General features: G+C 67.7%; 56 protein-coding genes and 1 pseudogene (1 of these 57 running past the window's edge). 24 read left to right on the forward strand and 33 right to left on the reverse strand.

Annotation, left to right across the window (positions count from 1 at the left end; genetic code table 11):
* Nucleotides 1–40 precede the first annotated feature (40 nt).
* From QM693_RS05480 to QM693_RS05510, 7 genes are all read right to left on the reverse strand, one after another.
* A complete protein-coding gene (locus tag QM693_RS05480; RefSeq protein WP_283330918.1) occupies nt 41–2,164 on the reverse strand; it encodes a hypothetical protein in 2,124 nt (707 codons plus the stop codon).
* Complete coding sequence (locus QM693_RS05485) at nt 2,157–3,002, reverse strand: glycoside hydrolase family 16 protein (protein WP_502942590.1); 846 nt, start codon at nt 3,000–3,002, stop codon at nt 2,157–2,159. The genes QM693_RS05480 and QM693_RS05485 overlap by 8 nt, the downstream gene beginning before the upstream one ends.
* On the reverse strand, nt 2,986–4,320 hold the full coding sequence (locus QM693_RS05490; RefSeq protein ID WP_283330920.1) for a lipopolysaccharide biosynthesis protein: 1,335 nt from the start codon (nt 4,318–4,320) through the stop codon (nt 2,986–2,988). Before QM693_RS05490 ends, QM693_RS05485 begins: the two co-directional genes overlap by 17 nt.
* The gene (locus tag QM693_RS05495) at nt 4,317–5,699 is read right to left on the reverse strand and encodes a glycosyltransferase family 2 protein (protein WP_283330921.1); all 1,383 of its coding nucleotides are present in this window, start codon (nt 5,697–5,699) and stop codon (nt 4,317–4,319) included. The genes QM693_RS05490 and QM693_RS05495 overlap by 4 nt, the downstream gene beginning before the upstream one ends.
* Nucleotides 5,699–6,694, reverse strand: coding sequence for a glycosyltransferase family 2 protein (locus QM693_RS05500; RefSeq protein WP_283351653.1), 996 nt, complete (start codon nt 6,692–6,694; stop codon nt 5,699–5,701). Before QM693_RS05500 ends, QM693_RS05495 begins: the two co-directional genes overlap by 1 nt.
* Nucleotides 6,684–7,538, reverse strand: coding sequence for a glycosyltransferase family 2 protein (locus tag QM693_RS05505; protein WP_411194617.1), 855 nt, complete (start codon nt 7,536–7,538; stop codon nt 6,684–6,686). The genes QM693_RS05500 and QM693_RS05505 overlap by 11 nt, the downstream gene beginning before the upstream one ends.
* A gap of 129 nt (nt 7,539–7,667) precedes the next feature.
* Nucleotides 7,668–8,624, reverse strand: a complete 957-nt coding sequence (locus tag QM693_RS05510; RefSeq protein ID WP_283351655.1) for a glycosyltransferase family 2 protein — start codon at nt 8,622–8,624, stop codon at nt 7,668–7,670.
* A gap of 296 nt (nt 8,625–8,920) precedes the next feature.
* Here QM693_RS05510 and QM693_RS05515 point away from each other — a divergent pair, with 296 nt between their 5' ends.
* On the forward strand, nt 8,921–9,409 hold the full coding sequence (locus tag QM693_RS05515) for an FBP domain-containing protein (protein ID WP_280780676.1): 489 nt from the start codon (nt 8,921–8,923) through the stop codon (nt 9,407–9,409).
* Between the two features lie 206 nt (nt 9,410–9,615).
* Here QM693_RS05515 and QM693_RS05520 read toward each other — a convergent pair whose 3' ends face one another.
* The gene (locus tag QM693_RS05520) at nt 9,616–10,734 is read right to left on the reverse strand and encodes an AbrB family transcriptional regulator (RefSeq protein WP_283351656.1); all 1,119 of its coding nucleotides are present in this window, start codon (nt 10,732–10,734) and stop codon (nt 9,616–9,618) included.
* 93 nt (nt 10,735–10,827) lie between these two features.
* On the opposite strand from QM693_RS05520, the gene QM693_RS05525 reads away from it, so the two are divergent.
* A complete protein-coding gene (locus tag QM693_RS05525) occupies nt 10,828–11,526 on the forward strand; it encodes a GntR family transcriptional regulator (RefSeq protein ID WP_283351657.1) in 699 nt (232 codons plus the stop codon).
* 9 nt (nt 11,527–11,535) lie between these two features.
* Here the strand turns inward: QM693_RS05525 and QM693_RS05530 are convergent, their stop codons facing one another.
* The 5 genes from QM693_RS05530 to QM693_RS05550 form a co-directional block, all read right to left on the reverse strand.
* On the reverse strand, nt 11,536–12,915 hold the full coding sequence (locus QM693_RS05530; RefSeq protein ID WP_283351658.1) for a tripartite tricarboxylate transporter permease: 1,380 nt from the start codon (nt 12,913–12,915) through the stop codon (nt 11,536–11,538).
* Nucleotides 12,912–13,391, reverse strand: a complete 480-nt coding sequence (locus QM693_RS05535; RefSeq protein WP_283351659.1) for a hypothetical protein — start codon at nt 13,389–13,391, stop codon at nt 12,912–12,914. The genes QM693_RS05530 and QM693_RS05535 overlap by 4 nt, the downstream gene beginning before the upstream one ends.
* Before the next feature lie 31 nt (nt 13,392–13,422).
* A complete protein-coding gene (locus QM693_RS05540; RefSeq protein ID WP_283351660.1) occupies nt 13,423–14,391 on the reverse strand; it encodes a hydroxymethylglutaryl-CoA lyase in 969 nt (322 codons plus the stop codon).
* A 1-nt stretch (nt 14,392) separates the two neighbouring features.
* A complete protein-coding gene (locus tag QM693_RS05545; RefSeq protein ID WP_283351661.1) occupies nt 14,393–15,667 on the reverse strand; it encodes a hydroxymethylglutaryl-CoA reductase, degradative in 1,275 nt (424 codons plus the stop codon).
* A 150-nt stretch (nt 15,668–15,817) separates the two neighbouring features.
* Nucleotides 15,818–17,722: a helix-turn-helix domain-containing protein gene (locus QM693_RS05550; RefSeq protein WP_283351662.1), complete on the reverse strand. Its 1,905-nt coding sequence runs from the start codon at nt 17,720–17,722 to the stop codon at nt 15,818–15,820.
* Nucleotides 17,723–17,880: 158 nt separating this feature from the next.
* Between QM693_RS05550 and QM693_RS05555 the strand changes: the two genes are divergently transcribed.
* Nucleotides 17,881–18,948, forward strand: coding sequence for a LacI family DNA-binding transcriptional regulator (locus QM693_RS05555; protein WP_280780680.1), 1,068 nt, complete (start codon nt 17,881–17,883; stop codon nt 18,946–18,948).
* Nucleotides 18,949–18,961: 13 nt separating this feature from the next.
* Here QM693_RS05555 and QM693_RS05560 read toward each other — a convergent pair whose 3' ends face one another.
* Nucleotides 18,962–19,501 (reverse strand): FAD-dependent oxidoreductase, encoded by a 540-nt coding sequence (locus tag QM693_RS05560; protein ID WP_283351663.1) that lies wholly within the window; start codon nt 19,499–19,501, stop codon nt 18,962–18,964.
* A gap of 110 nt (nt 19,502–19,611) precedes the next feature.
* Complete coding sequence (locus QM693_RS05565; protein WP_283351664.1) at nt 19,612–20,004, reverse strand: FAD-dependent oxidoreductase; 393 nt, start codon at nt 20,002–20,004, stop codon at nt 19,612–19,614.
* A gap of 272 nt (nt 20,005–20,276) precedes the next feature.
* Between QM693_RS05565 and QM693_RS05570 the strand changes: the two genes are divergently transcribed.
* Together QM693_RS05570 and QM693_RS05575 are read left to right on the forward strand one after the other, a co-directional pair.
* Entirely contained in the window at nt 20,277–21,455 is a 1,179-nt protein-coding gene (locus tag QM693_RS05570; protein WP_283330927.1) for a Gfo/Idh/MocA family protein, read from the forward strand.
* Between the two features lie 50 nt (nt 21,456–21,505).
* Nucleotides 21,506–22,507, forward strand: a complete 1,002-nt coding sequence (locus QM693_RS05575) for a sugar phosphate isomerase/epimerase family protein (protein WP_283351665.1) — start codon at nt 21,506–21,508, stop codon at nt 22,505–22,507.
* On the opposite strand, the gene QM693_RS05580 is transcribed toward QM693_RS05575, so the two are convergent.
* Nucleotides 22,504–23,382: a LysR family transcriptional regulator gene (locus QM693_RS05580; RefSeq protein ID WP_283351666.1), complete on the reverse strand. Its 879-nt coding sequence runs from the start codon at nt 23,380–23,382 to the stop codon at nt 22,504–22,506. The two genes, QM693_RS05575 and QM693_RS05580, sit on opposite strands and share 4 nt — an antisense overlap.
* An 83-nt stretch (nt 23,383–23,465) precedes the next feature.
* Here QM693_RS05580 and QM693_RS05585 point away from each other — a divergent pair, with 83 nt between their 5' ends.
* From QM693_RS05585 to QM693_RS05615, 7 genes are read left to right on the forward strand one after another with little or no spacing between them, the layout of a single operon-like run.
* Nucleotides 23,466–24,356: an EamA family transporter gene (locus QM693_RS05585; RefSeq protein ID WP_283351667.1), complete on the forward strand. Its 891-nt coding sequence runs from the start codon at nt 23,466–23,468 to the stop codon at nt 24,354–24,356.
* Nucleotides 24,357–24,397: 41 nt separating this feature from the next.
* A complete protein-coding gene (locus QM693_RS05590) occupies nt 24,398–24,982 on the forward strand; it encodes a biotin transporter BioY (RefSeq protein WP_283330931.1) in 585 nt (194 codons plus the stop codon).
* The gene (locus tag QM693_RS05595) at nt 24,979–26,100 is read left to right on the forward strand and encodes a class I adenylate-forming enzyme family protein (RefSeq protein WP_283351668.1); all 1,122 of its coding nucleotides are present in this window, start codon (nt 24,979–24,981) and stop codon (nt 26,098–26,100) included. The genes QM693_RS05590 and QM693_RS05595 overlap by 4 nt, the downstream gene beginning before the upstream one ends.
* The gene (locus tag QM693_RS05600) at nt 26,097–27,224 is read left to right on the forward strand and encodes a thiolase family protein (RefSeq protein WP_283351669.1); all 1,128 of its coding nucleotides are present in this window, start codon (nt 26,097–26,099) and stop codon (nt 27,222–27,224) included. Before QM693_RS05595 ends, QM693_RS05600 begins: the two co-directional genes overlap by 4 nt.
* Nucleotides 27,221–27,901: an energy-coupling factor ABC transporter ATP-binding protein gene (locus QM693_RS05605; protein WP_283351670.1), complete on the forward strand. Its 681-nt coding sequence runs from the start codon at nt 27,221–27,223 to the stop codon at nt 27,899–27,901. Before QM693_RS05600 ends, QM693_RS05605 begins: the two co-directional genes overlap by 4 nt.
* Nucleotides 27,898–28,500, forward strand: a complete 603-nt coding sequence (locus QM693_RS05610; protein WP_105417355.1) for an energy-coupling factor transporter transmembrane component T family protein — start codon at nt 27,898–27,900, stop codon at nt 28,498–28,500. The genes QM693_RS05605 and QM693_RS05610 overlap by 4 nt, the downstream gene beginning before the upstream one ends.
* Nucleotides 28,493–29,887, forward strand: a complete 1,395-nt coding sequence (locus tag QM693_RS05615; protein WP_283351671.1) for an AMP-binding protein — start codon at nt 28,493–28,495, stop codon at nt 29,885–29,887. Before QM693_RS05610 ends, QM693_RS05615 begins: the two co-directional genes overlap by 8 nt.
* Before the next feature lie 4 nt (nt 29,888–29,891).
* On the opposite strand, the gene QM693_RS05620 is transcribed toward QM693_RS05615, so the two are convergent.
* From QM693_RS05620 to QM693_RS05630, 3 genes are all read right to left on the reverse strand, one after another.
* A complete protein-coding gene (locus tag QM693_RS05620) occupies nt 29,892–30,212 on the reverse strand; it encodes an AtuA-related protein (RefSeq protein ID WP_283351672.1) in 321 nt (106 codons plus the stop codon).
* On the reverse strand, nt 30,209–31,582 hold the full coding sequence (locus QM693_RS05625) for an acyclic terpene utilization AtuA family protein (protein ID WP_283351673.1): 1,374 nt from the start codon (nt 31,580–31,582) through the stop codon (nt 30,209–30,211). Before QM693_RS05625 ends, QM693_RS05620 begins: the two co-directional genes overlap by 4 nt.
* 67 nt (nt 31,583–31,649) lie before the next feature.
* Nucleotides 31,650–32,960 carry a CitMHS family transporter gene (locus tag QM693_RS05630; protein WP_283351674.1) on the reverse strand — a complete coding sequence of 437 codons (1,311 nt, stop codon included), beginning with the start codon at nt 32,958–32,960 and terminating at the stop codon, nt 31,650–31,652.
* A 122-nt stretch (nt 32,961–33,082) separates the two neighbouring features.
* On the opposite strand from QM693_RS05630, the gene QM693_RS05635 reads away from it, so the two are divergent.
* Both QM693_RS05635 and QM693_RS05640 read left to right on the forward strand, forming a co-directional pair.
* Nucleotides 33,083–34,003 (forward strand): LysR family transcriptional regulator, encoded by a 921-nt coding sequence (locus tag QM693_RS05635; RefSeq protein ID WP_349307485.1) that lies wholly within the window; start codon nt 33,083–33,085, stop codon nt 34,001–34,003.
* A 9-nt stretch (nt 34,004–34,012) separates the two neighbouring features.
* Nucleotides 34,013–34,378 carry a VOC family protein gene (locus QM693_RS05640; RefSeq protein ID WP_283351676.1) on the forward strand — a complete coding sequence of 122 codons (366 nt, stop codon included), beginning with the start codon at nt 34,013–34,015 and terminating at the stop codon, nt 34,376–34,378.
* Nucleotides 34,379–34,393: 15 nt separating this feature from the next.
* Here the strand turns inward: QM693_RS05640 and QM693_RS05645 are convergent, their stop codons facing one another.
* Nucleotides 34,394–35,419: a LacI family DNA-binding transcriptional regulator gene (locus tag QM693_RS05645; RefSeq protein WP_283351677.1), complete on the reverse strand. Its 1,026-nt coding sequence runs from the start codon at nt 35,417–35,419 to the stop codon at nt 34,394–34,396.
* 142 nt (nt 35,420–35,561) lie between these two features.
* On the opposite strand from QM693_RS05645, the gene QM693_RS05650 reads away from it, so the two are divergent.
* Both QM693_RS05650 and QM693_RS05655 read left to right on the forward strand, forming a co-directional pair.
* A complete protein-coding gene (locus QM693_RS05650; RefSeq protein ID WP_283351678.1) occupies nt 35,562–36,617 on the forward strand; it encodes a Gfo/Idh/MocA family oxidoreductase in 1,056 nt (351 codons plus the stop codon).
* Between the two features lie 5 nt (nt 36,618–36,622).
* A complete protein-coding gene (locus tag QM693_RS05655) occupies nt 36,623–37,405 on the forward strand; it encodes a TIM barrel protein (RefSeq protein ID WP_283351679.1) in 783 nt (260 codons plus the stop codon).
* Nucleotides 37,406–37,427: 22 nt separating this feature from the next.
* Here the strand turns inward: QM693_RS05655 and QM693_RS05660 are convergent, their stop codons facing one another.
* Complete coding sequence (locus tag QM693_RS05660; RefSeq protein ID WP_283351680.1) at nt 37,428–37,856, reverse strand: hypothetical protein; 429 nt, start codon at nt 37,854–37,856, stop codon at nt 37,428–37,430.
* Nucleotides 37,857–37,872: 16 nt separating this feature from the next.
* Here QM693_RS05660 and QM693_RS05665 point away from each other — a divergent pair, with 16 nt between their 5' ends.
* From QM693_RS05665 to katG, 6 genes are all read left to right on the forward strand, one after another.
* A complete protein-coding gene (locus tag QM693_RS05665; protein ID WP_349307486.1) occupies nt 37,873–39,213 on the forward strand; it encodes a sensor histidine kinase in 1,341 nt (446 codons plus the stop codon).
* A 17-nt stretch (nt 39,214–39,230) separates the two neighbouring features.
* Nucleotides 39,231–39,899, forward strand: coding sequence for a response regulator transcription factor (locus tag QM693_RS05670; RefSeq protein WP_283351807.1), 669 nt, complete (start codon nt 39,231–39,233; stop codon nt 39,897–39,899).
* Between the two features lie 54 nt (nt 39,900–39,953).
* Complete coding sequence (locus QM693_RS05675) at nt 39,954–40,109, forward strand: hypothetical protein (protein ID WP_283351682.1); 156 nt, start codon at nt 39,954–39,956, stop codon at nt 40,107–40,109.
* A 607-nt stretch (nt 40,110–40,716) separates the two neighbouring features.
* Nucleotides 40,717–41,295, forward strand: coding sequence for a hypothetical protein (locus tag QM693_RS05680; RefSeq protein ID WP_283351683.1), 579 nt, complete (start codon nt 40,717–40,719; stop codon nt 41,293–41,295).
* Between the two features lie 115 nt (nt 41,296–41,410).
* Nucleotides 41,411–41,854 carry a Fur family transcriptional regulator gene (locus QM693_RS05685; protein ID WP_005243590.1) on the forward strand — a complete coding sequence of 148 codons (444 nt, stop codon included), beginning with the start codon at nt 41,411–41,413 and terminating at the stop codon, nt 41,852–41,854.
* A gap of 36 nt (nt 41,855–41,890) precedes the next feature.
* Entirely contained in the window at nt 41,891–44,119 is a 2,229-nt protein-coding gene (gene katG, locus QM693_RS05690; protein WP_283351684.1) for a catalase/peroxidase HPI, read from the forward strand.
* Nucleotides 44,120–44,213: 94 nt separating this feature from the next.
* Here the strand turns inward: katG and QM693_RS05695 are convergent, their stop codons facing one another.
* The 3 genes from QM693_RS05695 to QM693_RS05705 form a co-directional block, all read right to left on the reverse strand.
* Nucleotides 44,214–44,558, reverse strand: coding sequence for a hypothetical protein (locus QM693_RS05695; protein ID WP_283351685.1), 345 nt, complete (start codon nt 44,556–44,558; stop codon nt 44,214–44,216).
* A 471-nt stretch (nt 44,559–45,029) separates the two neighbouring features.
* The gene (locus tag QM693_RS05700) at nt 45,030–45,263 is read right to left on the reverse strand and encodes a hypothetical protein (protein WP_105417380.1); all 234 of its coding nucleotides are present in this window, start codon (nt 45,261–45,263) and stop codon (nt 45,030–45,032) included.
* Nucleotides 45,264–45,355: 92 nt separating this feature from the next.
* Nucleotides 45,356–46,135: an acetoin reductase gene (locus tag QM693_RS05705; RefSeq protein ID WP_283351686.1), complete on the reverse strand. Its 780-nt coding sequence runs from the start codon at nt 46,133–46,135 to the stop codon at nt 45,356–45,358.
* Nucleotides 46,136–46,315: 180 nt separating this feature from the next.
* Between QM693_RS05705 and QM693_RS05710 the strand changes: the two genes are divergently transcribed.
* Nucleotides 46,316–47,518, forward strand: coding sequence for a GAF domain-containing protein (locus tag QM693_RS05710; RefSeq protein ID WP_502942592.1), 1,203 nt, complete (start codon nt 46,316–46,318; stop codon nt 47,516–47,518).
* A gap of 16 nt (nt 47,519–47,534) precedes the next feature.
* Here the strand turns inward: QM693_RS05710 and QM693_RS05715 are convergent, their stop codons facing one another.
* The 6 genes from QM693_RS05715 to QM693_RS05740 all read right to left on the reverse strand — a co-directional run bounded on the left by QM693_RS05715 (nt 47,535) and on the right by QM693_RS05740 (nt 53,818).
* A complete protein-coding gene (locus QM693_RS05715; RefSeq protein ID WP_283351687.1) occupies nt 47,535–47,765 on the reverse strand; it encodes a hypothetical protein in 231 nt (76 codons plus the stop codon).
* Entirely contained in the window at nt 47,762–48,778 is a 1,017-nt protein-coding gene (lipA, locus tag QM693_RS05720) for a lipoyl synthase (RefSeq protein WP_283351688.1), read from the reverse strand. Before lipA ends, QM693_RS05715 begins: the two co-directional genes overlap by 4 nt.
* Before the next feature lie 68 nt (nt 48,779–48,846).
* On the reverse strand, nt 48,847–50,259 hold the full coding sequence (lpdA, locus tag QM693_RS05725; protein WP_283351689.1) for a dihydrolipoyl dehydrogenase: 1,413 nt from the start codon (nt 50,257–50,259) through the stop codon (nt 48,847–48,849).
* A 9-nt stretch (nt 50,260–50,268) separates the two neighbouring features.
* On the reverse strand, nt 50,269–51,804 hold the full coding sequence (locus tag QM693_RS05730) for a dihydrolipoamide acetyltransferase family protein (RefSeq protein ID WP_283351690.1): 1,536 nt from the start codon (nt 51,802–51,804) through the stop codon (nt 50,269–50,271).
* Nucleotides 51,805–51,806: 2 nt separating this feature from the next.
* Nucleotides 51,807–52,838 (reverse strand): alpha-ketoacid dehydrogenase subunit beta, encoded by a 1,032-nt coding sequence (locus QM693_RS05735; protein ID WP_105423492.1) that lies wholly within the window; start codon nt 52,836–52,838, stop codon nt 51,807–51,809.
* 14 nt (nt 52,839–52,852) lie between these two features.
* The gene (locus QM693_RS05740; protein WP_283333361.1) at nt 52,853–53,818 is read right to left on the reverse strand and encodes a thiamine pyrophosphate-dependent dehydrogenase E1 component subunit alpha; all 966 of its coding nucleotides are present in this window, start codon (nt 53,816–53,818) and stop codon (nt 52,853–52,855) included.
* A gap of 374 nt (nt 53,819–54,192) precedes the next feature.
* Between QM693_RS05740 and QM693_RS05745 the strand changes: the two genes are divergently transcribed.
* Complete coding sequence (locus QM693_RS05745; RefSeq protein ID WP_283333362.1) at nt 54,193–55,104, forward strand: hypothetical protein; 912 nt, start codon at nt 54,193–54,195, stop codon at nt 55,102–55,104.
* 374 nt (nt 55,105–55,478) lie between these two features.
* On the opposite strand, the gene QM693_RS05750 is transcribed toward QM693_RS05745, so the two are convergent.
* The 3 genes and pseudogenes from QM693_RS05750 to QM693_RS05760 form a co-directional block, all read right to left on the reverse strand.
* The gene (locus tag QM693_RS05750) at nt 55,479–55,748 is read right to left on the reverse strand and encodes a hypothetical protein (protein ID WP_283333363.1); all 270 of its coding nucleotides are present in this window, start codon (nt 55,746–55,748) and stop codon (nt 55,479–55,481) included.
* Between the two features lie 168 nt (nt 55,749–55,916).
* Nucleotides 55,917–55,997: pseudogene (locus tag QM693_RS05755) on the reverse strand (SDR family oxidoreductase); the annotation flags it as partial.
* A 255-nt stretch (nt 55,998–56,252) separates the two neighbouring features.
* On the reverse strand, nt 56,253–57,054 hold the 3' portion of the coding sequence (locus tag QM693_RS05760; protein WP_283333364.1) for a MurR/RpiR family transcriptional regulator. The gene runs 32 nt beyond the window's last position; 802 of the gene's 834 nt are visible here — the last part of the coding sequence; its start codon lies off the right edge, out of view — the gene reads right to left on this strand; it ends in the stop codon at nt 56,253–56,255.

A 57,054-nucleotide genomic window follows, 5' to 3' on the forward strand; every position in this document is an offset into this window, starting at 1 on the left:
ATTAATGCACTCTTTGTTCCTGGACCTCGTTTCTGGCTTCTCAGCCGCCGGTGCTGACGGTGCCCGAACCGGTGCGGTCGAATTGGTAGACGATCGTGTGGTCGTCCTGCAGTCGGATCGACCACTGCGGACTGTGCCGGAACTGACTCTCGAATTCCGCTACTGCCTCCGGGGTGAAGTACCGGTAGTAGTCGATGGCGTCGAGTGCCTGCGTCGTGAACACGAAATAGGTTTCTGCACTGCTCGATTCCGCCACCAATGTGATGTCCTCGAACTGGCGGGCATCGGGAAAGTCCTTCGGGAACTCCGGCCAGCGATCGACGATCGGCGTGTCGAAGTCCTGATCGTGCTTGGCCAGATCGGCGTAGTCGGCGGTGGCGCGACTGGGGAATCCCGCCGAATCCAGGCTGGTGATCATGGCGGGGCCGTGAATATCTGCGGTCAGGTCGTCGAAAAGGGTGACCTGCGACCGATACTCCACGACCAGCGACCACAGACCGTAATAGCCTTGCAGCCCCGCGACGGCCGCGCCGCACAGGCCCACAGCGGCGACCGCCGCGGTCGCCCGGTGGAGCACGACATGACGACCCGTGCGGGTGATCACCGCGAGGAACAGGGGAGCGATCAGGATCGCGCACCCGGGCAGTGCATACAGGTACACCCGGAAGATGGCCTCGCCGCCGTAGTTCTGCAGAAAGAGCAGGGAGAACGAACTGAACGCGAAGATCACCGGTGCGAGGAACGGCCGGCCCTGACGCCACCACACGATTATTCCGACGACGGCGAGCACGATCACCGCGGCGGACAGTCCTCGGCACACTGTGGACGTGACGAGCTTGCCGAGGGAACCCGCGTACTCGACGTTGCTGGATCCGTTGGCAACGGGATTGACGCCCGAGAACAACCCGTGCGGGAGCACGACGTACATGCGTGGCACGAGGTAGCCGACGAGCATTGCCAGATACGGGATGGGGAGCCACCACGGTCGGATCTGCCGAGTCACGACCAGTGCCACGATCACCCCGAGCAGCCAGTACGGCGTCAGTTGATGCGTCGGGATGAGGGCGGCAAACGCAAGGAGCGCGATGTAACCCGCATGATGACAGGTCCGGGAGGCGATGAGCAGCGCGAGGATGCCGACCGCCATGAGCAGTGCGAACGCCTGCGGGGCGAAGTAGTCCTGCCCCACCCAGTTCACCAGTTCGGTGATCATTGCCGCCGCGAGCGCGTGCCGGAGCTCCAGCCCCAGCAACATCGCCAGGGCGCCGACGAGCAACGCCAGCAGGGCATGGATCACCGGGGCGAACCATTGTGCAACCAATAGTGAATCGACGGACGTGATCTCGCCGAACCACGCGAATGCCGTGAAGAAGGCGGGCCATTCGCCGTACACGTCGATACCGCGCGGCGGAAGCGTCTGATGCTGCTGGAGGTAATCCACGACGCCGATGTGTTTGTACGTCCAGGTGTAGATCGGCACCTCGGTGATCAGGCTGACGGTCACACGTTGCACGACGATCACGGCGCCGATGATCGCCGCGGCGGTGACGAGGTGGTTCCTCCGCAGCGCCCAGACGAACGCCCCGACCATCGATCCGACGACGAGGACGAGTCCCGGCCCGGTGCCGACGGCCAGCAGGCCGAACTCGGAGTAGGGCACGTCGATCAACCCCGGCAGAACGGCCAGCCAGGCTCCCAGCATCGCCGTGGTCCAGAGCAGGGGTGCGTTTCCGCGAGGTGCCGTTGCCCGGGGAATGGTCGGGACGAGAGTGGCGAGTCCTCCCACGTGTCGCGCGTGGAGCAGAGCGGAGAGGGCGACGCCGGCGACGAGGGCCAGCAGGAACGGGACGGGAACCCAGCGATTCGCCCACCCGAGTACCGCGGTGAAACCTGTCATCATCGACAGACCGGTCAGGGGTATCGCGGCGGCGACGGCGGGCGCCTGGAGCCGCATCCACGTCACCACGGCAAGTCCTGGCCCCGTGAGGACGAACGTCGCGAGCAGGATCGCGCGCAGTTCCGGCGACAGCGGAGCCAGCGCGAGCGCACCGACCGCCGCCGATATCAAGGCGAGGGTGTCGTACGGATCGGGCGCCGCCGCGTCCGTAGTGGTCGCGACTGCCGCGCGCCGGGGCGTGTCGAGCTGAGGCGCGGACCTAGTCATCGGTGACACGTACCCAGTCGACGACCATCGCGGCCGGGAACGGCGTGCTGCTGTCGGGAGGCCCGGGCCATTCCCCGCCGACGGCCACGTTGAGCAGGAGGAAGAACGGCTTGTCGAACACCCACCGTTCGTCCGGTGGGAGACCGGCCGCGGTGACGGCGCCGGTGATCTGGCCGTCGACCCCGAACGTCACCCGGCCGGGGGCCTTCTCCACCCAGTAGGTGTGGAAATCGTCCACGAAGGTGTTCGCCACATCGGTGGTCGGTCCGGCTTGCCAGTCGCCGCCGGAGGTCCTCGGCCCGATCACACTGCTGTACAGCTGGCCGGCACCGCCGACCGTCTCGACCACGTCGATCTCGCCGCTGTCCGGCCAGCCGACGACTCCGAGGTCCGTGCCGAGCAGCCAGAAGGCCGGGTGCATTCCCGATCCGCGGGGGAGCTTGGCGCGCGCTTCGGCGCGGCCGTAGAGGAGGGACGTCCGTCCCTGTGTCGTCACGCGTGCGGACGTGTATTCCCCGCCGTCGTTGCGGGCCTCGATCACCAGGTGCCCCGCACCGTCCAATCGGACGTTCGAGGGTGCGGACGTGTAGGTCTGGGACTCGCCGTTGCCCCAGCCGCCGCCGCCCGTGTCGTACGACCACCACTGCGGATTCGGCGGCGCCCAGGCGGGGCCGTTGAAGTCGTCGAACATGAGAGCCTGCTGCTTCTGGTACGACGAGACCGACTGCACTGCAAGGTCGGTGGGCGGAGCTGCCGCCTGTGCGATCAGAACGGCACTCACGCCGATCAGCGACGCACGGGCCGCTCGAACCCACGATCGTCTACTCAACTCGCTCACCTCCCGGATCGTCTGCGGGAATCTCGTCGTACCCGCGCTCTTGTGAGGCCCGCCGAAGCCAGAGAATCACCGGACCGATCAGAATCAGCGCCGACACCGCCTCGGCGGCAAGGTAGGCCCAGCCGACGCCGACGACACCGATCGCCCGGGTGCCGATGACGGAGCCGGCGACGATGACCAACGTGGAGAGGCCGCGGACGACCAGTGCCAACGTCAGCCTGCGGTGCACCCGCGCAAGTCCCTCGTAGACGGCGCCCACCACGGACAGGGGAATGAACACGCCGGCGAGGTAGAGCAATCCGGTGCTGTGGGTGCGGTACTCGGCGCCGACGACACCGAGGAGGAGGGGGCCGACGACCACCAGTCCCACCCCGCCGGCACACGCCACCACCGCGAGGGTGCGCACCAATCGGCGGGACAGCGACGCGACCCTGCCCGGGTGGGCGGCGACTTCCGCCACGTACGGGCTGACCACCAGGTGCACCATCAGGTACAGCGCGCTGATCATCGCCCACGCGATCGCGAAGTACGCATTCGCCTCGGCGCCGACCTGCGTGACCACGATCAGCGGCACCACGAGAGGTCCGATCGCCCAGAGCGCCGTGATGCCGAAGGACGAACCGAAGTACGACCACAGTTCACGGCGGGGCGGCAGGTTCGGTGCCGCCAGGAACCGGGGGTGGGAGCGGGATCGTCGGTGCAGCGCAACCAGAATGCACAGTGCCGCCGCCGCTGCGGTCGCGCCCCACGCGGACACGATGGACACCGCCACGTCGGTGCCTGCCAGTGCGAGCAGGACGACGAGCTTGGCCGCCGCATGGAAGGCGTTCTTCGCGGCCGACCACCTCGCCACCCCGAGTCCGGCGGTGGCCTTGTCCTGCAGCGTGAACACCCCGAGAATCATCACGAAGACGGGGAAACAAACCATCGCCCAGCCGGATTGGAACAGTGGGTCGCGGGGGCCGAACGCCACGAGCGCCGTCCCCGACAGCAGGGACGTGGCGGACACCACGAGAAAACCGTGCTTGAGAATTGCTCCGGTGTGGGTGCCCGCCAACGGCAGGAACCGCTCGTACATCGTGTCGATGCTGAGTAACGACAATGTCGACAGCATCACGGCGGACGTGATCAGCGCCGAGGCCACCCCCACTTCGTGGGCGGGGAACAGCCGGGCGGCCGCGGCCCAGAAGGCGAGCCCGAGAACTCCCGCCAGGACGTTGGCGAGAATCAGGGAGTTGGTGTTGAGGCGCAGGTTCCGCTCGGCCGGGTGCTCTGCGTCGACACGGCGCGCCTCGATATGTGGAATGCCGGGAGTCACGGCTCGACCCTCGGGTGGGTGACCGCAGTCGGCCGCTGCGCGGTCCGTTCCCGCATCGGCGCAGCTGACCGGCCTTCTCGACGCGCCGACCGGTAGGCCCAGGGGCCCTTCATGATCGACCTGGCGGTGGTGGAGCCGATGCCTGCCGGCAGGAGTCCCGCGAGGTCCGCCGGTGGCGCCGTCTCTTTCGACGAGGCGCGGAGGTGGCGGACGAGCGCGCCGCCGCGTCGAGCCGCCGTCGTCGCCGCGAGCGTGGCCATTGCCGGATCGCTCGCGATCTTCGCGAGCCACGCGCCGAGTCCCAGTCCGTAGCCGCGGGACTGGACGAGAAGGCCTTCGCTGTCGGCGCGGTGCCGATGCCACACGATCGCCGCCGGGTCGTGAACGAGTTGGCGGCCCGAGCGCAGAATCCGGAAGAACATGTCGATGTCCTCGCCCCCGCCCGTCGGGGCACCCGCGCCGAGCGCCTCGTCGAAACCGCCGAGGCGGCGAACCACGTCGCGCTCGACCGCGAAGTTGGCGCCCGTGCCGTAACAGCGAACGGTGAAGGGAAACAAGGGCACGTCGTCGGGTGGCTCCGACCAGTCGAAGATGCGGGCGTCGGTGGAGTCCGACCAGCCGACCCGTCGATCGAAGTAGGCCTGCGCCGGCGTCCGGATCTCACCGGCGGGCACCATCCCGGACACGCACGAGACCCTCGGGCCCCGGCTGAAACCGTCGACCAGCGCGGAGAGCCAGTGCGGGTCGACGACCACGTCGTCGTCGGTGTACGCGACGATGTCGCCGGTGGCCACCGACAGTCCGGTGTTCCGTGCCCGTGAGAGCCCCGGGAGGGGCTCACAGATCAGGCGCACCCTCGGATCCGCGAGACCGAGTACGTACTGCCGGGTGGCATCGGTTCCGGGGGCGTTGTCCACGACGAGTACGTCGAACGTCGGATAGTCCACCGCGAGTACGGATCGGAGGGCCGCTCGCAGCATCGACACCCGGTCGCGAGTGCATACGACTACCGTCACCGGCACGGCCTTCCCCGCGGACACGCGAGCCGGACCTGCCCGCACAGGGCGGTCCGACTCGGTGGCCCGCAGTCCCGCGACTCGGCGCCTGAGCTCGCCGAAGTTCACGGAACCTTCCGACACCTCGATTTCGACGAACCCGAGCGGGCGTCCGTCGGCGCGCGCGAGCAGTCGCGCCCGGCCGTAGCCCTCCGCGCGCGCCAACCGGCAGCGGACCGGAATTCCCGCCGCCCGCCCGGTCCGGTCGGCGTTCTCTATCGCGTCGACCCACACTTCACCTATCCACACCGCACCGTCCCAGTCCGGCCGCTCGGGACTGTCCAGGGCGGGGCGGAGAGTGAGAGCGGGTGCGGCGGGATCCATCAGGTCCTCCTGGTGTGCAGCCGGATGGCGGCCCTGCCCTGAACGTATCCGGCGGTCGTGACCGTCAGGCCCAACATCACGACGGCTGCCCGCGCGAGTCCGTCCCGCCGCATCGAGAGGCCTTCACGCAGCACCGCTCGCGGTAGGACATGGAGGGTGTAGGTGCGCTCGCTGCTCAGCGCGTCCGCTGCGGTGGTCAGCTCCGCGACGACAGCCTTCGACAGTCCTTCGTGATGGCATCTCCGCACGAAATACCGCAGAGTGGCCCGGTCCGCCGACACATGATGCTGTACCCGCATGTCCGGATCGAACAGGATCTGGTTCGAATCCGGGTTCGACCGGATGCGGATACAGAGTTCGGTCTCCTCACCGCCCACGGGAACGGAGCCCACGCGGCCCACCTCGGATCTGAATCCGCCGACGGCGTACAGAACCGAGCGGCGCATCGACATGTTGCAGCCGATCGGGTTGCGGACGGGCGCGACCCGTGTCGGCTGACCGACGTAGCTGCAGCCGACGACCCAGTCGAACTCCTCCGGAAGCCACGGGGGACGCGCCCCGGACCAACTCGGGACCGCGTACCCGCCCACGCCGGCAATTCCGCGATTCCGGTAGTGATGCATGAGGGCCTGTGCCCACCCCGGCTCGGCGCGGGCATCGTCGTCGACGAACGCGATCACGTCGCCGTGGGCGGCTCGGACACCGGTGTTGCGTGCCCCGGACAGTCCCCGGGTATCCGCGTTCGCCAGGACTGTTACCCGCGTGTCGGTGCGGAATCGGTTGCACGCGCGGATATACAGCTCGTCGCAGTGATCGATCACCAGGATGAGTTCGGGATCGGGACCGTCCTGGGACAGCACCGACTGCACCGACCGGCACAGGTCGAACCAACGCCGAGTGGTGTAGGCGCAGATGACGACCGAAAGGGATTCCGCATCGAATTCGTCGGTCGCGTCCAGAAGCGAATGCCCGGTGGCCGGGACCTCATCGGGCAACGTAATCACCGCGATCGCGGGACCGCCACGAGTAGACGGACCGGCGGGTGAGTGAGGTCGGCCGCTCGGCCGACTTCGCCGTCATCTTCGTCCCGTTGCGGTGTTCCATCCGAACGGTGCGCAGTACCCGCAAACCGTCCCGCACCACGTTCAGGTTGCTCTTGCCACTGATCCGGCGCCGCTCGAAGCTCGGTATCTCGACGATACCGAGACCGGATGTCGCCATCCGGACGTTGATCAGCGTCTCGATCTCGAAGCCGTCACCCCAGTGGGCGTCGGGGCGGTCGGTCGCGGGCAGCGACATCACACTGACGTGCCGGCGCCAGAACGCGTTGTAGCCGTAGCAGAGGTCGGTGAACGAGACAGCGAATTCCATGTTGACGAAGGAATTCAGCATCCGGTTGCCCAGTCTTCGGGTGAACGTGATGTCTGCGCTTCCACCGCCTGCGATGAACCGGCTGCCCTTCGCGAAGTCCGCACCGCGGACCAGCGCGTCGACGAACGCCGGAATCTCGGCGGGGTCGGTGGACCCGTCTGCGTCGATCATCACCACAATGTCGGACGTGGCATGCAGGAAACCGCAGGCCAGCGCATTGCCTTTGCCCTTTCGGGTCTGCGTCAGGACCTTCGCTTCGGGCCACAATCGTTTCGCGACGGCAACGGTGTCGTCGACGGAGTTGCCGTCGATGAACACGAGTTCGTCGATGTCGGCCGGCATCCGGGCCGCGACGAACGGCAGATTCTTCGCTTCGTTCAGTGCCGGCATCACCACCGATACGGTCGGCCTGGGCGTAGTCTTCCTCGGATTGTCGTTGGGGTGAATCTCGGTCACGTGTGCATCCATCGCCTTCACGTCCGTTGCGTCATAGGGGCTTTCGCGTGCCCGCGTCCTGCTGAAGTCTGGGTTCTCTCCGGACGAATGCGGTGCTCCGGAGGCTGTTCGTTGCGGTGATCTGTTCGTGTCCAAGAGGATTCACCCCGGCCGTTCGCGGCCCTTCTCCGATCCGAGCGCGCGCCGACGTCTCGATGCACGGAGCGCGCTGAGAGCGAACAGCAGACTTCGCCGCATCTGCATGTCATACGAGTTGATCCGGCCGAGTACTCGGTCGGACAGCGGGATCTGCCATTCGGGATCGTGGATCAATCGACTCGTGAACTCGAGCTGCTGGGCGAGTTGTGAACGTGCCGAGGTCAATGCGGTGTTCGAATCGCTGCCGATCCGGAAGGATGCCAGCGTGCGCGGCACACCGACGAAGTCACCCTTTCGAACGAGCCGCGACCAGAGGTCGAGCTCCATCGGAAAGAGAAGCTCGCCCCGGAAGCCGCCGCACCGGTCGAAATCGACCCGGCGGAACATCCCGGCCACCGGGGGGCCGACGGGGTTGCTTCCGCTCCGGACGATTCGCCGGACTACCGTTTGTCCAGAATTGTGCCCGACGATTCCCCCGAGCCCCCGGGCCGGCCGCAGCAGCACGCCCTCGTCGTCGATGAAATCGGTTCGCACGGACACCAGCGCCACGCCGTCGTCGGCCTCGAGCACCGCGGCTTGTGTTGCGACACAATCGGGCTCGATCGTGTCGTCGGCGCAGATCAGCTTGACGAACCGTCCTCGGCTCTCGCGTATCGCGAGGTTGAAATTGTCCACCATCGGCACCGTCGCCGCGTTCCGGATAATCCGGACGCGGTCGTCGTGGACGTTTTCCAGGATATCGCGGGTGCCGTCCGAACTGTGGTTGTCGACGATCACGACTTCCAGGTCGGTGAAGGTCTGCGCCAGAACGCTGTCGAGCGTCGTCTGCAGATGACGCTCCGCCTGATAGGCAGGAATACACAGCGAAACGGTCGGTGGTCGCTCCCGGTCACGGCCCGGTACGGACTCCGTGCCGGCCTCGCGCCTCGACGTGTGCGCGGCGTCCGAATTCGTCACCATGCTGTTCTCCCACCCCGGCCCCGCACCCACCGATTCGCACCGTGGTTACAGCGTTCTCGGCTTGGGTTCCGATCAGACCAGTGTTCCACATTCGATGCCAGAAACATACCCTTCCCCTGTTATTGAAAGAATTACTCAACTGCGTCCGGGTTTTTCTGAATATGGTTCCCGTTGCCTGCGCCGGGCGGAGCGCGCCCCGCGAAACCTGGACCGTCGAAAATCCGTTGCTCGACCTCACTGCGGTCCGTATTGTCACGTGGCTTTGTAACCCGTCGACAGAAGGAGTTCATCTCGTCATGGAACCCGTCACCGAACGCGACATCAGGTCGTCGTTCATCAACTGCTCCAAAGGCGACGCCAAGCGTCTGCCCGTCCCTCGTGACCTGGACGATCGGCCCTGGGACGATCTCGACTTCCTCGGCTGGGGTGACCCGTCGTTTCCGGGCCGCTGCTATGTGGTCGTGCCACGGGACGGCGGTCTGGTCGGCGTCGCGCTGCGCTACGAAACGGGCGGTTATCGCCGCGCGCAAATGTGCACGGTCTGTATGACCACGCACGCCAATGGCGGCGTCTCGCTGATGACCGCCCGCAAGTCGGGTGAATCCGGACGCCGGGGCAACTCGATCGGCACCTACATGTGTGCCGATCTCGCGTGCTCGCTCTACGCGCGCCGGAAGAAGTCGCCCGCGCTGGGCAGGCAGTATCGCGAGGATCTCGAGCCCGAGGAGAGGATCGAGCGGGTCCGCGACAACCTCGATGCCTTCATCTCGAGGGTCTACGGCTGACCGATCCGACACCCACCCACCGTGCAGCCCGGTAGCTGCCGACAAGAATCGGAGGTAGATGCCATGCGCCGACATTCGAGGAACCCGCTTCCCGGTGCACCCCGAGTCCGGAGACACTGCAACGACACTCGGGGTGTCCGGAATCCTCTCCGGTCGAGACGGCCCGGACGCAGGCCGGACCGTGCTGTCCGGAGAGGATTCCCGAACTACGCTCGTCGACGCCGAGAACTGAAGTGGGCAAACGCCTTCGCCATGATCGGGGTGGTGACGAGCATGATGACCAGGCGCAACACCTGCGCGGCCGCGACGAACGTGACGTTGGAGGCGGTGGACGCCGAGACGGCCAGCACCGCCGCCAGGCCACCGGGCGTGGTGGCGAGATAGGCCTCGAGGAGGCTCACACCGGTGAGGTGGGAGAGGAGGACGCCCAAGCCGGCGCAGGCCGCCCCTACCAGCAGCGTGAGCAGCGCCGCATACGGCAGGATTCGTCCGATCGCCCGCAGGCTCGCCCGGTCGAACGCGAGCCCGGCCTGCCAGCCGATGAGAATCAACGCGCCGGTCATCAGCATCGGCGGGACCGCGACCGCGTCGCTCCAGCCGCCGAGTTCGAACCCGGCGCTCACGGCCAGCGGACCCAGCGTCGCGGGAGCGGGTAGTCGCACGAGTGACGCCACGGCGGTGCCGCCCACGATGAACAGTGCCAGGAATGGTAGGGCCACATACCATTCGGACCCGCCGGCATCGGTGCCTGTCACGGTGTCCGTGCCGGTATCGGCGCGGAAACCGAACGTGACGATCATCGGCATCGACACGACGACGAGCGCCACCCTCAGGTACTGCACCACTGCGACGACCCGGTCGTCGCCGCCGAGTTCGCGGGCCATCGCGACGAGTCCGGTGGCGCCGCCCGCAGTCATGGAGAGGGATCCGGTCACCGCGTCCACGTCGCGGTGCAGCGCGAGGAGGGCGCCGGCCGCCACGCTGAGCGCGAGAGTCGCGGCCGCGATCGAGACCACCGGCACCCACATCGAGCCCAGGGCGGCGATTGTGTCCCGGTGCACCATCAGCCCGACCGCGCTCGCCAGCACTCCCTGGGCAAGCTTCCCCAGCGGGCGGGGCACGCGGGACGGGCCCCAGCCGGTGACGGCCAGGGTCGCCCCGACGATCAGAGCCGAGAAGAGTCCGGCCGCTGTCAGTCCGACGCTCTCGCCGACCGCCCAGCCGCCGATCGAGAGTGCGATCAGTGCGAACCATCGGAGTCCGTGACGACGCAGTGCGGCCGTGTGCGTCGGCACGGATCGTTCGGGGGATTGCACGTCGTTCACGGGTGGACGCCTACTCCGGGATGCTGTCCCTGCTCTATGGTGTGCATCAGTGTATACCTTAACGGATGCCACTGCGAACGTTAGGATGTATGCATGACGGGTGGGAGCAAGAGCGAGCAGGTATACGAGCAGCTCAGGCAGGACATCCTGAACGGGTCCCTGTCCCCGGGCCAGTCGCTGAGTGCCATCGACGTGGGCGCGCGGTTCTCGGCGTCTCGCACCCCGGTTCGCCAGGCCTTCCTTCGGCTCGAGGGGGAGGGGCTGGTCTCGCTCATCGACCGGCAGGGCGCACGGATCGCTCCCATCTCGATCAAAAGCGTTCGGGACCTGTTCGAGCTACGCATCCTGCTCGAGGCGGCCGCCGCGCGCATTGTCGCCGAGGCCGTCGCCCGGGACGCCGCGGCCCGGCAGCAGTTCGAAGAGGTAGCGGACGCACTCGGGGCGATCTCCGAGGAGGCCCCGTCCGAGTCCCGGCGAGATCGTTTCTACGAACTCACGGAAACGTACGACCAGGCCGTGATCGCGCACACCCGGAACGCGCATCTGGCCCGATCGATTGCCGAACTCCGGCCGCACACGGAGAGGCTGCGCAACATCGCCCACTCCCGCCCGGCTCGTCTGGACGTCTCGCTGGCGGAGCACCTGTCGATGTGCCGTGCGATCCTCGCCGGCGACGGGCCGGCGGCTGCCGCTGCCTGCACCGAGCACCTGACCCAGACGCAGAAGACCATTCTCGACGCGGTCGTCGATCCGCAGGAAGCGGCCGTCGCTATCGACCTGATCACCGCGTAGTCGGCGCGGTCAGAGGGCGAGGATGGCGGGGACGCTGAGGACTGCCACGTAGTACCCCATGAACAGGACGCCTGCGTGGATCTTGAACGCCCGCGACAGCAGGCCTCCGACGAGTCCGACGGTGAGGGTGACGGCGAGGCCGAGGATGCCGCCCTCCCAGACGCTGATGACGACGACCAGGCCGGTGAACGTGGCGATGATCGCCTCGTGGCTGACGTACCGGACGACGAGCGTGGCCGCGCGGTGAGCGAAGTTCATCGCGAACGGGTACGCGATGATCGCGGCGATCACCACCGCGCCGAGACCGTAGAGCAGGAACTCCCAGTTCGTCAGTGCCGTGGACAGGTTGCGGATCTGCCCGGTGCCGTCGTCGGTGGTGAAGACCGGTGGCGCGTTGAACAGCGGGGCGGCCGGCCCCGCGGCGACCGGGCTCAGCGGCAGACCGAATGCGATGAGCGGGATGAGCGCCTCGGCGATGTAGGTCGATTCGGTGGTTCCGTTGCGGGCGGCGATCACCGACGTCAACCGGTGGTAGCCCTGCTTGACCCGGGAACCGACGACCTCGCCCATGAGCACGGTCATCGCGACCGGGCTGAAGACGAAGGTGGCGCTCGAGACGGTCGCGGTCGCCGCGACCTGTGCCGTCTGCTTGCCGTCGAGCATCCGGAACGGGTTCGGGAAGTATCCCTTCCACCCCTTGATCTCCGGGGCGAGCCACACCGTCGCCGGTTCGGTGCGGGCCATGTCCTTGCGTCCCGACGCACCGAGCACGAGGAACAGGTCCGCGATGAGGGGGCCGACCGCGATGCCGAGGAAGTAGCTGATGTTCAGGGAGACGTCGTAGCTCGTCGTCAGCGACTTGAGCGCCAGGATGAGGACGACGAACGGCACGAGCGCGGCCACGCCGGACCACTTGCCCGGCGACGTGTAGGCGATCGCGACGGCGGCGACGAGGAACAACCACGGTGCCACCGATTGGACCGTGTCTGCCACCGGTGCGAGCAGGGTGGCGAACAGCACCGCCACCGGGACGGCGATGAACGCGGAGATGATCGCACCCGAGATCGCCTTGCGCAGGGCGATGTGCGGCACACCGAGGCTGCGCAGCAACCGCGCCTCACGCATCAGCGGCACGGCCATCGTGTCGCCGGGGATGCCGAGCAACGTGGTGGGCACCGCGTGGGTCATGTGCTTGGCGACGGCGCCGGCGAGGAAGAAGGTGAACACCGCCGCGGGCGGGGCACCGAGCAGGATGACCAGCAGCGTCAGCGGGGCGATGGTGGCCGTCTCGTCGGTCCCGGACACCAACCCGATCAGGGAGAACACGATGGCGCCGATCACGCCGAGCGCGATCGCGACGAGGACGTCGTTGGTGAACAGCACACTCATGATCGTCCGCCCGTCCCGCGTGCCTGCGTCTCCGCCTCGACGAACCGGTCGTAGAGGTCGAGATCCTTCAACTCCCGGACCGTCTGGGCGGGCAGGTCGCCGACCGACCCCAGCCCCTGCCGCTCTTCCTGCAGCACCCGGATGACGTCGCCGACTGTGTCGCCCTCGGACGAGTCGACGGCGATGTTTCGCTTGGGGCGGAACAGCTTCCCGCTGACGACGCCCGCGACGAGGCATGCGGCGATCCCGACCAGCAGCGCATATGCCTCGGCCAGAGACGAATCCGTGACGAAGGAGTTGAAGAGTGCGGTCGCGCCGAGGAGCGCGCCGACGCTCACGGCGATACCGATGACGACGGAGACGGTGAGATCTCGCCCGACCACCGTGTCGCCCCACACCTCGAGGTAACGAGGCCGAGGCGTCTGATCGTCGGTGGGCGGGGGAGCCTGCGGTGCGGACTGGCTTTCGATGGACATCGTCTGTTCTTCCGTGTGAGGGTGTCGTGCTCTAGGAGCGGGCGGCGGTCAGGGCCGTCGCCACCCGCGACGGGCTGGGATGGCCGATGTGCCCGGCCATCCAGCGGGAGGTGTCGGTCAGTGCGTCGAGATCGATGCCCGTGTGGATGCCGAGGCCGTGCAGCATCCACACCAGGTCCTCGGTGGCGAGGTTCCCGGTGGCGCCCTTCGCGTAGGGGCATCTGCCGAGGCCCCCTGCCGCGGTGTCGAATTCGGTGACGCCCGCGAGCAGTGCGGCGTGCACGTTGGACAGCGCCTGGCCGTAGGTGTCGTGGAAGTGTCCCGCGATGGAGCCGATCGGAACGCCCTCGGCCTGCACTGCGTCGAGCACGGCGCGGACGTGGCCGGGGGTGGCGACGCCGATGGTGTCACCGAGCGAGATCGACGAGCATCCCATGCCCGTCAGTTGCGCGGCGATGTCGGCGACACGGCGGGGATCGACCCGCCCCTCCCACGGATCACCGAAGCACATCGAGATGTAGCCACGGGTGCCGATTCCGGCCGCCCGGGCACCCTCGACCACCGGCCGGGCGTTGTCGAGCGCCTCGGCGACGGTGGTGTTCAGGTTCTTCCGGGCGAACGTCTCGGTGGTGCTGACGAAGACGGCGATCTCCCGGGCGCCGGCGGTGAGCGCCCGCTCCAGCCCCCGCTCGTTGGGGGCCAGCACGACCTGGCGGACGGTGTCGGGGAGGTCGAGTTCGGCCATCAGCGCTTCGGCGTCGCCGAGTTGCGGAATCCATTTCGGGGAAACGAAACTCGTCATCTCGAGTGATCGGACGCCGGCTGACACCAGCCGACGGCAGAACTCGGCCTTGACCGCGGTGGGAACGAGCGTCGACTCGGCCTGGAGCCCGTCGCGCGGTCCGACCTCGTAGACGCGAACCGCAGAGGGCAGCGACGGGTCGGCGAACTCGTGCGGCGCCGGACGCCACACCGGTTCGAGATCCGCGGGGGTGGTCATGTCAGTGTCCGGAACGAAGGTCGGCGAGCACCTTTTCCGCGTGCTCGACCCGGATGCGCTGGTCGTCGATGAGCCGCTTGACCACGACGTCGAGTTCGTCGCCGGTGGCGCCGGCCGAGGCGGCGATGGTCCGGGCGTGCAGGCTCATGTGGCCGCGCTGGATGCCCTCGGCAGCGAGCGCACGGCAGGCGCCCAGGTTCTGCGCGAGTCCCACCGCGACGATCACGTCCGCCAGCTCCGACGCGGTGGAGACGCCGAGCATCTTCACCGCGGCCTGCGCGACGGGGTGGACCTTGGTGGCCCCGCCGACCAGTCCCACGGCCATCGGCACCTCGAGGGTCCCGGCGAGGTGACCGTCCGCGGTCTTCTCGAAGTGCGAGAGCGCCGTGTACCGGCCGTCCGCGGCGATCGCATGCGAGTGGCAGCCCGCCTCGACGGCGCGGGTGTCGTTGCCGGTGGCCAGGACGGCGGCCGTGATGCCGTTCATGATGCCCTTGTTGTGGGTCGCGGCGCGGTAGGGGTCGGATTCGGCGAGCGCGGACGCATGGACGATGTTGTCGACCACCTCGTCGCCGCCGAGCAGGTCTTTGTCGAACACCGCCCGGGCCCGGGTGATGCGCAGGTCCGCCTTGTTGGTCAGGATCCGCAGCAGCGAACGCCCACCGGAGATCTCGGCGAGCCGGGGAGCGATGGCCTCGGCCATGGTGTTGACGGCGTTGGCGCCCATGGCATCTCGCACGTCGACGTGAATGTGCACCACGACATGCACGCCGGTGCGCGTCGGGACGAGTCGGACGGTGAGGTCGCGGGCGCCGCCGCCGAATCGCACGAGCATCGGATCCTGGGCGTTGGCCAGTTCGAGGATCTCCGTGCGGGCCTCGAGCATCCGCAGCCGGGATGCCTCGGGGTCGGGGCAGTCGAGGATCTGGATCTGGGCCTGCATCACCGGATCGGTGCTCGAGGTGTGGAAGCCGCCGTGCACCCGGGCCATCCGGGCGGCGTTGCTGGCCGCCGCCACCACGGACGGCTCCTCGGTGGCCATCGGCACGAGGTAGTCACGCCCGTTGACCGTGAAGTTGGTCGCGACACCCACCGGGATTCCCATCACCCCGACGACGTTCTCGATCATGTGATCGGCCTGGGCGACGCCGAGGCCCTGTTCGGGATCGAACACGGCGACGTCGAGGTCGGACAGGCCGGTCCTCTCGGCGACCACCTTGCGGCGCTGCTGCGCGCTGGAATCCTTCAGGCCGGGGATGCGGCTGTTGACGGGCACTGGCGTTCCTCCACGTACTCACGGGCGGCCGGATGTGTGGTGCGTCCCGACGACAACCCTGTCATGTGCTTCGGTTCACACGGTAGGGGCATACCGCCGACCTCGACATGTATTGATCGCACATGTATTTCCTTCAGGAATGTGTGACTGTCACTGCTCGCGAAGTTCGTCGAGGCGGACCGCGGCCGAGATTCGGAACAGGTGTTCGTCGCTGCGCCATTCGGGCCCCAGCAGCGTCTCCAGCCGGTGGAGGCGCTGCAAGATCGTGTTGGTGTGGTAGTTGAGGGCCCGTGCCGTTTTCGTCGGGCTGCCCTCGTTGCGGACGAATGCGCGCAACGTGGCGAGGAGGTCCGTGCCCTTGCTGTCGTCGTAGGCGCGCACCGGACCGATGGTCTCGTCGATGAACGCGTTCAACGTCCGCGCATCGGTGTCGAACAGCAGCGCGTACGGCAGGTACGCGTCGGTGCTGACCGCGGCGTCGGTGGTGCCGAGCGCAGCCAGCAGGCGAGCGGTGCGGAGCCCCGACTCGAATCGGGCGGGAAGCGCGTCCGGCGACTCCGCCCGGGGTGTCGTGATCGCGAGCACCGGGCCGTGCAGCGTTTCCCGCAGGTAGTCGCGCAGATCCGTGACGAGGTCGCGCGGGACGGTGGTGGTGAGAACCACCGCGACCATGCCGGCATGCTCCCCGACGAGGCCGCGATCACCGACGAACGCGGTGGCCGCTCGGGCGGCGGTGGCCCGGTTCTCGGCCGGGACCGAGATCAGCACGACGGTGTCGAGGGCGGCGAGGGTGACTCGCTGGGCGCGCACCCGTCGTTCCAGATCGCGGCGCCGCTCGGGTGCCGGGTCGAGCAGGTCCGCGACCAACTCGACGCGGGCCCGCAGGTCTGCGTCGGCGACCGCGTTCTGCTGCAGCACCAGCAGTGCGCCGACCTGCGCGGCGCGTTCGATGGTGCGCTCGTCGACCGGTCCCAGTTCGAGGTCCCCGGACCCGACCAGTACCGCGCCGAAGTACAACTCGCCCGCGATTACAGCGGCCACGATCGGCGTCCCGGGGTCGTCGACGCGAACGCAATGGCCGGTGGTCCGGCTCCTCGTGATGGCGTCGAGCACCACCGGCGGCAACTCGACGGACACTTGCCCGGCCGGCGTGGGGTGGGAGGCGACGGGGTGCAGATCCCGGTCGACGATCGTGACCGTTCGCCCGAGTGCCGTGGACAGCGTGCCGGCTACCTGCTCGAATCCGCCTCCGACCAGAACCGCCTCGATGAGTTCCTGGTGCACCACGGTGGACCGGTCGCGGACCTGCAGGTAGTCGGTCAGCCGGTCGAGTGCCGTGCGGGCCTCGTCTTCGGACCTGCGAACCTGCTCGAGGGTGCTGGCGGTCTGCAGCACCACCGACGCGTGGTCGGCGAGCGCGGACAGCACGGCGATCTCGTCCGGGGTGAAGGCGTACTCCTGGCGGGTGGCGGCGAACAGTACACCGAGCACGAGACCGTCGGACAGCATCGGCACCCCGAGGATCGACACGATCCCTTCGGCTGCGACCGCGTCGTCGATGAGTTCCTCGTGCGGTCCCTCCGCGTAATCCTGATAACGCAGAACCCATTGCGCGGCACGGGAATCGGCAATCTGGCTGGCCAGCCCCATTCCCGGGGGAACGCGCAGGTGCTGGAACTGCGGCGTCACCGAGCCGGCGGTCTTGCGGACGTTCAGCTCACGGGTCGCCGGATCGAACTCGGACAGGTAGGTGACGTCGGTGCCCATCATCTCGTGGGCGCGGCTCACCAACCGCCCGAGGAGTGCGTCGATGTCACGGAGTTCGGCGAGTTCACGGGCGCTCGAGAACAACACCCCGAGTTCGCGCTCCCGTCGCCGCAAACGCGTCAGCTCGACCCGGTGCCGGCGCACCTTCTCCGCGAACGCCGCCCTGTCGGCCGGGCCGGTAGCGACCCGGTCGAGCGCATCGCGCACTGCGGCCGAGTCGACCGTCAGTTCGCCGACCATCGCGTCGGCGAGTACCCCCAGCGCGTCGCCGTTCTCCCGTGAATCCATGACCACACTCTGCCTTGGCAGTTGTCGAAGTAACTACTGGCTGAGACCGGCGCCGGTGTTCGGGATGTCAGGTCCGGTCAGGTAGCCCGGTCTAGTACTTCGGTCTATGTCGGATACTCTGGGTGTGCCTCGTGCTCGGCGAGCGAAAGGGTCTGCACATGCGAAGCGACGACGACGCCCGGAGTGGCGGCTCCGTTCCGATGCCCCGGCAGGCCGTCACCATGCAGGACATCGCCGACCGGGTGGGCGTGTCGAAGGCATTGGTCTCCATGGTGTTTCGGCGTGTTCCCGGGCCGAGTGCGGAGACGCGGAAGCGGGTCCTCGACGTCGCGGACGAGCTCGGGTACCGACCGAACCGTACGGCCGCACTGATGTCGCTCCGGCGAACCCACCTCGTGGGTGTGATGGCGGATATTCGCAACAGCTTCCACGCCGAGATGGTCGAGTACATCGTCGCCGCCGCCGACGAGCACGGGTACGAGGTGGTGCTCGGCGCCCTGACTCCCACGCACGCCGAACCGAAAGTCGTCGAAACGCTGCTCGATTTCCGCTGCGAAGCCTTGATCCTGCTCGGCACCGAACTCGGCACCGACGTGCTCGACACGCTCGGGGAGCGGGTACCGGTGGTCGTGGTCGGTCGCCGCGTCGGTGACGGCGCCGTCGACGTCGTGCGGACGGCGGACGGCAAGGGGATCGGCACGGTCGTCGACCATCTCGTGGAGCTGGGACACCGCCGGATCACGCACCTCAGCGGTGGTACGGGCACGATTGCAGCCGACCGGAGGTCGGGATACACCCGTGCCATGCGTCGTCACGGACTCGATATCGACGTCGTCGAGGGCGATTTCACCGACAGCGCCGGAACGGTCGCCGCGGGCACTCTGCTCGGGCGGTCGCAACTTCCCACCGCGGTGATCGCGGCCAACGACCGCAGTGCCATCGGGCTGATCGGCGAACTGCGCAGCCGGGGTGTGCGGATCCCCGAAGACGTCTCGGTCTCCGGATACGACGACAGCGTGCTCGCCCAGCTGGCGCACATCGATCTGACGTCGGTCAATCAGCAACCGCGGGAGCAGGCCGCCACCGCGGTGGATGCGGTCATCCAGCGGCTGGACCGGGGGAGGACCGAGTCGGTGGCTACCGTCCTCCGCCCGCGGCTCGTCGCGCGCCGTACCACCGGGCCCGCGCCCGAGCCGATGGAAGGATCCCGGTCGGGCGTGTCCTGACCTGCGACGGCCGTCAGTGTTCGGCGGGCCGGGTTTGCACCGCCTGCGCGGGCAATGTGCCCAGATCGTGGGTGTAGAGCCAGGTGGTGGCCCTTTCGTAGAAGTGCCCGAAGGCGACCGGCATGACGAGGTCGCGAAACCGGCGCGCGATCGGGCCGACGGTCTTGGCGTCGCGGTTGGTGCGGGCCGCCTTGGCCATCTTCCCGATTCGGGCGCGGCGGAGCCGGTGGTACTCGGCGAAACCTTCCCCGGTCGAGTCGGCATCGGCGAGTGCCCGAGCCAGGACCACGGCGTCTTCGATGGCCATGGAGACGCCCTGCCCCGCGCCGACCGGGTGGGCGGCGTCGCCGACGAGGACGACGCGTTCGTCGTGCCAGATGGGGACTTCGGCCAGCGTGTGCATGAGCGTCGGACGGTGCAATTGCGTGGTCGCCCTGATGATCTCGAGCGCTTTCGGCTCGAACCGGTACAGCTCGGCGAGTCGGTCGAGCCACCGGTCGTCGCCGATATCTGTCGGTTTCGGTGCCGGGGATCGGCAACCTGCGCGGACCACCACACGGTTCCGTCCGGAGCCGGGATGTGGAGAAAGGCGCCGCAGCGCGCGAAGACCATGTTGAACGTGCCGGTCTCGGCCGGGACGCCGTCGGCGACGCCCGAGACGCTTTAGAGCCCGCCGTATACGGGTCGGGGCGCGCCCGGATCGAGGACCGACCGAGTAGCCGACCTCCGCAGCACCTCGACCAGGGAATCGCGCATCAGCGTCGCGCTGAACAGCGGATCCCCCGACAGCCGTCCGCGCGGAACTTCCGCGAGCAGCCTGCCCGTACCGGACCACATTCGCTGAGTGGGCACCGCGAAACCGGCCTGCTGCACCTGGTCCAGGCAACCGAGCGCCTCCAGCCCCCGCAGTCCGTTGGATGCCAGACTCAGAAATGAGCCCACCTGTCCTGCCGGGTCGGGGTGTGTTTCGTAGAGGGTGACGTCGAAACCGATGCGGCGCAATGCGATTGCAGTCGCGGTCCCGGACACACCTCCGCCTGCGACGATGGCCTCCACGCGTCCTCCTGAACTGTTATTCACTGAATTAATACTCAGTGAAAGTCTATTCGGTGTGCGCAGGAAGGGGGCGTTCGTCAAGGGGTGCGGCCTGTTGGCCGGCCCGCCGGGGCGGGGGTTGACAGGGTGTCGTGACTCAGCTCATAGTAGTCGTACTAGACCGGTTAAATAGACCGAACTAGCCGGAGGGCGTCTTCACACTCGTGCGGGTGTCTGTGGGTAGCCGACGTGCACTCCCGCCGGGTCAACATCACACCGAAAGGCTTCCACTCATGACTTCCAACTCGATCGGTGTCGCCGTCATCGGCGGCGGCATGGCCGGACGAGCACACGCCGCCGGATATCGCATGGCGTCGACGCTGTTCGGAACCGACCGCCCCGACGTGCGGCTGGTCGCGATTGCCGACACCAACCAGGCAGTCGCCGACGACACCGCGAAGCGGTACGGGTACGAGCGGGCCGAGTACAGCTGGCAGGCCATCGCCGAATCGCCGGACATCGACGCCGTGAGCGTCGTCGTCGCGAACCAGTTGCACCGGGAGATCGTCGAAGGCCTCCTCGCTGCCGGGAAGCACGTGCTGTGCGAGAAGCCCCTGGCCGGGTCGATCGCGGACGCCGAGGCCATGGTCGCGGCCGCCGCGGACGCCGACACGATCGCGACCGTCGGGTACACCTACCGCCGGTCGCCGGCCATCCAGGCGATCCGCGACGAACTCGCGACGGGCCGCCTCGGCGACATCATCCACTTCAACGGGCACTACTGGTGCGACTACGGCCTCGACCCCGCTTCGCCGATCACCTGGCGGTACCGCGGAGGTCCCGGAACCGGCGCGCTGGCAGACGTCGGCAGCCACCTGCTCGACATGGCCGAATTCGTCTGCGGGCCGATCGTCGAGATCAGTGGCGCGACCTTCACCACGGTGATCACGGAGCGTCCCGTGCCTGCCGGAGTCACCTACGGCCACACCAAGGCCGAGACCACCGGTGAGATGGCACCCGTCGAGAACGAGGACCTCGCGACGTTCACGGCGCGCTTCCAAAACGGCGCGGTCGGCACGTTCTCCGCTTCCCGTGTCGCGCACCAGCTTCCGGACGGACTCGGTTTCGAGCTGTTCGGGACGTCCGGCTCCGCGGCGTTCGACCTGGCTCGCGCCGCGGAATTCTCGGTGTCCAGCGAGGGCCTCGACCGCACCGTGAACGGTCAGCGTCGGGTGATCATCGGACCGCAGCACCCGTACATCCAGGGTGGCCTGCCGATGGATGCCGGCGGCGTCGGCCACGGCAAGGCGGAGTTCTTCGCCTACCAGGCCCGGGCATTCCTCGACCAGATCGCCGGCATCGACGTCCTCGGCCCGCTGCCGTCCTTCGCCCACGCGCTGCGCGGCATGCAGATCGTCACCGCCGTCGCGGAGTCCGCCCGCGCCGACGGAGCAGCCGTCAAGATCGGCTGAACCGCAAAACTACTGAACCCGAACTTCTTCCCACCACGCAAGGAACCCTCATGAAACTCGGTGTGTACACCGCCGTCCTGCACGACCGCAGCCTGCGCGAGGCGCTGGAGACCATCGCGTCCCTCGGGCTCGAGGGCGCGGAGATCAACGCGGGCGGATTTCTGCCCACCCCGCACCTGCCCGTCAAGGAACTCCTCTCCGGTGAGGTGTCACCGCAGGACTACCTGAAGGTCTTCGACGAGACCGGCGTCTCCATCGCCGGCCTGAACTGCAACGGCAACCCGCTGCACGCGGATCCCGAGGTGGGCCCCGAGGACGCCGAGGACCTGCGCAACGCCATCAAGGTGGCGGGCCTGCTCGGTGTGGATCGGGTGGTCACGATGTCCGGGCTGCCCGCCGCGCACGCCGGCGGCCAGTGGCCGGCATGGCACGTGAACACATGGGACAGCGGCTATCTCGACTCCCTCGACTACCAGTGGGATCAGGTGGCGGTGCCGTTCTGGAAGGAGATCGACGCGCTCGCCCGTGAGAACGGTGTCAAGGTCGCGATCGAGATGCATCCGCAGAACCTGGTGTTCAACCCGCCGACCCTGAAGCGTCTGGTCGAGAAGACCGGTGCGACGAACGTCGGCGCCGAGATGGACCCGTCGCACCTGTTCTGGCAGGGCATCGATCCGGTCGCCGCTGTCGACTGGCTCGGCGACCTCGTCTTCCACGCCGCCGCGAAGGACACCCGGATCAACGAGAACTGCAAGATCTACGGTGTTCTCGACGACCGGTTCACCCGGATCTCGGCCGACCAGAACCCCACCGGACTCGGTGGCAAGCACGTGGTCAACAAGTGGCCCGAGGACTCGGCGTGGGACTTCGTCGCCGTCGGCCGCGGACACGACGTCGATTTCTGGTCCCGTTTCCTCGCCGCGCTGCAGCGGGTCGACCACGACATGGCGGTCAACATCGAACACGAGGACGTCGAACTGGGACAGCTCGAAGGACTGCAGGTCGCGGCCCGCACCCTGAAGGATGCGGCTTCCGCCGTGGCCTCCCGCTAGAAACCGGTGACGGCGGCCAGGCGGTCGAGGACCAACCGGAGCGGCGGCCAGGTCGACCTCCCACGACGGGTCACGGCGTAGGCCGTCAGCACGACCTTCGGGTTGGTGAGCGGGCGGACCGTGACTTCCTTGCGCGTGGGACGGTCGGCGGGCAGCAGACCTACCCCGTAGCCGGCGGCGACGAGGTCCTCGACGAGGTCGAGGCTGTCGATCTGATGGGCGATGTGCGGTGTGAAACCCGCGAGCGAGGCCAGGGTGCGGACGGCGTCCTCGTCGGCAGTGTTGCGGGAGTTCACGATCCAGGGCGAACCGGCATAGGCGGCGACGTCTGCGGGTCCGTTCCCGGCGGGCGTGGGGACGCCGAGTCCCCAGGGAGTCGACCACAACGGGACGGCCTCGAGCGCGGTGCCCGGGGATGCCGGTGCCAGGTTGTAGTCGTAGGTCAGGGCGAGGTCGAGTTCGTCGTCGGCGAGCAACGCGAACGCCTCGACCGGCTCGTACTCGCTGATCACCACGTCCACCTGAGAGTGGGTGCGGGCCAGTTCGGCGACGACCGGGAGCAGCGACACCCGGATGCCCGTCGCGAAACCCCCGACGCGCAGGGTGCCGACCGGCTCGGCGTGGGGGTCGAGGTCGAGCCGGGCGGCGTCGACGGCCGCGAGGATGGTGACGGCGTGGTCGGCCAGCCGGCGACCGGCCGGGGTGAGCCGCACCCGGCGGCCGGTCGGTTCGACGAGCTGCGCACCCGTCTCCTTCGCCAGTGCGGCGATCTGCTGGGAGACGGTCGAGGTGGTCAGCCGGTGTGTCTCGGCGACCTCACGCATGGAGCCGAGACGGGAGAGCTCGAGCAGGAGATGGAGGCGTCGGGTATCCACCCACGTATTGTTCGCGATATCCGAACGGTTTGTCCATGAAAGTCACGTGGACGTGAACGGTCGAGGTGTCATTCAATGCAGGCATGACCAGGAACTCGACCCACGTCGGCGCGACGATGGCGCTGACCTCGATGCTGTGCGTACAGAGCGGACTTGCGATCTCCGTCGGCGTGTCCGAGCGCGTCGGCGCCGAGGGCGCCGCCTGGTTGCGCCTGGCGTGGGCGGGGGTGTTGCTGGCCGTGATCGTGCGGCCTCGGCCGAAGGCGTTCACGCGTTCGTCCCTCGGCGCGTGTGTTCTCCTCGGAGTGGTCACGGCGGCGGTCACCCTGCTGTTCATGGCCGCGGTGGACCGGATCCCCCTGGGAACAGCCAGCGCGCTGGAGTTCCTCGGGCCCCTCGGTGTCGCTGTTCTGCACAGACGAGGTCGCCTGAAGTGGCCGGCACTGGCGGCCGTGGGGGTGCTGCTGCTGACGCAACCCTGGGCCGGCGGCGTCGACCCGGTCGGAATCCTGTTCGCGCTGGGCGCGGCTGCGTGCTGGGCCCTCTACATCGTGCTCACCCAGCGCGTGGGCGACGAGGTGGCCGGTCTCAACGGGCTCGCGGTGTCCATGCCGGTCGCCGGGTTGGTCGCGACTGCGGTGGGCGGGCCGTCGATGCTCGGAAAGATGACGCCGGACCTGTTGATCATCGGGCTGGGTTTGGCGATACTGCTGCCGGTCGTGCCGTTCACGCTGGAGATGCTCGCCCTGCGCCGGCTGAACACCGCCGCGTTCGGGACGCTGATGAGTCTGGAACCGGCGTTCGCGTTGATTATCGGGCTCGTGGTGTTGCACCAGATTCCGGACCACGCGGCCGTCGCCGGTATCTGCTTCGTGGTCGCGGCGGGAATAGGAGCGGCGCGGGCCGGGTCGCGTACGACGCCCGACCAGGGCGACGTCGCGGAGTCTGCCGCACCGTTGTCCGCCCCGACCTGATACCTTGAACGTCGTTCAAGTTTGAGGCAAGAGGAGTCGTCATGGCAGATGTCGAGAGTGCTCGGGTGTCGAGGCTCGGTATTTCAGCGCGGGACATGGCGCAGATCGCGGTCTTCGCCGCGCTGATCGCGGCGCTGGGACTGCCCGGCGCCATCACGGTCGGCTTCAGCGGAGTGCCGATCACACTGCAGACGCTCGGCGTCATCCTCGCCGGCGCGGTGCTCGGCGCTCGCAAGGGCACAGCCGCCGTCGCGGTCTTCATCGCACTGACCCTCATCGGCCTGCCCCTGCTGTCCGGTGGCCGCACCGGACTGACCGCGCTCGCAGGCCCGAGCGCCGGATACCTCATCGGCTGGATTCCCGCGACGCTGATCATCGGCCTCCTCACCGCCCGGATCCTGCCGAAGTACCCGGTCGTTCTCGGTCTCCTGATCAACGCCCTCGGCGGGATCGTCGTCATCTACGTCTTCGGCACCGTCGGACTCCTGCTCCGCACCGATCTGGGTGTCGGCGCCGCCATCACCACCAACTTCGCCTTCATCCCCGGCGACCTGCTCAAGGTCGTCGTCGCGACCGTGGTCGCCAAGAGCGTGCATCGCGCGTACCCCGGCCTGATCCGTACGTGAGTTCCGAACTCGGCGGCTCCGGCGATCAGCCCGCTCTCGATTTCGAAGACCGCACCTACACCTACGCCGAACTCGACCGTGCCATCGACCGATGGATCCTCGAGCACGGCTCGGGTGCGTCTGCCTACGACGCGTCGACGCTGCCGGTCCCGGACGCCCTGATCTGCGTGTGCGCGGCGGCGCGGCAGGGGACGGCGGTGATCGTCGAGAACCCCGACGCGCGCCCGGACCGCACGGTGATTCCACCGTCCGCGTTTCTGCTGGTCGCGACGTCCGGCTCCACCGGCAGCCCGCGTCCGCTCGCGCGCACCGCGGCCTCCTGGTTCGACAGCTTCCCCGCCTTCACCGCGATCACCGGCATCGACGCGACGGACCACGTGCTGATCACCGGCCCGTTGCACGCCACGATGCACCTGTTCGGCGCCGTGCACGCACTGTGGCGTGGGGCGTGCGTCACCGACGACCCGTCCCGGGCGACGGTGGTGCACGCCGTTCCCGCCGTTCTCCGTGAGGTGGTGGGGAAGGCCCCGAAGCTGCGCACGGCGATCGTCGCCGGCACCGCCCTGGACGACGGCGCCCGCGCGGTGGCGGACGGCATCGAGATCGTCGAGTACTACGGCGCCGCGGAACTCTCCCTCGTCGCGGCGCGCCGGGTGCCCGAACCGCTCCGGCTGCTCGACGGCGTCGACGCCGACATCCGCGACGGTCTGCTGTACGTCCGGTCGCCGTACAGCGTGATCGGAGTCCCGGAGTGGTTCGGCGTCGGTGATCTGGCCGAACTCGGTGACGACGGCGAGCTGACGGTGCGCGGCCGGGGCGAATCCGCGATCAACGTCGGCGGCACCACGGTGGTTGCCGAGGACGTCGAGCGCATCCTCGCGACGGTCGACGGTATCGCCGCGGCCGCCGTCGTCGGATCGCCGCATTCGGTGCTCGGCGAGACCGTCACCGCCGTGGTGGAGCTCGACGGCACCGCGGACATCGGCGACGTCCGTTCGCGCGCACGCCGGATGCTGACGAAGGAAGCCCTGCCCCGCCGCTGGGTGCCGATCGAGTCGATGCCGCGGACCGCCAGTGGCAAGGTCGCCCGTGGCCGAGTGAGAGACTGGCTGGCATGAGCTCTGTCCCTGTTCTGGTGGCGCCGCGTCGGACGCCGATCGGCAATGCCGGGCACGGGTTCGCCGATGTGACCACCACCGATCTGGCCGCCCCGGTGTTGCGCGACGTTCTGACGTCGCTGCGGGAGTCGGGCCTCGACGCCGAGGTCGACGACGTCGTCCTCGGCAACTGCCTCGGGCCGGGCGGTGATCCCGCGCGGGTCGCGGCCCTGCAGGCGGGGATGGGCGTGGAGGTTCCCGGGGTCACCGTCGACCGGCAGTGCGGTTCCGGCCTCGACGCGGTGATGCAGGCCGCGCTCCGCGTGCGCAGCGGTGCCGACGAGCTGATTCTGGCCGGCGGCGTCGAATCGGCGAGCACGGCGCCGTGGCGGTTCTGGCCGCCGGTGTCGGGCGCCGATCCGGTGCGCTACACCCGTGCTCCCTTTGCGCCGCACGGCTTCCCCGACCCCGACATGGGGGCGGCCGCGGACGAGCTCGCGCGGGTACGCGGCATCAGCCGTGAGCGGCAGGACGCGTACGCGGCGCGGTCGCACACGCTCGCGGCCGCCGCCGACTTCTCGTCGGAAATCGTGCCGATCGGTGACATCGCGCGGGACCAGCGCATTCGCGCGGGCATGACCGAGGCCAGGCTCGCGCGGCTGCGCCCCAGCTTCGGTGCGGGCGGAACGGCCACGGCGGGGAACTCCTGCGGCATCTCGGACGGCGCCGCCGTGCTGGCGGTGACGACGGAGTCGCTGGCCGCCGGACTGCCTGCGTTGCGAATCCTCGGTTCCGCCGTCGCGGGATCGGACCCGGCGCTGCCCGGACTCGGACCGGTCCCCGCAATCCGCAAACTCCTGAAGAGAACCGGATACGACGTGGCGGATCTGGGCGTCGTCGAGATCACCGAGGCCTTCGCGTCGGTGGTCCTGGCGGTGTCGGACGAACTCGGCCTGGACGAATCCGTGATCTGCCCACAGGGCGGCGCCATCGCCATGGGACACCCATGGGGAGCGTCGGGGGCGATCTTGCTGGTGCGCTTGGCAAGTCAGATGCTGCGCGAGGACGGACCCGCGCTCGGGCTCGCGGCGTGCGCCATCGGCGGCGGACAGGGCATCGCGATGCTCGTGGAGCGCGTGTCGTGAGTGAGATCGTCTTCGATTCGGTGACCCATGCCTTCGGGGACCGCCCGGTGCTCCGCGGCGTCGACCTGCGCTTCTCCGAGCGCCGCGTCGGCATCATCGGATCCAACGGTTCCGGCAAGTCGACCCTGGCCCGCATGATCAACGGGTTGCTGAAGCCCACCTCCGGCACCGTCACGGTCGACGGTGTCGACGCCGCCAAAAAGGGCGCCCAGGTGCGCCGCAAGGTCGGGTTCGTGTTCACCGACCCCGACACCCAGATCGTCATGCCCACGGTGTCCGAGGACCTGGCGTTCTCGCTGCGCCGGTCCGGTCTGAGCAAGCCGGAGATCGCCGCCCGCGTAGAGGAGATCCTGGTGCGGTTCCGGCTCGACCAGCACGGCGATCACCCCGCGCACCTGCTGTCCGGTGGCCAGAAGCAGCTGCTCGCCATCGGCGCCGTCCTCATCCGCAGGCCCGAGGTGATCATCGCCGACGAGCCGACCACACTGCTGGATCTGCGGAACGCCCGCGTCGTCGCCGAAGCACTCGATTCGATGGACCAGCAGGTGATCGTCGTGACCCACCAACTGGCGCTGCTGGAGAGTTTCGAACGGGTCATCGTCATCGACGACGGTCTCGTCGCATTCGACGGCAGCCCGGACGACGCCGTCCCCGCGTACCGGCAGTTGGTCGAATGATCGGCCTGTACCGCCCGGGCGACTCGCTCCTGCACAGGATGCCCGCCGGGCTGAAACTGCTGCTGTTGATCGCGTCGATCGTCACGGCCACCGTGTTCGTGCGCACCCCGCTCGAGGTCGGTGTCGTCATCCTGGTGGTGGGCCTGCTATTTGCGGTGGCTGCCATTCCGTGGCGGGTCGCGGTGGCGCAGTTGCGTCCGGTGGTGTGGATGTTGTTGATCATCGCCGTGTTCCAGGTGCTGATCACGTCGCCCGCGCGGGCGGTCGTCGTGTGCGGGGTGCTGCTGATCTCGGTGGCGCTCGCCGCGTTGGTCACGCTCACCACCCGGGTCACCGACATGCTCGACACGGTGTCGCGCGCACTCGGGCCCCTCCGGAGGTTCGGGGTCGACCCGGATCGGATCGGACTCCTGCTCGCGTTGGCGATCCGGTGTATCCCGCTGTTGACGGGGATCGTGCAGGAGGTGGCGCAGGCGCGGAAGGCACGCGGGTTGCAATGGTCGATGACGGCGCTGGCCACACCGGTTCTGGTCCGCGCCCTCCGGACCGCGGATGCGATGGGCGACGCCCTCGTCGCACGGGGAGTGGACGATGACTGAGCTGCTCGCCGAGCGTGTTGCTCGACGGGCCGCCGAGAACCCGGAGACGACAGCGGTCGTGTCCGCACGCGAGACCGTCGACTACGGCCGGTTCTGGTCGCGGGTCACACGCACCGCCGCCGGGCTCGACGGCATGAATCGGGTCGCCGTGCTGCCGACGTCGGATGTCGGGTCGCTGGTCGTGGTGACGGCGGCGATGCACGCGGGAGTCAGCGTCGTGCTACTGCATCGGCATCTCCTGCCCGCGCAGCTGACGCGGGTGCTCGAGCTCGCGAAACCCGGCGCCGTGGTGGCCGCGTCGCACCAGCACACCAGGCTACGGAGACTGGGATTCGACGGGACCGTCGAGACGGCGGACAGCCTCGAATCCGACGGCACCGCAGGCCGGGCGCGTCCCGGCACCGAACTGCTGGTCGGCATCACGTCCGGCACCACCGGTGAGCCGAAGCTGTTCGTGCGCAACCAGCGATCGTGGGCCACGACCCTCGACCGCTCGGACACGACGTTCGACATCGGTAGCGGGGATCGCGTGGCGGTGCCCGGAGTTCTCGACCACACCCATTTCCTGTACGGCGCGCTGCACGGGCTCACTCGTGGTGCGACGGTGGATCTGCGACCGGTCACCCACTCGCTGCGCGACGCAGCGACACATCTGTACTCGGTACCCACCATCGCCTGGGATGTGGTGCGGTCGGGCATCGGTCCGGTCGGCAGCGTCCGTGAGGTGCTGTCGTCGGCGGCCCGGTGGCCGCGCACCGGGCGTGAGGCGTTGCAGGAGGTGCTGCCGAAGGCGTCGCTCGTGCACTTCTACGGCGCCTCCGAACTGAGCTTCGTGTCCTTCGACCGGGGTCTCGGCGCCGCCGACGAGCATGCGGCAGGCGAACTGTTCGACGGCGTCGACGCAGAGATTCGCGCGGGCCTCGTTCACGTGCGCAGCGACATGCTGTTCGACGGCTACCTCACCGAGGACGGCGTGCTGAACGGCCCCGCCGACGGGTGGATGACCGTGGGGGACCGAGGCAGGGTGGCGGGCAACAGCCTGCAGTTGTTCGGCCGCGACAGCGACACGGTGATCCGGGCGGGGCTCAATGTGGAACCCGCGGCCATCGAGGCGGCGTTGACCGCACTCCCCGGGATCTCGGAGGCTGCGTGCATCGGAGTGCCCGACAGCCGGATGGGTGAGGCACCGGCCGCCGCGATCGTGGTGGACGGCGACGGGCCGAGTTCCAGCGAGATCTGGCGGCATCTGCGCGCCACGTTACCCAGCCCGAGCATGCCGGTTCAGGTACTCGCGGTCGACAGCTTGCCGCGCACACCGCGCGGCAAGCTCGATCGTCAGGCGCTCGCCGCCACCCTGTCGGCGTCGCGGGACCGGAATCCCGTGTAGCCCGTCAGATTTCGAGGCTCAGCAGGTGATAGCCCAGCGTCTTGCCGTGTCCGTCGAGTGCGGGGGAACCCGTGACGCCGCCGCCGAGGACGCCCGGCAACTCGAACACCATCGCCATCAGGTTCGGCTGGCAGGTGCGCCGGGCCGGACCGGTGATCAGCTCGCCGTAGTGGGCGGCGACGACGTCTTCGGTCAGTCTCCGGGCGAGACAACGGTAGGCGGCGTGGTCCCGGGCCAGCACGGCAAGGATGAGCGTGTCTCCCTTGTCTCCGGCACGAACGTCGGCGAGGGAGTCTATCTTCTGAACCGTTGCGGGCGTGGTCATGTCGTCACCTCCGTGAGGTGCACCCGGGTGGGCACGAGGTCGCGGGGGAGGGTGCACGAGCGGATCGCGAGTACCTCGGTCGCCGAGCGCCGGGCGCCGCCCCCGCCGGCCGGTCCGTTGGTGTACAGGCTTTCCACTTCCCAGCCGACGAGGTCGGCTTCCTCGCGGGTGCGTGCGCGGGCCGTGACCCGCAGTCGAACCTCGTGCGCATCGGTGTCCGTGTCGAGGCCGCGGAAAGCCGCACCGGCGCCGATGTATTCGACGGAGACGGCGTCCTCGGTGAGACCGTGCACGTCGACGAGTCGTTCGGTGACGATGTCCGCGGCGAGCCGGGCGCGGGGGTGGGCGCGCGGGCCCGCGTAACTGATCTGCCCCTCACCGAGCCAGCCGCCACGGAAGCCGAGGGTGACCTTCAGCTGCTGCGGCCGGGGGCGTCCCGTCGCACCGGTGATGGCGACCCGGTCGGGTCCCACATTGGTGAACGACACGTTGCCGAAGTCCGCGGTCACGTCCGGCGTGAGATACGAGGTGGGATCTCCCACCTCGTACAGGAGTTGCTCGGCGCAGGTTCGTTCGGTGAGTATGCCGCCGGACCCGTCGAGTTTGCCGAACGTCGCCGATCCGTCGGCGAGGACGTCGGCGAACGGGAAGCCGAGATCGGCCATGCCCTTCACCGGTTTGGTGACGGGATCCGCGTAGTACCCGCCCGTGAGTTGTCCGGCGCACTCGAGCAGGTGCCCGATCGCGGTTGCGGCGCCGATGGTGTCGTGGTCGGCCAGGTCCCATCCGAAGTGGTGGGCGAGTGGGGCGACGTAGAGGGAAGGATCGGCCAGCCGCCCGGTGACGACGACGTCGGCGTCCAGTTCGAGCGCGGGGATCACGGCCTCCGCGCCGATGTACGCGTTCGCGGACACGAGTTCCTCGTCGTGCTCCGACAGTCGTCTCCCGGTCTCCCACACGACGGGGTCGTGGCGCAGCACCTGCTCGAGCACCGCGTCGCCCGTGATCGCAGCGATGCGCACCTGCCGGTCGGCGGACCGGGCCGCGATGCCGGAGACCAGTTCAGCGGCGGCGAGAGGGTTCGCGGCACCGGCATTGGTGATCACAGTGGTCCCGGACGCGAGCGTGTGGGGGAGAACCGCGCGCATGCGTGCGGCGAGGAGCGGATCGTATCCTTCGTCCGGGTTCTCCAGTCGGCGCGCGTTTCCGGCGGCGACGGTGCGTTCGCCGAGGCATTCGAAGATCAGGTAGTCGAGGTCGGCGTGCCGGGCGAGTTTCTCGGCGGGGTCGATGCGATCTCCGGAGAACCCGGATCCGGCGCCGAGTCGCACGCTCCGCGAGGCTCTGTCGCGGGTGCTCGATGGTGTCACGGGCTCGAAGTCCTTTGCTTGTTCGACGGGTGGTGGGGTGTCTCGGCTGCGGTGATGCCGCGGACGATTACAACGAGATGGCACCGGTGATCAGCGCCATCACGGTCATCACGATGGTGGTCCCGAAGGCCCAGCCGAAGATGAACCGCTGGTGCTTGCCGAGGTCCACCTTGCTCAGTCCGATCAGGATGAACGTCGCGGCGGTCAGCGGGCTGAGCGGGAATCCGGTGGTCATCTGACCGAGGATGGCGGCGCGGCCGATCTCCGCGGGGTCGCCTCCGAACGATGCCGTGGTTTCCGCGAGCACCGGGACGACGCCGAAGTAGTAGGCGTCCGGCGTGAAGACCAGACTGAGCGGCATCGATGTGACGGCGGTGATGACGGGGATCAGAGAGCCGGCGGACTGCGGAATCCAGGAGACGAAGGTCTGCGCCATCGCGGTGATCATCCCGGTGCCATTCAGGATTCCGGTGAGCACGCCTGCCGCGAGGATCATCGCCACCACCATGGTGACGTTGCCGCCGTGCTTCGCGAACAGGGCCTGCTGGTCGTCCCACTTCGGGCGGTTGACAGCGAGCGCAAGTGCGAATGCGATGGCGAATGCCACCTCCAGCGGCACGAGCTGGAACAGCAGGATCACGATCAGGACGAGGGTGAGCACGGTATTGAACGCCATCACCACCCGTTGGCGACCGGTGCGCACCGGCGCGTCGGAGACGTGCGGCGTGCCCGGACCGCCGCCGCCGGGAGACACCAGTTCGGTGACGCCGAGCCGCTTACGTTCCGTGCGGCCGATCATGTAGGCGGCGAACAGGACCCACAGGATCCCGGCGCCCATCGCGGGCAGGACCGGCGTGAAGATGTCGGCGCTGGTCAGGTCGAGCGCGGCCATGGCGCGGACGGTCGGGCCGCCCCACGGAATCATGTTCATCAGTCCCGCGGCCAGGCAGACGATGCCGGTCAGGACGACCGGGCGCATCCCGAGTTTCTGGTAGATGGGCAGCAACGCCGAGATGGTGATCAGGAAGGTCGAGGTTCCGTCACCGTCGAGCGCGACGAGCAGGGTCAGCACCGCGGTTCCGACGGCGATCTTGGTGGGATTGCCACCTGCCCACCGGACGATCCGGCGGATCGCCGGATCGAACAGTCCCACGTCGACCATCAGGCTGAAATACAGGACCGCGAAGGCGATCATGATGGCGACGGGCGCGACCTTCAGCAGCCCGTCGCCCACCATCTCCCCGAGGTCGGGTGCCCATCCGCCCACGATCGCGAACGTGACGGGAACGAGGATCAGTGCGACGAGCACCGAGACCCGGCGGCTGAACGCCAGCGCCAGGAAACAAGCGATCGTGGCGAACCCGAGCGCGGCAACCATGTGACCTCCTTCGAAATGGAATCCCAGTGTCGCGCGCCTCACAATTGTGCGTCAAATATCAATGAATGATCGATTCATGAGTTCAACTCATGAATATCCCAGCATGAATACCCGCCATACTGATGCGCATGAGCATCAATCTCGGGATTTCTCACCTGAGGAGCATCGTCGCCATCGCCGACTACGCGAGCTTCACCGCGGCGGCCCACGCACTCGACGTGTCTCAGTCCTCGCTGAGCCGCTCGGTCGCCGAGGCCGAGCGCAGACTCGACGTCACGCTGTTCGAACGCACCACTCGCCGTGTCGAGCTGACCACGCACGGGCACGAGATCATCGAACACGCCCGGCGGATGCTCCACGATTTCGACGACGGACTCACTCAGATCGAACGATTCGTCAACGGCGACCGCGGAATCGTGACGGTGGCATGCCTGCCCTCGCTCGCGGCCACGTTCCTTCCCCCGTACGTGGTGAGCTTCCGCGAGCAGCACCCCGACGTGCGCCTCCAGATCCGGGACGGACTACGTCAGGAGGTTCTCGACGCCGTGTACTCGGGCACGGTCGACCTCGCCCTGGTCACCACCTCGGGCATTCTGCCCGGGCTGCAGCAGGACGTCCTGACGAGCGACTCCTTCTATTGCGCTGTCGCGCCGACACATCCGTTCGCCGATCGGCCGGTACTGCTGTGGTCGGATCTCGCCGGACAGCCGTTCATCGCGTTCGGACCCGAGAGCAGCATCGCGGCGCCCGTCCGCCGGGCCGTCGAGGACGCACGCATCGAACTCGGTCCCGTCATGCAGGCGCAGAACATCGGCGCGGTAGCGGGACTGGCGGCGGCCGGGCTCGGCGTCACCGCGGTACCCGAACTCGTGCTTCCCATGATCTCGTTCGCCGGACTCGTCCACATACCCCTGCAGCCGACGGTCGAACGCACCATCTCCCTCGTTCAGGTCGCCGGCCGACCCCAGACGGCGAGCACCCGCGGCTTCGTGAACATGCTTCTCGCCGACCGAACTCCTGATCGAGGAACCGATTCCGGCTAGAGTTCCGGCATGTCACCTTCTCGCGCAGATCATCATCGACTGAACTACGTGGAGTTGTCGGTCACGGACCTCGCGGACGCGGAAGCGTTCTACCGCTCGGCATTCGGCTGGAAATTCAACTCCTACGGCCCGCAGTACGCGGGCATCGTCGGTGCGGACGGTGAGGAAGTCGGCGGCCTGCTGCAGGTTCCGGAACGGAAGCCGGCAGGCGGACCGCTGGTGCTGCTGTACTCGGTGGATCTCGACGCGTCGGTGGATGCGGTGCGGGCGGCCGGTGGCACCGTCGTCAACGGCCCGTACGACTTTCCCGGCGGGCGCCGCTTTCACTTCACCGATCCGAGTGGCAACGAACTCGGTGTCTGGTCGTCGGCCTAGTATCCGGCAGAGGATCTAGTCGCGGTGTGCGACAGGGCCGGTGGTCGCGCGTCGGACGAGGTGCGGTGCGAGCACGAGGTCGACGGCCTTGTCGCCGGCGATCTGAGCCAGCGCTCCGTCGACGGCGGCCTCGGCCATGCGCGTCGCGTCCTGGGAGATCGTCGTCATCTGCACGTGCGGAATCCTCGCCAGGCGGGAGTCGTCGTAGCCCACGACGGAGATGTCCGCGGGCACGTCCCGGCCCCGGCGGACCAGTAGGTCGAGCACGCCGGTGGCGCACCGGTCGTTGAAGGCGACGACGGCGGTCGGGGGAGTGGCCATCTCCAGAAGTTTGTGCATGCCCTGTGCGCCTTCGGTTTCCGTCGTACCGCCCGCCACGACCGTTGCCGAAGCCGACAGTCCGTGCCGGTGCATCGCGGCCAGGAATCCGGCCCGCCGGTCGGCACCGCCGGGAGCGTCGGCGCCGTCGATGTGCGCGATGTTCCGGTGTCCGAGTTCGGTGAGGTGGTCGACGGCCAGGGTGATGCCGGCGACGTCGTCGCCCCGCACGGCACCGACTCCGGGCAGGCCGCTCGCGCGCGCCACGACGAGGGCGGGCACGCGGTCGGCCAGCGCGCCGAGCTCGTCGCTGTCGAACCGGGTGCCGAGGAGGATCGCGGCCTCGCAGCGCTCCCGCAAGAGCGCCTGGACGGCGACCTTCTCGGCACGACTCGGCGCGACCGCGCTGAGCATCACGTCGTATCCCCGGCGGGTGGCCGCCGCGTAGATCTGTTCGACGACATCGCCGTGGAACGGCTGCTGCAGTTCGAACACCACTCCGAGCAACCGGGAACTGGCCTGGCGCAGTTTCTGTGCGCGACGGTCGGGGACGTAGCCCATCTCGTCGGCGATGTCGAGCACCCGCCTGCGAGTGGCCTCGCTGGCGCCGGGAACTCCCCGCATCACGATCGAGACGAGCGCTGTGGAGACTCCTGCCGCTCGCGCCACATCGCCCATCGTCGGACGGGCGCCACCGGTCGATCCCGCCACCGGTTCGACCACGTGCACGACTCCTGTCCTCCCGGGCCCCGCGCTGTCCGCTCGAAGCTGCTCTTGACCAATGATCGCACGAGTCCTACGGTCTAGAACTAGAACGTACTAGTTCTCCTCTACCTCCACCCTTCCACTGCACTGGAGCGCACCCATGTCACTCAGCGAAGCCGCAACCGTCCACTCGACGGCGCCCGCTTCCCACCCGGTCCGCATCGCGACGATCGGTGCCGGACGCATCGGCTCGAATCACGCGGAGATCGTGGCCCGCCTGGTCCCCGGGGCGTCGCTCGTCGCCGTCAGCGACCCGGTCGGCGAGTCCGCGCAGCGCCTCGCCACCGCGTTGGGAGCGCCGATCGCCACCGCGACCGTCGACGACGTCCTCACCGGCGACGAGGTCGATGCGGTGCTGATCACCGCCCCCGCGCGAAGCCACACGGATCTGGTCGTCGCGGCCGCGGCCGCCGGCAAGCACGTGTTCGTCGAGAAGCCGATGGCAGTGACCCTCGCCGATGCCGACCGCGCCATCGCGGCGGCCGCCGACGCCGGCATCGTCCTGCAGGTGGGGTTCAATCGCCGATTCGCTCCCGGATTCGCCGCCGCCCGCGCCGCGATCGACGCGCAGAAGGTCGGAACCCCGCAGCTGCTGCGTTCGCTGACCCGCGATCCCGGGCCGTACACCGCCGATCCGGCACGCGTTCCCCAGTGGACGATCTTCCTCGAAACGCTCATTCACGACTTCGACACCCTCTGCTTCCTCAACCCCGGCGCACGCCCGGTGCGGGTGCACGCCGTGGCCGACGCCCTGGTACGACCGGACGCCAAGAGCTCGGGCCACCTCGACACCGCAGTGGTGACGGTCCAGTTCGACAACGGCGCCATCGCCACGGCGGAGGCAAGCTTCAGTGCGCTGTACGGATACGACGTGCGCGCCGAGGTGTTCGGCTCCGGCGGCATGATCACCGCAGGCAGCGGGCTCAGCACCGACATGACGTACTACGGCCCCGACGGGCTGCACGCCGACACCGCGCGCCGCGACACCGACCTCCTGCACTCCGCGTACGTGGGGGAACTGACCGCCTTCGTCGACGCGATCCGCACCCACACACCGGCGGTCGTCACAGGCCACGACGCCCGCACCGCGCTGTCGATCGCACTCGCCGCCGTCCGCAGCGTCGAGACCGGCTCCGCCGTCGACCTGGACCGGTGACACCGATGACCACCTATGCGCTCGCCGCCAGCGCCGAAATGCTCTACCTCGACCTGCCGTTCCTGGACCGCGTCCACCGCATCGCCGAACGCGGTCTCCAGGTCGAGATCTGGGACTGGTCCACCAAAGACATCGACGCTCTCGCCGCCGGCGGCGCCGAATTCTCCTCGATGACCGGCTATCTGGAGGGCAACCTCACCGAAGCCGACGGCATCGAGGCTCTGCTCACCACGGCGCAGCAGTCCCTCGACGTCGCGAAGCGGCTCGACTGCCCGCGACTGAATCTGCACGGAACCGGGCTGGACAACCGGGGACTGCCCGTCCGTCCGGTGGAAACGGTCACGCCCGCAATGTGGCTGACCGCCGCCGACACTCTGCGGAAGGTCGCCGAACTCGGCGAACAGGCGGGGCGGGTGTTCACGCTCGAGAACCTCAACCTCGCCGTCGATCATCCTGGCACCCCGTTCGCGACCGCGGCCGACACTCTCGCTCTCGTCCGGGCGGTCGACAACCCTCACCTGCGCATGAATCTCGATCTCTATCACGCCCAGATCGGCGAGGGGAACCTCATCGAACTCGTCCGGAAGGCACTGCCCTACATAGGGGAGATCCAGGTCGCCGACGTCCCCGGACGCTGCGAACCCGGAACCGGCGAAATCCACTACCCGGCTGTCGCAGCCGCCCTCCGCGACCTCGGCTACACCGGCGTCGTCGGACTCGAAGGGTGGGCGAAGAACGATCCGGACGATGCGCTCGACGCGTTCGAGGCGGCATTCGCGCAGCCGTAGGGATGTCCTGGCCGCCCGTCTGTCACGCGGGGGTCATCGTCGGCGTTCGCGCGCCGATCGGCCGCTGCTCGATCCGCTGCCCGGACAGACGACCGGTGTGGTGAGCCTCGATCATCCGCTGCTCCGCGCGTTGGGACCCGCGCAACCGCAGGGAGGAGGCGGCCGCGGTGTCGAGGAGCGCGCGCAACGCCGGTTGCTCGGCGGCCAGCGCTTTCCACGTCGCATTCAGGGGGGTGCCGTCCTCGACCGCCTGGTCGAGGCGGGCCGCGAGGTGGTTGCTCCACCGGTGCTGAAGTGCGAGAAGGATGTTGTCGGCCGAGCCGAAAAGCTCGATCGCGCCGGGTACTTCGTCGAACCGCAACGCCTGTGCGGGGTCGGCGTGCGCCCGCCCCAGGACTTCTTCCAGTACCGCCCGGCGTGCACGGAAATCGTTCCACGACATCTCGGCCACCTCCGTAGTTTCGTTGATGACGGCAACGCTACGGATCCGCGGCAGCGGTTTCGCCGTGCCACGGTCGCGTTCTCGTCTCCTACCGTGGGCGGAGGGGATCTCCGCTCCGGAGAGGACGCGGTGCGGGTGGGTCTTCGCCTACGCTGGTCGTGTGCAGGTGACGGCATTTTTTCGTCGACGCGTGGCGGAGAGTGAGTACGACTATCCGCTCGCTGTGCCGGTGTTCGCGCACATCGCCGTCGTTGTCATCGCCGGTGCCGCTGTCGCGCAACGCGACGGCTTCGTGCCGCCGGGGTGGGTCCTGCTGTGTGGCCTGGTCGCCGCGGTGACCCCCGTTGCGGGAGACATGATCAGACCGGGAGCGGTGCTTCCGCGTCCGTTCCTGGCCGTCGTCGTCATCGCTGCGGCCGCACTGCTGCTTCTGCAGCAACCCGACACCGCGTTCGACTTCGCGCCGCTCATCCTGGTGATCCTGACCGCCGAGGTCGCGGCAACGGCGTCACTGGCCGTCAGTCTCGCCACCTTGGCTGCCGCGATGGCAGTCCTGACTGCGTTTGCACTGACGGGCCGACTCGACGGTGCGCCTTACGCTCTCGCCGGAGTCGTGCTGGGCTGGGCCTTCGGCTACCTGATGCTCACACAGTTGCGCCTCCTTCATCAGGAGCGGGCCTCGAAGGCGATCCAATCCGAGCAGGCCGCCACCCGTGAGCGCCAGCGAATCGCTCGCGAGGTTCACGACGTCATCGCCCACTCGCTGAGCATCACGCTGCTGCATCTGACCGCGGCCCGCCGCGCGCTCGAGCAGGACCGCGACGTCGACGACGCAGTGGACGCGCTCTCCGACGCCGAGCGACTCGGGCGGCAGGCGATGGCCGACATCCGGCGCACCGTCGGGTTGCTCGACGCAGGTCCGGCGGGCACCCGTCCCGAGCCGGGTGTCGCCGATCTTCCCGATCTGATCGACGACTTCCGCCGTGCGGGTCTGCCGGTGGCCTTCGACATGCGCGGGGACCTCTCTGCCGTGACCGGCGCAGTCGGTCTCGGCATCTACCGCATCACGCAGGAGTCGCTGGCAAACGTCGCCAAACATGCACCCGGCGCCAGTGCCGACGTGCGACTGACGATCGAGCCGGAACGCGTGACGCTGGATATCCGCAACCCGACCCGAGGTCGGGTGACCCCACCGAACGGCTCACTCGGTTCCGGTCTGCGGGGCATGCGTGAGCGCGCCGCGCTGCTCGGTGGCACATTCCGCGCCGGCCCGGACGGCAGGGGATGGTCGGTGCACGCCGCGGTTCCATTGCCCCGAGGCTCCTGCCGGCCAGCGATTCTCCGTCACATCCCGGGACTGTCGTGACGGGCCCGGAGATCAGGGTGCTGCTGGTCGACGACCAGGAACTGGTGCGGTCGGGGCTGCGCCGGATCCTGCGGCGCAAGGACGGCTTCATCATCGTCGGCGAATGCGCCGACGGCTCGGAGGTGCCGGGCGCGGTGGCGGAGCACACCCCGGACGTCGTGCTCATGGACCTCCGGATGAAGAAGGTCGACGGTATCCGCGCGACCCGCGATCTCCGGTCGGGAGCGCAGCCGCCGCCGGTGCTGGTGCTCACCACGTTCGACGACGACGAACTGCTGTCCGGGTCGCTCCGCGCGGGTGCGGCAGGGTTCATCCTCAAGGATTCGCCTGCCGAGGACCTGATTCGCGCCGTACGCACCGTCGCCGAGGGCGGCGCCTGCCTCGACCCCGCGGTGACCGGACGCGTTCTCGCCACGTACCGCACCGTCGCGCCGTCGTCCGACGGGGGCCGGAACCACCTCACCGAGCTGACTGCGCGGGAACTCGATGTGCTCGCGCTCATCGGGCGTGGGCACAGCAACAGTGAGATCGGCCGTGAGCTGGGTATCTCGGGCGTGACCGTGAAGAGTCACGTCGGGCACATCTTCCTCAAACTCGATCTCCGCGACCGCGCGGCCGCCATCGTGTACGCCTTCGATCACGGCATCGTCTCCCCGGGCGACGCCGGGCCGGAGCGCGTTTCCTGACGCCGGGCCGCATTCTGCGCTTAGTATTCGTTCACCCCCACGAAGGAATCGATCATGATCGCAATCGGTGTGGTTCTCATCGTCATCGGCCTGATCGTCAAGATCTCGTCACTGTGGATCGCAGGCCTCGTCGTCGGCGTCGTCGGCCTCGTTCTCCTGCTCGTCGGATTGCGGGGCCGCAAGGTCGGCGGACGACAGTACTGGTACTGACAGGCTCGCACGCAAGGCGCACACCGGCGACGACGAATCGCGTGGAGGGAGGCCGAAGGTGAATGCGGGACCGGACGTCAACACTCATTCTCGGGATCACCACGTTATTGACCTCTCCCGTCGTCGCTCGCACCTGAAAGGGACGGGCACTCCCAGTCACGTTGCGGCCGTGCCGTATCGAAGAATCGTGCGTGGGATGAGGTGCGCGATTACAGTCGAGTGGGAACCGGTCACAGGGCCGGTGCGCGACCGGGGAGGGTGAGCGTATGGGGTCGGTATCGAAGGTGCGGCGTCTCGGTATGGCCGCGGCGGTGGGTTCCGCCGCCGGCGGGCTGGCGGTCTTCGCGGGTTCGGGAGTGGCAGCGGCGGAGTTGCCGTCGCAGTGCGTCCAGTCCCAGAAGACGGTCACCTGCACGTACACCGACAACACCGGCGAAGTGCCTCCTTCCGGAGGTATTCACGGTGTTCCACTGAGGATTCCGGACGGCGTCGGGAAGGTGCACATCGAGGCGGTCGGAGGCCGAGGCGGTGATAGCTGTTGCAGCACGGTCGGTCCCGGCGGCCGGGGAGCGGTAGCCGTGACGCCTGGCTCGTTCCGGGATCGACGGTGTACGTCCGGGTCGGCGAGAACGGGCACGGCGGCGGATCGGACACTCTGACGCAGGTCGAGGGCGGCGGGGGCAGCGGCGGAACCACCGACTGGCGCCGCAACACCACTCCGCCGAATGTGAACGGCGGTGACGGGGGAGGTCTTTCGGCTGTCGTCCTCGACACCGGAAGGTCGAGCGTGCTGGTTCCGCATCGAATCGAACTGCCGCTGGTCATCGCGGCGGGAGGGGGCTACGGCTCGTTCGTGGAAGGCGGCGGACAGCCCGTGTTCGGATCCGACGGGTCGAGCCCGGCGGGTCTTGCCGGTGGTCCCGGATACGGCGGCAGCGCAGGAAGTTCCGGTGCGACGCTACCGGAGGCCGTCGGCGACGGGATCGGGGCCGGGGGCGGTGGCGGGGCCGGCTGGTACGGCGGCGGCGGAGGCGCCGCCGGGGGACGGATCGGTGGCACCGGCGAGGCGAACGAGCCACCGGGTGGCGGAGGTGGCGGACTCTCCCTCGTGCCGTCGGGCGGCACGATCGGACTGTCGTCGCCGGATTCGAGGCCCTCGGTCGTCGTCACCTTCGAGCTTCCCTGAAGAGTTCGTCAGAGCCGTGGTCGGCCAACGGGCCAGTTGTGCGTGAGTCGAAGTCACGGCAAATTGTTTCCGCAAAGTCTTGGCTGAGTCCAGAAAAGTAAGTCATAGTGGGTGGGTGCCGTCGATGCCGGATTACGCAGCGCTGCTGCGTGGGGCTGAGCTTCGCGTGACCCGCCCGCGGGTCGCGGTGTTGGAGGCCGTGCACGCGCGTCCACATGCCGATACGGAGACGATTTTCGGAGCGGTGCGCACCGTTCTGGAAGGGGTGTCCCGGCAGGCCGTGTACGACGTGCTGCACGCAGTGACCGCTGTGGGATTGGTGCGGCGGATTCAGCCGCCCGGCTCCGTTGCTCGGTACGAGTCGCGGGTCGGAGACAATCACCACCACGTCATCTGCCGGTCGTGTGGGGTCATTGCGGACGTCGACTGTGCCGTCGGCGAGGCGCCCTGCCTGACCGCGTCCGACGACAACGGTTTCCTCGTCGAGGAGGCCGAGGTCATCTACTGGGGTCTGTGCCCCGACTGCTCGACTTCACAGACTTCTCGATCGAACCCATGACCACAGCCCAGATTGGTCTCTCCCGGAAGGAATGTTGTGTCCGATAGCTGCCCGGTCGCTCATGAGGGAAACACTCAGAGCACCAGTGAAAGTGAAAACCCCGTAATCCCGTCTCCCACTCCGGCGGCGCACCGCCCGAGGACGAACCGCGACTGGTGGCCGAACCAGCCGGAGCTGTCGGTGTTGCACGCCCACACGTCCAAGTCGAACCCGATGGGCGTGGACTTCGACTACGCCGAGGAGTTCGCCAAGCTCGACGTGGAGGCACTCAAGCGCGACGTCATCGATCTGATGACGACCTCGCAGGACTGGTGGCCCGCCGACTACGGCCACTACGGCGGCCTCTTCATCCGGATGAGCTGGCACGCCGCAGGCACCTACCGCATCGCGGACGGTCGCGGCGGTGGCGGTCAGGGCGCCCAGCGTTTCGCCCCCCTCAACAGCTGGCCCGACAACGCGAGCCTCGACAAGGCCCGCCGGCTGCTCTGGCCGGTGAAGCAGAAGTACGGCAAGCAGATCTCGTGGGCGGACCTCCTCGTCTTCGCCGGCAACTGCGCCCTGGAGTCGATGGGGTTCAAGACCTTCGGCTTCGGCTTCGGCCGCGAGGACATCTGGGAGCCCGAGGAGATGTACTGGGGTCCGGAAGACACCTGGCTGGGCGACGAGCGCTACAGCGGCGATCGCGAACTGTCCGGTCCGCTCGGGGCCGTGCAGATGGGTCTCATCTACGTGAACCCGGAAGGGCCCAATGGCCAGCCGGATCCGCTGGCAGCCGCCCGCGACATCCGGGAGACGTTCGGCCGCATGGCGATGAACGACGTGGAGACCGCTGCGCTGATCGCAGGCGGCCACACCTTCGGCAAGACGCACGGCGCAGGCGACGCCGACCTGGTCGGTCCTGAACCGGAAGGCGCCCCGATCGAGCAGCAGGGCCTGGGCTGGAAGAGTGCCTACGGCACCGGCGTGGGCAAGGATGCGATCACCAGTGGTCTCGAGGTCGTGTGGACCCCCACACCGACGAAGTGGGACAACAGCTTCCTCGAGGTCCTGTACGGCTACGAGTGGGAGCTGACCAAGAGTCCCGCCGGTGCCTGGCAGTGGACCGCCAAGGACGGCGCAGGCGCGGGCACGATTCCCGACCCGTTCGATTCGTCGGCGGGACGTGCTCCGACGATGCTGACCACGGACCTCTCGCTGCGCATCGACCCGGCCTACGAGAAGATCACCCGGCGTTGGCTCGACCACCCGGAGGAGTTCGCCGAGGAGTTCGCGAAGGCCTGGTACAAGCTGCTGCACCGCGACATGGGACCCGTCACGCGCTACCTCGGCCCGTGGGTGCCGGAGGCGCAGCTGTGGCAGGACCCGGTCCCCGTGGTCGATCACCAGCTGATCGGGGACAGCGAGATCGCCGCGCTCAAGGGCAAGATCCTCGACTCGGGCCTGTCCATCTCCCAGTTGGTGTCCACCGCCTGGGCGTCGGCAGCCACCCACCGCAGCACCGACATGCGCGGCGGCGCCAACGGGGCGCGGATCCGGCTTGCGCCGCAGAAGGATTGGGAGATCAACAGCCCCGCCGAGCTGTCCACGATCCTGCAGACCCTCGAGCAGATCCAGCAGGACTTCAACTCGTCGCAGTCCGGCGGAGTGAAGGTCTCACTCGCGGACGTGATCGTTCTGGCGGGTGCTGCGGCTGTCGAGAAGGCGGCGAAGAACGCCGGTCACGATGTCACGGTCCCGTTCACGCCGGGTCGTACCGACGCCACACAGGAGCAGACCGATGTGGAGTCGTTCGCCGTGCTCGAGCCGAGGGCCGACGGGTTCCGCAACTACCTCCGGGCAGGGGAGAAGTTGCCTGCCGAGGCACTTCTGGTCGACCGGGCCTACATGTTGAACCTGACCGCTCCGGAAATGACGGTTCTCGTCGGTGGCCTGCGTGCACTGAACGCCAACTTCGGCCAAACGAAGCACGGCGTCTTCACCGACCGGCCCGAGGCGTTGACCAACGACTTCTTCGTCAACCTCCTCGACATGGGTACGGTGTGGAAGGGAGCGGCCTCGGCCGAGAACGTCTACGAGGGCACCGATCGTGTCACGGGTGACGCCAAGTGGACCGCCACCGCCGTCGATCTCGTGTTCGGTTCGAACTCGCAACTGCGTGCTCTCGCCGAGGTGTATGCCACCGACGACGCGCAGCAGAAGTTCGTGCAGGACTTCGTTTCTGCCTGGAACAAGGTGATGAACCTCGACCGGTTCGACCTCGACTGATCATGGTTGATCGGCCTCGGCCGATCAACCGTCGTCTGGCCCGGCACCCGCGAGTGGATACTCGACGGGGGTCGGGCCAGATTTGTGGCGTATGTCAGAGATGTGGGAGTGCCGCGGTGAGAAAGACTGTGCCGGCGGCGATTCCGAAAGCGCCGGTGAGAATGCCCAGCAATGCTTCCAGGGACTTCGGCTCGCTTCCTTCGACGGCAGGGTGCCGGTTGGCGGCGATGCCGGCGGCGACGGCGCAGACGCCGAGAACGACGCCGAATCCGAACATCCAGAACATCACTATCGACAGGGCTCCCAGCATGACCGAGATGTCGCTCCAGCGTTCGCCCCGCAGGTGCTGTGGTCTGGCGAGCCGGGAGAATCGTGCCGGGGAGCCGTCGGGATTGTGTCGCGACGATCCGTTGTGGACTTCCAGCAAAGATCGGGTCATCGGCCGAGCCTCGGCGAGTCGATCGGAACGCAGCACAGCAACACACCTCCCGTGATCGTCAAAATGGCCCGCCACCTCGGCGAGCGCATCCACCACTGTGCAGAAGAAATTTAGCACTCGGCAACCTTGAGTGCCAGTTTCGATGCTGCCCGCCGAAACCTGGATGGCCGCTATCGAGTGGTTACTGCGTCGGGAAGCTGGTCGTTCGGACGCGGCGGTGCTAAATTCCGGTTTGCACAGTGGGCCGCGCCCGCCGCCGTGACGGGCGCGCAGGAATTCGGGAGGTGCAGAGCTGTGCGTCGAGAAGAAGGCGGAATATCGAATCAGAGTGCGCAACGCCGAATAACGGAGCTGCGCGAGGACGAGCCCATCCGGTGGCCGGACCCCAGTCCGCTCAGCAGTTGGTGGGATCGGGTTGTCTGGGGTGCACGGGGGTCGACGACATGACGAGCCCGTCATCCGGCGCAGGGTTCAGCCGGTCGACAGTCTCTCGGCGTTACGCACCGCGGTCTCGAGGTGCCTGTCCGCGGTGCTCAGGTCGAGCCGAGCATCGCTGAGGCTGTCGATCACCTGTTCCCGCGAGGCGCCGTCGCTTGTGCTGTCGAGCAGGTCGAACGCGTCGGTCAACTCCTTGATGCGGTTTTCGAGTGCTTGCAGATCGAACCGCAACCGACCGGTGCGCTCGACCAGGTCGTCGACGTCCACGGCTGCCCCTTTCGTCCCCGGACGCGCTGTCGCATCACCCTACGTCCGTCTACCCGCGGATCCGGGTGTGAAACCCCGCTGCGAGTGGCGGCCTATCGGTACACCAGGCCGCCGTCGATCAGTCCCGCCTGCCCGGTCATGTAGTCGGAATCCGGTCCGGCGAGATACGACACGTACGCGGCGACGTCCTCGGGCGTCTGCGCGCGACCGAGGGCGATGCCGCCGACGAACTTCTCGAACGTGGCGCCCTTCGGCGCGCCGGTGAGGGCCGCGAAGCGTTCGTCGATGGTGACCCACATGTCGGTGCCGACGACGCCGGGGCAGTAGGCGTTGACGGTGATGCCGTCCGACGCATACTCCTTCGCCGCGGCCTGGGTGAGGCCGCGGACCGCGAACTTGGTCGCCGAGTACACGCCGAGCATCGGGAATCCCTCGTGGCCGGCGATCGACGAGGCGTTGATGATCTTCCCGCCGTGTCCCCGTTCCCGGAACTTGGCTGCCCCGACCTGGATACCCCACAGCACGCCTTCGACGTTCACGGCGAGGATGCGTGAGACCTCCTCCGGTGTCACGTCGGCGATCGGGTTGACCTGGGCGATTCCCGCGTTGTTGACGATGATGTCGAATCCGCCCAGTTCGCGCTCGGTCCGGTCGACGGCGGACTGCACCTGATCGCGGTCCGTCACGTCGGCGACCAGTGAGATCGCCTTCACTCCTACCGTGCGGACCTCGTCGGCCACCGCATCGACCCGGTCGCCGTTGACGTCGACGAGCGAGATGTCGGCGCCGTCCGACGCCAATCGCAATGCGGTCGCGCGTCCGATGCCCTGCCCCGCGCCGGTGACCAGAGCGACTTTGCCCTTGATGCTCATCCCTGACTCCTGCCTGTTGTGATCGTCCTCACAGATGAGCCAAGCATTCTCCACGGCGCGGTTGCAAGGGTTGCACTCGGTTGCAGTGTGGTCGAGTGGACCGTCGATTGCATTCGCCCCCAATGGAAATGGGGGAACCGCCCCTGGTTCGGCGTCCGCATCCCCGGTAGGCTCGGCCGGGTGAGTACTTCCGGTTCGGTTCGGCACCGCCTTCCCGCGGTCGGCTCGGGCGTCGATCTACCCCGGCACGCGAGGTTGTTGAGTCAAGTGCACGATGCCGTTCTCTCGGGACGTCAACCGCCCGCGCAGCCGCGCGACGTCGTCGGCCGATCGTGGTCGCGGCTACAAGCGGACGGGGTCAGCCCCGACCGCTGCGAGGACGTGGTGCTCGCCGACTACGCCGAGGTCGAGGCCCGGCGTACGCGAACTGCTCTGCGATCGGTCCTTCCCGAGCTTCGCAACACGTTGACACAGGTGGCGGAAGACGCGAACTTCATCGTGGTGATCGCGGACGCCGACGGGGTGGTGTTGTGGCGCGAAGGGTCGCGCGGCGTGCGAAAGGCCGCCGACGCGCTGGGGTTCATGGAGGGCGCCCGGTGGTCCGAGGGGGCGGTGGGCACGAACTCCATCGGAACAGCGTTGGTGGAAGATGCTCCCGTGCAGCTGTTCTCGGCAGAGCACTACGCGCGGTCGCATTGCGGGTGGTCGTGTACCGGGTCTCCGGTGCACGATCCACGTAGCGGTGAGGTGCTCGGCGTCGTCGACATCAGTGGCTCGGCGATGTCGGTTCATCCGACGACGGTGGCACTGGTGCAGACGGCGGTCCGGTTGGCCGAGGCCACACTGTGGCAGGAGCACACGATCACTCTCGAGAAGCTCCGCGGTCATGCCGCACCGGTGCTCGGGGCGACCGCAGGGCCTGCCGTCGTGGTGGACCGGCACGGCTGGGTCGCCGACGCACGCGGGTTGGCCGTTCCCGACCGGTTGGTGCCCCCGCGTCTCGGCACGCCCCTGCTCGTGCCCGGGTTGGGGGTGTGCATGCCGGAACCGCTCGGTGACGGCTGGCTGGTGCGCCGCGGAGGCAGACCGACGACCATCGCAGTGGAACTCGATCTCGGTGACACCCCGCGAGCAACGGTGCGAGGCGACACGAGTTGGACCCGAGCGCTCTCACCCCGCCACGCGCAGATCCTGCGAGTGCTGGCCGAAACGGGTTCCGCTGGAATCGATGCCGCGTCATTGAGTGCCCTGCTGTTCGGTGACCGCGACCACGTGGTGGCCGTCCGCGCCGAGATCTCCCGTCTCCGGAAGAGCCTCGGCCCAATTCTGTCCACCCATCCGTATCGGTTCGCGGACGGTGTCGACGTGCACGTCGCCGGGTGACGAACCTTCCCGGTGTCTAACTCCTCGCCGATCGCACGGCGACGAACCGGCCCAGGTCGGCGCGCAGTTGCGGGTCGAGGCACTGACCGGCCGGTCCGGCGAGGATCTTGCGGAGCCGGGCCACGTAGCACGCGGGTGTCATACCGAATTCGACGAGGAGATCACCGGTGGTGCCACCGCCGTACGGCAGCCAGCGACGGGCGAATTCGATGACCTGTGCGTCTTCGATGACGGAATCGTTGATCACGGGCTGACACTCCTGTCGGGTCGGACGGCTGCGAGATGAGTGAGGGAGTCCGCGAGCGGGCGGCCGTGGTGGGCCATCGCCTGCGCGTAGAGCCGGCCGGCGCGGTAGGAGGAGCGGACGAGGGGTCCGGCCATGACGCCGGCGAACCCGATTTCCTCGGCGGTCTTGGAGTGCTCGACGAACTCTTCGGGCTTGACCCACCGTTCGACGGGGTGGTGGCGGGGCGACGGGCGCAGGTACTGGGTGATGGTGATGATGTCGCAGCCGGCGTCGTGCAGGTCGTGCAACGCCTGGGTGACCTCGTCGGGGGTTTCGCCCATCCCGAGGATGAGGTTGGACTTGGTGACGAGGTTGTCTTCGCGGGCGGCGGTGATCACGTCGAGGCTGCGCTGGTAGCGGAACGCGGGCCGGATCCGCTTGAAGATGCGGGGGACGGTTTCGACGTTGTGGGCGAGCACCTCGGGGCGGGTGGAGAACACCTCGGCGAGCTGATCGGGCTTGGCGTTGAAGTCGGGGATGAGCAGTTCGACGCCGGTGCCGGGATTGAGCTGGTGGATCAGGCGGACGGTTTCGGCGTAGAGCCAGGCGCCGCCGTCGGGGAGGTCGTCGCGGGCGACGCCGGTGATGGTGGAGTAGCGCAGTCCCATCGCCTGGACGGATTCGGCGACGCGGCGGGGTTCGTCGCCGTCGAGGTCGTCGGGTTTGCCGGTGTCGATCTGGCAGAAGTCGCAGCGGCGGGTGCATTGCTGCCCGCCGATGAGGAAGGTCGCCTCGCGGTCTTCCCAGCATTCGTAGATGTTGGGGCAGCCGGCTTCTTCGCAGACGGTGTGCAAACCCTCGCGCTTGACGAGGCTCTCGAGCTCGGAGTATTCCGGGCCCATCTTCGCTCTCGTCTTGATCCAGTTCGGTTTGCGTTCGATCGGAGTCTCCGCATTCCGGATCTCCAGTCGAAGCAGCTTACGGCCGCGCGGCGCCTGCGCGGCAGCGGACGATGATCCTGGTGTGGCAGTCACGTGTCGATTCCTGGGGGTGGTTCCGCCGAACCGCGGTGCCGGAGGGCGACCACGGCTCGGCGGGATTGCTACATATTGATCGGGCGACCCAGCGCCGACAGGACCGATTCGTGCATGGCCTCGGACAGCGTCGGGTGCGCGAAGATCACTTCCGCCAGATCGTCACCGGTTGCCTCCAGAGATCGGGCGATGCCGAAACCCTGGATCTGCTCGGTGACGTCGGGACCGACCATGTGGGCGCCCAGCAACTCGCCGCTGTCGGCGTCGAAGATGGTCTTGACGAAGCCGTCGGCTTCACCGATGGCGAGTGCCTTGCCGGAGGCCTGCAGATCGAACTGCCCGATCTGCAGGGAACGACCGGTCGCCCGCGCCTGGTCCTCGGTGAGGCCGAGGCTGGCAACCTGGGGCCGGGCGTACGTGCATCCGGGCACATAGTCCTTGTCCAGCGGGGTCACGTGCGGGGCGCCCGCCAGCTTGTCGACACACAGCACGCCTTCGTGGCCGGCCTTGTGGGCGAGGCACGGGGCGCCGGCGACGTCTCCGATGGCGTAGATCCCGAATGCGGTGGTGCGGCACCACTGATCGGTGGTGACGAAGCCGCGGTCGACGTCGACGCCGAGGTCCTCGAGTCCGAGATTCTCGACGTTGCCCTGGATGCCGGCGGCGACCAGGACCCGGTCCACGACGTGCTGTCCGAGGGTCCCGTCCGCCGATCTCACCGTCACGGTTGCAGAGTCCGCGCCGACCATGAGTTCGGATACCGAGGCGCCGGTGTGGATGGCGATCCCGCGCTTCTCGAACTGCCGGCGCACGTGACCGGCCACCGCGGCGTCCTCGACGGGCATGATCTGCGGTGCCAGCTCGACGAGCGTGACCTCGCTGCCCAGATCGCGGTAGAGGCTGGCGAACTCGACGCCGATGGCGCCGGAGCCGATGACCAGCAACGACTTCGGAAGCTCCGGGGGAACCAGCGCGTCGAAGTAGGTCCAGACCCGGTCGCCGTCCGGTGTCACCCCGGGCACCGACCGCGGGCGCGCACCCGTGGCCAGGATGATGTGGTCGGCCCGGTACTCGGTGAGCGGCGACGCCGAGTCCGGGCCGCCCTCCCGAACCCCCACCACGCCCTTTCCGGTTAGGCGTGCGGTGCCGGTGATCACGTCGATACCGTTCTTCTTCATCAGATATCCGATGCCGTCGGACAATCGGCCCGACACCCCACGGCTGAATTCGACCAGTTGCGCCATGTCGAATTTCACACCGCTGGTGGAGAATCCGAGGGGACGCAGATTGGCCAGTGTGTGGGCGACGTCGGCACCGTGGAGCAGCGCCTTGGTGGGGATGCACCCCCAGTTGAGGCAGATACCGCCGAGCCGGTCCCGTTCGATCACCGCGGTGCGGAGTCCGTGCTGAGCGGCGCGGATGGCGGCGACGTAGCCGCCGGGGCCGCTTCCGATCACCAGGACGTCGTATTTGTCAGTCATCAATACTCCCTAGACCAGCATCAACGCGGGTGACTCGACGAGGCGCCGCAGTTCCTGCAGGAACGTCGCGCCGAGGGCGCCGTCGATCACCCGGTGGTCGCACGAGAGGGTCACGGTCAGCACGGTGCGGGCTTCCACCCGACCGTCGACGACGACCGGCCGTTGCTGCCCCGCACCGACGGCGAGGATTGCGCCCTGCGGTGGGTTGATGATCGCGTCGAATTCGCGCACACCGAACATGCCGAGGTTCGAGATGGTGAACGTGCCGCCCTGGAACTCCTCGGGGGTCAGCTTGCCGGTCTTGGCTTTCGTCACCAATGTGTGGACCTCATGGGAGATCTCGGCGAGGCTCTTGTTCTCGGCTCCGTGAACGATGGGCGTGATCAGTCCCGACGGTAAGGCGACGGCCACCGAGATGTCGGCGGCGGAGAATCTCAGCACCGACTGGGCCGCTTCGTCGAACTGGACGTTGACGTCGGGTACCTTGCGCAGCGCCGCCGCGCACGCCTTGACGACGAAGTCGTTGACCGACAGCTTGACCGAGGGCACGGTCGCGTTGATCTCCTTGCGCAGTGCGAGGAGATTGTCGATCTCGAGGTCCACGGTGAGGCGGAAGTGCGGAGCGTTGCGCTTCGATTCCTGCAGACGCTGCCCGATCGCCTTGCGCATCGAGTTGAACGGGATCGTCTCGAACTCGGGTGCCGCGTGCTGCGGGGCGTCCGCTGCGCCAGTGGACGCCGCCACCGGATTGGGAAGCAGCCGGAACGTCCGTTCGGCTTCCTGGACGTCCGCCTCGCAGACGCGTCCCCGCGAACCGGTGGCCCGGCAATCGTGCAGATTGATGCCGAGGGACTTCGCCAGTCGACGCGCCACCGGTGTCGCGTCGACACCGCCGTCGTCCTCGGACGAGCGTCCGGGCACACCCGATCGGGTCGGAGACGGTGCTTCCGCGACGGTTCCACCCGCCGACCGAATCGCGTCGTGGACGTCCGCGACGGAGATCCGGCCCTCGCGGCCGGTCCCGGTCACACGGCCCAGGTCGATCGACAACTCACCTGCCAATCGGCGGGAGTGTGGTGTCGCGAACACGTCACCCTTCGTCTGTCCCCGTAGCGAATCCGGGACGGTGGTGGTGCCGGGAGTCCTCGTCGACTCCTGCGCCGCCGGTGTCGACCGTGTGGATGTCACGCACGGTTCCTCGGGGATGAGCTGTCCACCCGGTGACCGCTCGGGCTCGGATGCGGAGACGTGATCCGTTCCGAGGCCGGTCAGGAACTCCTCGATCTCGGCGTCGGAGACGGCCGCGTCGGCCGACACGGCCAGGACCGCACCCACCGGCAACGTGGCACCGGGCTTGGCGACGATGCGCCGCAGCGCTCCGTCGAACGGCGCCTCCAACTCGTTGGTGATCTTGCTGGTCTCGATCTCGCAGATCAGATCACCCTTCGAGAAGGACGTTCCTTCGTCGATCAACCACTCGGTGACGGTGCCCTCGTCCATGGACAGGCCCCATTTGGGAACTTCGATCAGTTTGATGTCACTCATGGTCAGGCGGTCACCACCTTGCGTACCGCGGCCTCGATGCGTGCCGCGTCGGGAAGCCATGCCTGTTCGAGCACGGGGGAGAACGGCACCGGGGTGTGCGGTGGGGTGACCAGTTCGATCGGTGCCTTCAGCGAGCCGAACGCCTTGGTGGCGATCAGCGCTGCGACGTCGTGGCCGAATCCGCATCGTGCCGCGGACTCGTCGACGATCACCACCCGCCCGGTGGACGCGACGGATTCGAGGATGCCCTCCTCGTCGAGGGGTGAGACGGTCCGCGGGTCGACCACTTCGACGGAGATGCCCTCCGTGGCAAGTTTGTCGGCGGCCGTGTTGGCGGCATTCACCATGGCCGAGAGCGCGATGATGGTGACGTCCGTGCCCTCCCGGGTGTAGTTGGCTACGCCGAACGGGATGGTGTACGGCTCGTCGGGCACCTCGCCCTTCAGGTCGTACAGCGTCTTGTGCTCGCAGAACACCACCGGGTCGTCATCGCGAATGGATTGGATGAGAAGGCCTTTGGCGTCGTACGCGTTGGACGGGGCTACCACCTTGAGGCCGGGGACGGCGGCGAACACGTTGTACGGGGACTGCGAATGCTGCGCCGCCGCCGAGAATCCGGCGCCGATCATGCCGCGCACCACGAGTGGGGTGCGGGCCTTCCCGCCGAACATGTAGCGGAACTTCGCGGCCTGGTTGTAGAGGGCGTCGTAGCAGACCCCGAAGAAGTCCATGAACATCAGTTCGGCGACCGGACGCAGCCCGGTCAACGCGGCGCCGGCCGCCATGCCGATGATCGCGGACTCGGTGATCGGGGTGTCGATGACCCGGTCGGAACCGAATTCGGTCCACAAACCCTTGGTCACACCCAGCACACCACCGAACGCCTCGAGCTTCCCGGACTCGAGTTCCGGGTTGGTCCCCGCCTGACCACCACGCAGATCCTCACCGATCTGCACTACCGTCGCATCGCGTTCCATCTCCTGGGCGAGCGCGGCCTTGATTGCTTCGCGGTACGTCGTCTTCGACGTTGTCATTTCTGTTCTCACTCTCAGTACGACACGTAGACGTCGGTCAGAAGGTTTGCCAACGGCGGATACTCGGCTGTTCGGGCCTTCGCGACGGCGTCGTCCACGCGGGCTCGTGCGTCGGAATCGATCGCGTCGAGTTCCTTCGCGGACACCTTCCTGCTGTCCGGGTGATTGCGGAAGTTCAGCAGCGGGTCTTTCGTCTTGCGCAGTTCCGCGACCTGATCCGCGGTGCGGTACAGCTGCGCGTCACCTTCGAAGTGTCCGTGCCAGCGGTACGCGATCGCCTCGATCGACGTGGGTCCGCCTCCCATCCGGGCACGCTCGACGGCCTCACGGGTCGCCTCGTACACGGCGAAGAAATCGGTCCCGTCGACGGTGACGGCGGGCATGCCGAAGGATGCCGCGCGGGAGGCGATGCTGGGTGCGCCGACGGCGTAGTCCCGTCCGGTGGCCTCACCGAATCCGTTGTTCTCGGTGACGAAGATGATGGGAAGGTCGAGCACGACAGCCATGTTCATGGCTTCGAAGACGGTTCCCTGGTTGGAACCGCCGTCGCCGGTGAACGACGCCGCGACGCCGCCGTTTCGGAGTGTCTTCGCGCTGAGCGCCGCGCCGATGGCCAGGGAGGGTGCCCCGCCGACGATGGCGTTCGCGCCCAGCATGCCCACGGACAGGTCGGCGATGTGCATGGAACCGCCCTTGCCGTGGCAGAGGCCGTCGTCCTTGCCGAAGATCTCCGCCATCATCCCGTGGAGGTCGCACCCCTTGGCGATGCAGTGCCCGTGGCCGCGGTGGGTGGATCCGATGTAATCGGTGTCCTGCAGGTTCTCGCACACGCCGACGGCAATGGCTTCCTGACCGGAGTACAGGTGAATGAAGCCGGGGATGTCGCCGGTGGCGTTCTCTTCGTGTAGGCGGTCTTCGAACGCTCGGATCTCGGACATCTTCCGATACGCGCTCAGTAGCGAGTTCTTGTTCAGCGCCATTGCACTCCCTTGGTTTGTCCGTTGTCGCCGGCTACGTCGAGCCCGCTCCGATCGCGCCGCGGCGTCGGAACGGTTCGTGCCTCGTGTAACCCGGGTCATGAATGTAGGGAGATATGACGTGCGCAATATACGTTGCAGCCGATTGCAATGGTTCGATCGAGGGATGCGAAACAACGACGCGGTCGAGGTTCGTCGAAAGCTCGTCAGGGTCAATATTCCGAACGTGATCGCCGCCCTTGATGGCGGCACTCGGGTCATCGAGACCGAGGTGAAGGACTCGTAGTCGGGAGGGATTGACACGGCATTGATCACGGCGCTTGACTGGAACGCAAGCTGGTGTGGGCTCGCCCGATGGTGTTCCGGGAGGTTGACGTATGCGCGGCACAGGGTTAGCGGGTCCGGGCCATCGACGCGGAGCAACCTCCCCTCGCAGGACCATCTCGGTACTGGCACTGGTGGGAGTGTGCATTTTCTCCCTGACGGCGACCCAGACAGCCAGCGCAGACCCGGCAGCGGCAGACACCGTCGACACCGGGTTCGCGATCCCCTTCGCCGGGGCACCCGGCTACGAGAGCCTGGCTCCGACGCAGGTGACCAACCCTGGGCAGCTCAACCAGCCACTCGGTCAGCAAGCGGCGGACGAGATTGCCGGCCAGGTGGGGCTCACCAGGGCCGACGCGTTATCCGAACAGCAGTATCGCGACCTCCTCAGCGGCGGCGGAGTCGGCGGCAGCCGCGAAGCCGCCGAGGTGATCGATGCATGCGCCCAGATCCTCACCAACACGAACGGCCGTCCCGTGTATTCCAACGTCGATGGCCACCCCACACCGTCGGTTCTGGCCAGCTACGGGCTCTACGTGAACACCAGCGGACTGCTGGAGAGTCCGGCCAACGCGGACGCCCCGACAAGGCAGGTGAACTCGTTGATCGCTCCCGGTGGGTTCGTGGGCACCTGGTTGAGGAACAACGATGCGACAGGAACCTTGATAGCGCTCTACCGGTCGGCGTACACGGTGCAAGCGGTCTACGGCTTCGCAGCGCAACAGATTTCGGGCGCAGCTCAACTGGTGACGAACACCAAGGGGGGTGTGAGTTCGGAGGTAGGCATGTCGATGGCGCCGCCGCTCTGGATAGTGAATTTTGCCCTGCTCTACATATTGAATCCTTCCCTGGCGGCCGCGATGCCTGCCCACTGGACTCCCATCCCGTCGCCGGTCGCCGACGCAATACACTCGAGCCCCACCGGCCAGGTTCCTTTCAGCGACTATGCGTCCTACTTCCAGTGATCCACAGGTAGAACGGGCTGTGATCGACCGCGCAGAGGTGAGCTGGCGGAGGGAGCTGCCGTTCTCGGCCATCGGGTGACCGCCTGCGCCGATCCGCCGAGGTTGACCCCGACGCCGGGAATCGCAGTGGCCGAGGCGAACGGGGTTCCCCCCCGGGGGTCTCGTCATCGAACTTCGATCCGGGACACACTCGAACGGATTTGGGTTCTTCAGAACTTCCCGAAAGCGTCGAGGTTGGCGAACACCTCACCAGCCATGAAGAGGTTGGTATCGGCAGTCTCGTTGGGCCAGCGCGAAATATGGGGAGAAGCGGAACTGCCGATACGTGGGGCCGATCCCGCCACCGTGCGGCGTCATGAACCGTCGGCATCATCTCACCACGTTGTGGGTGGCGACCATCCTCTCGCCCTGAGCGACCCGTTGACCTTCACGGTGCCGAAGGCGCCATCCATCCTCAGCCAGATGTACTCAACCACAACAGAATTTCCAGTGTTGCCGATGAACCTCGGCACGCCGGGACAGAACACGCCGAGGCACGCGTCGATATGATTGGTTTGCGAGCCGAATGGCAGATGGAGACCGGTCTTCGCGGGCTTGGCCTCGAATGGCGCGATGCCTTCGACCGCTATCTCGTTGTCGTTCATCAGCGTGACGATTCGATGTGCGCAGGGAAGATTTGGTGGTGCCGTCGAGTTCAGGCAGAGCTCTCCCAAGATTCGAAGCCGACGCGACCAACTCCGTGTCGGCGGGGTCCAGGGGATGCTTCTGCAGGGTCGATGCCGCGGGATATCCTCCGAGTGGTGGTCGCGGTGTTATCGGGACAGCCATCCACCGTCGACCGACAGGGCGGTGCCGGTGACGTAGGAGGATGCGGCCGAGGCGAGGAAGACGGCTGCGACGCCGACGACGTGGCGGCGTCACGGTGGCCGGGGTGGTGGACCGCAGGGCTCGGATCACGTCCGCGGTGATCGGCGGCTGCGACGGATCGCAAGAGGTACGTGAAAACTCGCTGCCCAGCCCTCATCAGACCGGCGTCGAGACCGTTCTTTCCCGCAGGTTTGCCGAAAGGTCTGGGACTCGAAGGTGGGCAGGCCGTCAACCACCATGGTCGAAATGGTTGATGGCTGAGGTGAATTGCGTGCGGCGCCCTAGGGGTGATCGTCCATGAGGTCGAGAGTTTCCCAGGCCTGTTCGATGCGTCCGACCGAGGAGCGTGCACCGGAGCTTTCGAGCTGGGCGAGGATGGCATGCACGACAGCGACCATGGCTGTCAGCGACGGGGTCGCGTTGATGCCTTCGATCGGGGTGATCACGACGTGGTCGGCGTACGCATTGAGGGGAGACGAGTGCAGGTCGGTGAGAACGGCGATGGACGCGCCCCTCTCGCGTCCAAGTCGGGTCAGTCCACGCAGTGCACGAGTGAGGCGCCACACGTTGATGACGATGAGGCAGTCACGTTCGTCCATCTGCGACACCGATACTGCCTGCGACGTTGCGGGGCCTGCCGCGACGTGGATGTCATATCCGTAGATGGATGCCAGGTAACTGAGGACCTGAGCGGGGCCTGCCCCGGATCCGGTGGTGATCACGACGATGCGGCGAGCCGCGTTGATCGCCTCAGCGACGCTTTTGATGGCAGCGATGTTGGCCGCGGACGAGGCGGTGGCGAGGTTTGCCGCGTCCTGCCTCAGCATTTGCGCGGCGGCATCAGTTGACATGGGGCGCTCGGGGCTCGTTGTGACGAGCGAGGTGAGGTATTCGGCGCGGAGCGCCTTCTTGAGGTCGCTCCACCCCTCGAATTCGAGTTGTTGGGCGGTCCGCACGACGGTGGAGACATTCACCCCGGCGCGCTCGGCGACTTCGCGCGCGGACGCGTAGGAGGCGAACTGCGGCATTTGCGCGAGAACCTGGAGGACCCGGTCTGCCTGAGCCCCCAGGGTTGCACGTTCC

It is taken from the genome of Rhodococcus sp. IEGM 1305, assembly GCF_030058635.1.
Taxonomy (GTDB): domain Bacteria; phylum Actinomycetota; class Actinomycetes; order Mycobacteriales; family Mycobacteriaceae; genus Rhodococcus_F; species Rhodococcus_F opacus_D.

Coding starts and splice junctions, on each gene's coding strand:
- QM693_RS05740 (WP_283333361.1), bottom strand. CDS start 53,818: ATGGCGCTGAACAAGAACTCGCTACTGAGCGCGTATCGGAAGATGTCC.
- QM693_RS05590 (WP_283330931.1), top strand. CDS start 24,398: ATGGCAGATGTCGAGAGTGCTCGGGTGTCGAGGCTCGGTATTTCAGCG.
- QM693_RS05695 (WP_283351685.1), bottom strand. CDS start 44,558: ATGACCCGATCTTTGCTGGAAGTCCACAACGGATCGTCGCGACACAAT.
- QM693_RS05525 (WP_283351657.1), top strand. CDS start 10,828: ATGACGGGTGGGAGCAAGAGCGAGCAGGTATACGAGCAGCTCAGGCAG.
- QM693_RS05515 (WP_280780676.1), top strand. CDS start 8,921: ATGGAACCCGTCACCGAACGCGACATCAGGTCGTCGTTCATCAACTGC.
- QM693_RS05750 (WP_283333363.1), bottom strand. CDS start 55,748: ATGAACGACAACGAGATAGCGGTCGAAGGCATCGCGCCATTCGAGGCC.
- QM693_RS05735 (WP_105423492.1), bottom strand. CDS start 52,838: ATGACAACGTCGAAGACGACGTACCGCGAAGCAATCAAGGCCGCGCTC.
- QM693_RS05495 (WP_283330921.1), bottom strand. CDS start 5,699: ATGGATCCCGCCGCACCCGCTCTCACTCTCCGCCCCGCCCTGGACAGT.
- QM693_RS05575 (WP_283351665.1), top strand. CDS start 21,506: ATGAAACTCGGTGTGTACACCGCCGTCCTGCACGACCGCAGCCTGCGC.
- QM693_RS05480 (WP_283330918.1), bottom strand. CDS start 2,164: ATGACTAGGTCCGCGCCTCAGCTCGACACGCCCCGGCGCGCGGCAGTC.
- QM693_RS05550 (WP_283351662.1), bottom strand. CDS start 17,722: ATGGATTCACGGGAGAACGGCGACGCGCTGGGGGTACTCGCCGACGCG.
- QM693_RS05615 (WP_283351671.1), top strand. CDS start 28,493: ATGACTGAGCTGCTCGCCGAGCGTGTTGCTCGACGGGCCGCCGAGAAC.
- QM693_RS05630 (WP_283351674.1), bottom strand. CDS start 32,960: ATGGTTGCCGCGCTCGGGTTCGCCACGATCGCTTGTTTCCTGGCGCTG.
- QM693_RS05530 (WP_283351658.1), bottom strand. CDS start 12,915: ATGAGTGTGCTGTTCACCAACGACGTCCTCGTCGCGATCGCGCTCGGC.
- QM693_RS05600 (WP_283351669.1), top strand. CDS start 26,097: ATGAGCTCTGTCCCTGTTCTGGTGGCGCCGCGTCGGACGCCGATCGGC.
- QM693_RS05635 (WP_349307485.1), top strand. CDS start 33,083: ATGCGCATGAGCATCAATCTCGGGATTTCTCACCTGAGGAGCATCGTC.
- QM693_RS05675 (WP_283351682.1), top strand. CDS start 39,954: ATGATCGCAATCGGTGTGGTTCTCATCGTCATCGGCCTGATCGTCAAG.
- QM693_RS05705 (WP_283351686.1), bottom strand. CDS start 46,135: ATGAGCATCAAGGGCAAAGTCGCTCTGGTCACCGGCGCGGGGCAGGGC.
- QM693_RS05535 (WP_283351659.1), bottom strand. CDS start 13,391: ATGTCCATCGAAAGCCAGTCCGCACCGCAGGCTCCCCCGCCCACCGAC.
- QM693_RS05640 (WP_283351676.1), top strand. CDS start 34,013: ATGTCACCTTCTCGCGCAGATCATCATCGACTGAACTACGTGGAGTTG.
- QM693_RS05655 (WP_283351679.1), top strand. CDS start 36,623: ATGACCACCTATGCGCTCGCCGCCAGCGCCGAAATGCTCTACCTCGAC.
- QM693_RS05610 (WP_105417355.1), top strand. CDS start 27,898: ATGATCGGCCTGTACCGCCCGGGCGACTCGCTCCTGCACAGGATGCCC.
- QM693_RS05585 (WP_283351667.1), top strand. CDS start 23,466: ATGACCAGGAACTCGACCCACGTCGGCGCGACGATGGCGCTGACCTCG.
- QM693_RS05555 (WP_280780680.1), top strand. CDS start 17,881: ATGCGAAGCGACGACGACGCCCGGAGTGGCGGCTCCGTTCCGATGCCC.
- QM693_RS05510 (WP_283351655.1), bottom strand. CDS start 8,624: ATGGTGACGAATTCGGACGCCGCGCACACGTCGAGGCGCGAGGCCGGC.
- QM693_RS05570 (WP_283330927.1), top strand. CDS start 20,277: ATGACTTCCAACTCGATCGGTGTCGCCGTCATCGGCGGCGGCATGGCC.
- QM693_RS05505 (WP_411194617.1), bottom strand. CDS start 7,538: ATGGATGCACACGTGACCGAGATTCACCCCAACGACAATCCGAGGAAG.
- QM693_RS05730 (WP_283351690.1), bottom strand. CDS start 51,804: ATGAGTGACATCAAACTGATCGAAGTTCCCAAATGGGGCCTGTCCATG.
- QM693_RS05620 (WP_283351672.1), bottom strand. CDS start 30,212: ATGACCACGCCCGCAACGGTTCAGAAGATAGACTCCCTCGCCGACGTT.
- QM693_RS05665 (WP_349307486.1), top strand. CDS start 37,873: ATGACGGCAACGCTACGGATCCGCGGCAGCGGTTTCGCCGTGCCACGG.
- lpdA (WP_283351689.1), bottom strand. CDS start 50,259: ATGACTGACAAATACGACGTCCTGGTGATCGGAAGCGGCCCCGGCGGC.
- QM693_RS05745 (WP_283333362.1), top strand. CDS start 54,193: ATGCGCGGCACAGGGTTAGCGGGTCCGGGCCATCGACGCGGAGCAACC.
- QM693_RS05650 (WP_283351678.1), top strand. CDS start 35,562: ATGTCACTCAGCGAAGCCGCAACCGTCCACTCGACGGCGCCCGCTTCC.
- QM693_RS05540 (WP_283351660.1), bottom strand. CDS start 14,391: ATGACCACCCCCGCGGATCTCGAACCGGTGTGGCGTCCGGCGCCGCAC.